The sequence below is a fragment of the Streptosporangium sp. NPDC000239 genome (assembly GCF_040300765.1).
Lineage (GTDB): Bacteria > Actinomycetota > Actinomycetes > Streptosporangiales > Streptosporangiaceae > Streptosporangium.
Map to the genome: position 1 here is coordinate 1 of NZ_JBEPEI010000013.1, position 57671 is coordinate 57671.

The following is a 57671-nucleotide window of genomic DNA, read 5'->3' on the forward strand; positions in this document are numbered from 1 at the left end:
CCGCCGCTCTTCCTCTGCGGCCCCGCGGGGGCCCCCCGGGGGGGGGGCCCCCGCCGCGCACGCGGCCCGGCCCCTCCACTGTGGATCACCACAGTGTTTCCGCTCCGTCACGGGGAACCGCGGAGTCCGGTCCCACGCCGTTCATCGACGAACGAATCAATGCCGACGGAGATGTTCACCGAATCATCCGCGACCGATCACACCCCAGAGGACCGGACGTGGAACAACCCGGCGACCGTCTCCCCGGAAAACGGCGTCGTCCCGATGTTCCTCGGTCTCCACCGCCACGGAGTCGGTTCAGCGGGGACCCTTCGCCCAGGCGTACTCGATGTCGTACGGCATGCCGGGCAGGGTCATCCCGGGCCTGACGCACTGGTCGTGTCCGGGCCGGTCGAAGGTCCGCCCGACACGGATGAGAACCCGGCCGGAGGAGCCACAGTGGTGGTAGCAGGCCACGGCACCCCTTCGTGTTCTGGCTGGAATTTCGTCAAAACTATCCGCCGGACGGACACCGGCTCCACCGTGATCCCTGCCAAATGACGAAGGTTTGCCGCCAACCTCCTCCGCCGTCACAAAATCCTAAAACCGCGTCCTGAACCACCACGGTGATTTACGGATGTAGTTTCCGTCCTCCAGGTTCGCGAGGCGTTCGAAGACGTTCCACGAGGAGGGGTCGCCGCAGACGAGCACCGAGACGACCACCGCCACGACGTACAGCGGAAGCATCGGCAGTCCCGCGCAGAACATGTACTGCGAGGCATGCCTACCCTCGTGCCTGACCAGGGACTCGGTCAGACTCCCCTCCTGCGACCTGGTCAGCACCACGTTGCCGACGGTGAACGCCCCGGCGACGGGGAACGGGATGCGGTAGCCGTAGGCGAGGATCAGCCCGTCCGGCCCCGCCCTCCTCCTGGCGCCGCCCAGCCGTACCAGCAACAGTCCGAGCGGGGTGGACAGGTTGAGGTAGTTGAGCGTGCGCCGTACGCGATGCAACCGCCGCATACCAGGATTGTGCGCCGCCGTGCCGCGGGGAGCCAACGGCTCTCCGGTACGGGAGATGACCAGATCGTCTGCCTCGTGACCGTTCGCGAGTCCGAGGTTACGCCTGGCGGCTGCGACGCGGTGGCGCGATCGTCACCGCCAACGTGGACATCCTCAGTGGCGGGTCAGCAGCCAGGAGCCGCCGTGTGAGGTCGGGGTGATCAGGACGGCCACCAGGGCGGCGATCATGCCCCCGTAGAGGTAGACGTAGCCCGACAGGTCGGCGGCGATGATCACGTCGCCCTCCTGCCTGCCGGAGAGCCACATCATCGTCATCACCAGCCAGCCGCTCGCGGCGGCCAGGGCCGCCAGCTTGCCGCGCATCATCCGCCCGGCCCCGTAGCAGACGGCGAACAGCGCCAGGACGCAGCCGAAGGAGGAGATCGGGACCGTGGTCGGCCTGAGGTACCACGAATGCTGGAAGGCGCCCAGAAGGCCCATGAGAAGGCCGAGAACGAAGAGGACGGCGTACGCCGCCACGGCGACCGCCCTGCCCGAGGACCGCTCGGCCGTGGGGACCTGCTCCATCACAACCATGGAGGCTAGTCGATCCCGGCGAAGAGATCGTCCTCCGGCTTGTACGGCTCGCCGAGGCCGCCGACCTCGACCGGTGCCGCCGGAGCGCCGGAGCCGGGGAGGCCGGAGCGCAGGATGTAGTGCTCGACCGCCAGCACCTCCTGGCCGACGTCGTTCGACAGGGCGTACCACGGGGCCTCGACGCTGATCTGGGTGGCGTGCGCCCGCATCGCCGCGAACTTGGCCTCGATGTGCGCGCGGGCGTCGATCTCGGTGGTGACGTCCTCGTCGGCGCAGCCGTACGGCAGGTCCTCGACCCGCTCGGGGAGGAAGCGCGTCCCGGCCTCGACCAGCGCCTGGGCGGTCCTGCGCATCGTGGACCTGGCCACCGCGGTGACGTAGAACTTGGCGATCCGCCACGGCTCGCCCTCGCCGAACGCCGGGTCCGCGGCCAGTTCGAAGGCCCGTACCGAGACGCGGTGCGCCTGGATGTGGTCGGGGTGGCCGTAGAAGCCGTTCTCGTCGTAGGTGACGAGGACCTGGGGACGCGTCTCGCGGATGACCTTGACCAGTTCTCCGGCCGCCTCGTCGAGGTCGGCCCGCCAGAAGGCGGCGGGGTGGTCGTTCGAGGCCACGCCCATCATGCCGGAGTCGCGCCAGCGCCCCGGGCCGCCGAGGAAGCGGTGGTCGGTGACGCCGAGGGCCGCGCAGGCGGCGGCCAGCTCGCCGATCCGGTGCCCGCCGAGGGCGTCGTCGCGGTCGGACGTCAGGTGGGCCAGGCCGGGCGGGATGACCTCGCCCTCGTCGCCCAGGGTGCAGGTCACCAGGGTCACCCCGGCCCCCTCGGCGGCGTACTTCGCCATGGTGGCGCCGGTGCCGATCGTCTCGTCATCGGGATGGGCGTGCACGAGCAGCAGACGGCGGTCGTTCATGGTTCGAGGGTAGCCGCCGGGTGTAGAGCGTGACACGGACCGCACCGGATATCCGGGTGGGCCCGGCCTTGGTGAAGCCCCGCTTCAGGGCGGCCAGCCGGGGGTCGCTCTGCCACTCGGTCCCCGGGAGCCGCCGGGAGACCAGCCACACCCGCTCCGCGCCGGGGTCGAAGGGCACCAGCTTCCCGTACGGCCCGCCGTACACGGAGACGAACAGCCAGAAGCGTTCCGGCGCGTAGAGCACGGCGTCGCCGGGGCGTTCGGCGGCGCCGAGCTCGGCCGCCAGGGTGCGCAGGTCGTCGGGGCGGTTGGCGGGGCCCCTGACGGTCAGCTGGGCGCTCATGGACAGCGCCGCGAGGGCGGCCAGGGCCGCCAGGCCGATCGGCGCCCGCCCGGAGAACGGCCGGGGCAGCCCCGCCAGACCGGCCCCGGCCAGCAGCGCCAGGGCGGGCAGGACGAACATGACGTAGCGCGGGTTGTAGACCGGGTACACCTGGGAGATCGCGTAGGACAGCGCGACCGGGACGAGGGCCCACGGCAGGGCGACCTCCGTGAGCGACGCCCTGCCGTACCAGACGCCGAGCAGGGCGAGCAGCCCCAGGAGGGCGAGGAACAGCGGCGGGGTGCCCGAGTCCTGCCAGGAGACGGGTCCTCCGGAGATCTCCACACCGAGCTGCGCCAGGGCCGCCAGGTCGGGCGTCTTCAGCCAGAAGAGCTGTTCGTCCCGCTGCCCGGAGGCCATGAGGACCAGGGGAACCAGCAGCACCGCCGCCCCGGCGAGCGCCGCGAGCCAGGGCAGGATCTCCCGGCGCCCGCGGCGGAGCACGATGAGGGCGTGCGCGGGCAGCAGGAGCAGCGCGTAGAGGTGGAACCAGCCGAGCAGGGCGATCAGCAGGCCGTAGCCGGCGTGGCGGGAGCGCCGTTCGCCGAGCAGGACCAGGGTCGAGGCCACCGCGACCGCGCTGACCAGGGCGTAGCTGCGTGCCTCCTGGCCGTAGCGGCTGACCATGGGGATGAGCGCGTAGGCCAGGCCCGCGTAGGTCCCGGTCCAGGAGCCGGGGGCGGAGAGCCTGCGGCCCAGGGCCGTGATCCCGGCCGCCGCCCCGGCGACCGCGAGCGCGGAGGGCAGCCTGACCGCGACCTCCCCGCCGAGGGCGGCGAAGGGGCGTAGCAGCAGGTAGTACAGCGCGTGGACGGTGTCGATGTGGGAGAGCAGCTCGCGCAGCTCGTCGAAGGACATCCTGGCCGCCAGGACGCTGACCGACTCGTCACGCCAGAACGAGGGGACGCCGATCCCCCACATCACGAACGCGAAGGCCAGAACGGCGGGCGTCCCGGGGGAGCGAGCGATTCGCTCGGTAAGCGTCACTCGCCCAAGTTTCTCCCATGATCACATTCATTTGGACCATCCTGGGAGATCCCTTCCCGGGACCGTACTGGCAAGATGACTGGTATGAGTGAGAGTTTTCCTCGGCTGCACGCAAGGACCCGCCGCTTCACCCTCGGCGTTCCCCGTGCGTTCACGGTCGCGCCCGACGGTGCGCGGATTGTCTTCCTGCGGACCAAGGGCGGCTGCGACCCGGTCACCTGTCTGTGGGAGTTCGACGTGGCCAGCGGCACGGAACGGCTGATCGCCGATCCCCGGGTCATCGCCGCCGACGAGGAGAACCTCCCGCCGGAGGAACGGGCACGCCGCGAGCGCGCCAGGGAGTCGGCGGGCGGCATCGTCGCCTACAGCACCGACGCCGCGGTGACCACGGCCGCCTTCGCCCTCTCCGGCGGCCTGTACGTCGTGGACCTGCGGACCAGGAGCGTGCGCCACCTGCGCACCCCGGGCCCGGTCATCGACCCCCGGCTCTCCCCGACCGGTGTGCACGTCGGATACGTGACCGGTGGCGCCTTCCACGTCCAGGACCTTGAGGACGAGGTCGACCACGCGCTCGCCCGCCCCGAGGCGCCCGAGGTGACCTACGGCCTGGCCGAGTTCATCGCCGCCGAGGAGATGGACCGGATGCGCGGCTACTGGTGGTCTCCGTCCGGCGAGGCCGTACTGGTCGAGCGGGCCGACGACTCACCGGTCGAGAAGTGGCACATCGCCGACCCGGCCAACCCCGCCAGGCCCGCGACCGAGCAGCGCTACCCCGCGGCGGGGTCCCCCAACGCCAAGGTCGAGCTGTTCGTGCTGTCCCTGGCCGGTGGCCGCGTCCCGGTGCCCTTCACCGACGAGTACCTCGTCAACGCCGCCTGGGACGACCACGGCCTGTCCATCGTCACCATGACGCGTGACCAGCGGACCATGCGCCTGTTCGACGTCGACCCCGAGACCGGCGCCTCCTCCCTCGTCCGCGAGGACACCGACGCCGCCTGGGTCGACGTCGTCACCGGCGTCCCCGGCCACCTGTCGGACGGCTCCCTCGTCTGGGTGACGAACCTCGACGGGGGCCGCCGCCTGGTCGTCGGCGACCAGCCCGTCACCCCGGCCTCCCTCCAGGTCCGCGACGTCGCGGGCGTCAGCGGCGACACGGTGCTGTTCCGCGCCAGCGGCGAGCCGTCCGAGATCGCGCTGTGGGCCTACAAGGACGGGCGGATCACCCTGGTCAGCCCGCAGGACAGCGGCGTCTACAGCGGCCAGGCCGCGGGCGGGACCCTCGTGGTCACCGGCCAGACCCTCGACGGAGAGGAACCGGTCACCCGCGTCTCCCACCACGGCCGCCACGTCGGGCACATCACCTCCCACGCCGAACGCCACGGCCTCGACCTGCGGGTCTCCCTGATCCGTACGGGCGAGCGCGAGCTGTCGACCGCCGTGGTCTTCCCGTCAGGGCACGTACCCGGCTCGGCGAGGCTCCCGGTCCTCATGGACCCGTACGGCGGCCCGCACGCCCAGCGTGTCCTGTCCGCCTCGGGCGCCTACCTGACCAGCCAGTGGTTCGCCGACCAGGGCTTCGCGGTCGTGGTCGCCGACGGCCGGGGCACCCCGGGACGCGGCCCCGAGTTCGAGCGGGAGATCCTGCACGACCTGGCGACCCCGGTCCTCGACGACCAGGTGGACGCCCTGCACGGCGCGGCGGAGCGCTTCCCCGACGACCTGGACCTGTCCAGGGTCGGCATCAGGGGCTGGTCGTTCGGCGGCTACCTCGCGGCGCTGGCCGTGCTGCGGCGGCCCGACGTCTTCCACGCCGCCATCGCCGGAGCCCCGGTGACCGACTGGCGGCTCTACGACACCTGCTACACCGAGCGCTATCTCGGCCAGCCCGCCGAGGGGCACTACGACGCCTCGTCGCTGTTCGCGGACGCCGAGAAGCTCGAACGCCCGCTCCTGCTGATCCACGGCCTGGCCGACGACAACGTGGTGGCCGCGCACACGCTGCGCCTGTCGTCCGCGCTGCTGGCCGCCGGGCGCCCGCACAACGTGCTGCCGCTGTCCGGCGTCACCCACATGACGCCGCAGGAGGTCGTGGCCGAGAACCTCCTGCTGCTGCAGGTGGACTTCCTCAACAAGGCCCTGTCCTGACGAGGAGCGGCCGCCGTACCCTCCCCGGGGTACGGCGGCCGCTTCCGTTCAGTCCTGGGGCGTCACTTGAAACGCTGCCACTTGCCCGCCGACCGCTTGATGCCGTTGCGGCCGTGGCCGGTAGCGGGGCCCGTGTTGGAGCCGGGGCCCGCACCCGCGCTGCGGCCCCCGGGGGCGGCGTCGTCGGCACTGGCCTCGGGGTCGTAGGTGTCCCCGCCCTGCGGGCCGGTGGCGCCCCCGTTCTTGCCACCGCCCCTGCCGCCGACCTTGCCGCCGCTGTGGCCGCCGGTCATCGAGCGGACGTCCTGGCCTGCGTCCTCGGCGGCCCTGTTCCGCTTGGCGGGCCGCCCGGTCTTCGTCGGGCCGGGCGAGGGGGTCGCCACGGGGGCCGGGTCCGCGGTGACGGTGTGACCGACGGCGGGCACGGTGGCCTCGGCCGGCCCCCCGCAGATCATGAAGGCGGGGACAAGAAGGGCGGCTCCCGCCAGGAGCCTGCCCAGCGTCGAGCTCGTGACGGATGCGATCGATTCAGGTGACACGGGGGCACCCCTTTCCTGCGACTTTTCGCACTCGACTGACCACTGTCAGTGACGATCACTGTAGTCGCGCGGAACCGTTTCCCCCGGAAGGTGCACCCGGAGGTTCCCCTCCTTTCCCCACCGGACAGGACGGTTTTCCTTCACTCCGCCGTTGGCGTGCCAGCTGCTCCACAGGGCGGCGTAGGAGCCACCCGCGGCGACCAGCTCGTCGTGGGAGCCGAGTTCGCTGATCCGCCCGTCCTCGACCACCGCGACCCGGTCGGCGTCGTGCGCCGTGTAGAGGCGGTGGGCGATGGCGATCACCGTACGGCCGTCGAGCACCGCGGCCAGCGAACGCTCAAGGGAACGGGCCGCCCTGGGGTCGATCAGCGAGGTCGCCTCGTCCAGGACGAGGGTGTGCGGGTCGGCCAGGACCAGCCGGGCCAGGGCGAGCTGCTGGGCCTGGGCGGGCGGGACCGGCTCACCGCCGGAACCGACCATCGTGTCCAGCCCGTCGGGCAGACCGGCGGCCCACTCCCAGGCGTCCACCGCCTCAAGCGCCGCCCTGACCTGGTCCGCGTCGGCGTCCGGACGGGCGATCAGCACGTTCTCCCGCAGCGTGCCCCGGAACACGTGGTGTTCCTGGGTCACCAGCGCGACGTGGCCGCGCAGGTCGTCGAGCGGGAGCTCGACCAGCGGGGCGCCGCCGACCGTGACCGAGCCGGTCCGCGGCCCGTGGACGCCCGCGAGCAGGCGGCCGAGCGTCGACTTGCCCGCCCCGGAGGGACCGACCATGGCCAGCCGCTCCCCCGGCCTGACCACCAGGTCGACGCCGTGCAGCACGTCGTGTCCCTCGCGGTAGGCGTAGCGGACGTCCTCGGCCCGCAACTCCTCCCCCTCGGGAGCCTCGGAACCGGCCTCCCGGTCGTCGGGCACCTCGGCGACGCCGAGCAGCCGGGCCATGGAGGCGCCGCCCACCTGGAGTTCGTCCACCCACGACATCAGCCGGTCGAGCGGGTCGGCCAGCTGCTGCACGTACAGCGTGGCCGCCGTCACCTGGGCGATCGTGACCCAGCCCTGGATGTAGAAGACACCCCCGGCCAGCAGCGTCGTCACGATCGGGAGCACGTAACCGAACTCGACGGCCGGGAACCACACCATGCGCAGCCCGAGGGTGTAGCGTTCGGCCGCCCACGACCTGGCGATGTCGACGTCCGTACGGCGCCGCCTGCGCTCCTGGAGTCCCAGGGCCTCGACGGTACGGGCGCCGCCGACCGTCTCGGCCAGCCCCTCGGTCATGTCCGCGTAGGCGGCGTTCTCCCGCAGGTAGCCGTCCCGCGCCCGCCTGAGGTACCACCGCGTCGAGATCCACAGCAGCGGTACGACCAGCAGCGCGGGCAGCACGAGCAACGGCCCGGTCAGTATCAGCGCCCCCGCGGTGATCACGAAGGCCACCAGGGCGATCACCGTCTCCGGTACGGCGTGCCGCACGCTGCGGGAGAGGGTGTCCACGTCCCGTGAGGTGCGGGTGATCAGGTCGCCGGACCCCGCGCGCTCGACCGTGGACAGCGGCAGGGCGAGGACGCGGCCGACGAACTCCTCGCGCAGTTCGGCGAGGACCTTCTCCCCGAGCCGTGAGGAGACGTAGACCGCGAACCTGACGAGCACCCCCTGCGCGGCGAGGAAGCCCGCGATGGCCAGCGCGACCACGGTGACGTCGATCCCCGTGCCGCTCTTGATGCCGTGGACGAGGTCGCCGAGCATCCACGGCACGACCAGGCCCGCCGCCGCGGCCAGGCCGTGCAGGCCGAGGGCCGCCGACAGCGTGCCGGGATACTTCAGGGTGAGTCTGCGGGCGTAGGCCCGTACCTGTGCCCGGTCGGCGACCGGGAGGATCTGCCCGCTCACGCGGCCTCCTTTCCTGGGTTCCCGCGTCCGGCGCCGGCGGGCTCCGGGGGCCGCGTGGACTCCTCCTCTCCCCTGGTGACGACGGCGCGGTAGTCCGCGCTGACGGCCAGCAGTTCCCTGTGGGTGCCCTGGGCCCGCGCGACGCCCTCCTCCACGTAGATCACGTGATCGGCGTGGTCGAGCACCAACGGGCTCGTGGTGCAGACGAGGGTGGTTCTGCCCGCCCTGGCCTCCGCCAGCCGTACGGCGATGCGCGCCTCGCTGTGCGCGTCGACCGCGCTGGTCGGCTCGATGAGGATGAGCACCTCGGGGTCGGCGGCCAGCGCCCTGGCCAGCCGCAGCCGCTGCCGCTGGCCGCCGGAGAACTCCCGGCCCGCCTCGGCGACGGCCGCGTCGAGACCGCCGGGCAGCGCCTCGACGACGTCCTCGGCGCACGCGGCGCGCAGGGCGCGGTTGATCGTCTCCTCGGAGGCGGCCCCGGTCACGTCCAGCTCGTCCCTGAGCACCCCGGCGAACATCCCGGCCTCGTTGTCGGCGACCAGGATCCGGCGGCGGACCTCGGCGACCGGCAGACTGTCCAGCGGTACGTCGCCGAAGTCCACGTCGCCGTCGGCGTACCGGCCGAGCCGGTCGGCGATCGTCGCGCTCTCCTCGGGGACGGCCGAGACGACGGCCGTGAGGGCACCCGGGCGTACGGCGACGCCGGAGGCGACGTCACGCAGCAGGCCGCCGGGCGAGGTCCCGGTGCCGCCGGTGATCTCGGGCCGCAGGTTGAGGATCCGCACCACCCTGCGGGCGGCCACGTGTCCCTTGGTCAGCTTGTCCGCGGTCTCGGTGAGCGTGCGCAGCGGGGAGATCAGGAAGGCGGCGTAGCCGTAGAAGGCCACGAGCTGGCCCACGGTGATCTCCCCGCTGAGCGCGAACCTGGCGCCGAGCCAGGTCACGCCCGCGATCAGCAGGCCGGGCAGCAGGACCTGGGCTCCCTCAAGGGTCGCCTCGATCGCGGCGACCCGCACGCCCGCCCGCCGTACCTTCTGGGACTCCTCCGCGTAGCGCTCGGCGAAGATCTGCTCGCCGCCGACGCCGCGCAGCACGCGCAGGCCGGCGACGATGTCGGCGGCCCTGGTCGAGAGCTCCCCCTGGAGGTCACGGTGGGCGTGCTGGCGCCGGTGCAGCGGCCTGAGCAGGGGGCCGACCGCGACGGCCATGATCGGAACACCGACGAGCACGGTCAGTCCGAGCGCGGGCGAGGTGCTGATGAGGATGACGGTGACCGTGACGACGGCGACGACCGCCCCCGTGCCCCGCAGCAGGATGTCCATCGCGTTGCCGATGTGGGCGATGTCGGAGTTGCCGACGCTGACCACCTCGCCGGTCGACACCCGCTTGGGCAGGGTCGCCCCCAGCCTGGTGGCCTGCCTGACGGTGACCTGGACCGTGCGGTAGGCGGCGGACAGCCAGTTGAAGACGGCCATCCGGTGACGAAGGGTGCTCGTCACCGCCTGCGCCACTCCCAGGCCGAACACGACCGCCGTCCAGATGAGCAGGCTCCGCATGTCCTGGTTCCAGATGGCGTCCACGCTGCGACCGATCGCGGCGGGGATCAGGGCCATCGAGGTCCACCACAGGATGGCGTAGCCGATGCCGATGAGCAGGGGACCGGCTTGCGAGCGGGCGGTCCAGAGGAGATATCGGAAGGGACTTCGGGAATCGGGATCGCCGGGATCAGCGGCAGGCAGGGAACGCATAGCCCTACCAGGCTGACAAACCCCACGATCACCCGGCAAACCGTTTTCTGACCGTGAGACGGGCCTCGTCAATCAAGGTTGACATCTCAATGGCGTCAACTTACATTGACATACATGAGCGACACGGCACAGCTGGCCTCGGACGCGGGCAGCCGCGACCCGGCCGTCGGCCTGCGGGCCGTACGGGCGTTGCGGATCCTCGTCGATCGGCTGGAGGCCCTCCAGGTCGAGAACGCCAGACAACAGGGCTGGTCCTGGCAGGAGATCGCCCACTGCCTTGAGGTGACGAGGCAGGCGGTCCACAAGAAGTACGCCGGTGGCCGCGGGCTGCTGAGACGGGAGAGGTAGCGATGTTCGAACGGTTCCACCAGGAGAGCCGCCAGGCGGTCACCCTCGCCCAGGAGAACGCCAGGCGACTGCGCCACGACCGCTGCGGCACCGAGCACATCCTGCTCGGCCTGCTCGACCAGCGTTCCTGCATGGTCACCCGGGTGCTGACCGGGCACGGCCTCGACTACGAACGCGCCTACCGGGCCGTCGTACGGCTCACCCCCGTCAGACGCGCCACCGCCCTCGACGCCGAGGCCCTCGAAACGATCGGCATCGACCTGTCGGCCATCAGGGAGAGGGTCGAGGCCGCCTTCGGGCCCGGCTCCCTCGACCGCGACCCCGTCACGACCAGGAACGGACTCCGCAGCGGACGGCACATCCCCTTCACCCCACAGGCCAAGAAGGCCCTGGAGCTTTCCCTGCGCGAGACGCTGGCGCTCAAGCAGAAGGGCATCCGCGACGGCCACCTGCTGCTCGGCATCCTCCGCGAGGGCAGAGGGCTGGGCTCCCGCGTCATCACCGACGCCGGCATCGACACGGGGGCGCTGCGCCGGGAGATCGTCGCGGAGCTCGGCCAGGATCAGGGCGGCGCCTCCCGGGCGTAGGCCGGGCCGGGGACCGGGCCTCTCTCCGGCCCGGTCCTAACCGGCCCGGAAGCGCGCGGAAACCGCGAGGGCCGCGGCGAGGCACGCGAACGGCACGACGGGAAGCACGTAACGGTGATCGAAATCGAGCACGGCGACGGGCAGCACCAGCAGAACCACCGCCGTCCCCCACGGCAGCAGCACATCCTTACGGCGCAGGTCCGCCGCCCCCAGCAGAAGGATCACCCCGAGGAACGGCCCACGCAGGTAGGAGGGGTTCTGAAAGGCCTGCAGGAACCCGGCGTACGGCTGGACCGCCTCGTACTCCCCGGTGACGCCCGGCGCGTATCTCCGCAGGTACGAACGGGCCCAGTCGGGAACGGCCGGCGCCGCCACGCCTCCCCACAGGCTGAGCGGCCCGGACATCCGCATCGGATGGTCCGCCGGGGTCCAGTGAAAGGCCAGCGAGACGTCCCCGGCGACGGTCCGCAGATAGTCCAGTAGATCCGTCCGGGCCGGAATCCCAGCATCGTCAGCGCCCTGAGCCCCAGGGCGAGGGTCACGACCACCGCGAACAAGCGATGCCGGAAATGACTCCCGCGAATCCACCTATACCGGGAAAGGCGCTCCTGCCGGCATTCCAATGCCGTGACCACGCGAAATCCAACCGTCGCTCAGTAGGGGGACGCCGGCCTCCCGGCCACTGCGGATCGTGACGGCCTAGGGACGGCTCACCTCCGGCGCCCGCCAAAGATGATCATGTCGATGGAGCGACCATATACGAATAAGGGCACCTCAATCCGACATTCAACATCATTTCCATTAGAACTGGCGATGAAAGTGGTCATTTGTCGCCAGAGAGCCCCATACGTGCCGAGAATATATCTGACATGCCGCCATTTCCATCGGTTCGGCACACCTCTGTGTTCACGCGGCAAGACTTACCGTGACCACCTTCGCGATCGGCGGCACATCATCCGTAACAGGGCGTGGAAACGTTCTGCCCGGGTGCGAAACCGGGCATTCATAGCAGATATTGAAGTACTTCCAGCCACCGCACACCCCACCTCGATCCGGAGCGAAAACACGCCGGGCAGGCCGTCCCCATGCCTTCGGACCTCCCGAGTGTTCCGCCTCCTTTCCCCATCTTTCGGATGGCATGAAAAGCGAATTATCGGCCCGCACTCCGGATTCGAAAACCGCTCCGACGGAGTGGGCGCAGTACGACTCCGAGGACACGCTCCGCGGGGAAGCAACCCACGTGCCGGGAGTCGTAACCGGCCTCCTGGTTGTCACCCAGGAGAACCGGCCTGCCCGGCGGCACACGATCCTCCGGCGCGTCGGACAGCGCGGGAACCCGGGCGAGGGCCGGCGTCGGCGGTCATCCCGCGCCTTCCGCCGTCGGCGCCGGCCCTTCGGCGGCGGGATCCCGACAACCGGACGGCTGGAGCGCGAACAACCGCGCGTACTCCCCGCCGCCGGGCATCAGCCGGGCATGGTCGCCCTGCTCCGCCATCCGCCCGTCGCGGAGCACGACGATGAGGTCGGCGTCACGTACCGCGGGCCGGTCCGCTCCGCGCGGTGAGCGAGGCGTGGATCTCGTGCTCGGCCGCGGCGTCCAGCCCCGCCGAGGGCTCGTCGAGGATCATCAGGTCACGCCCGTCGCGCAGGAGCGCGCGGGCCGGCGCGAGCCGCTGCCACTGTCCGCCGGACAGCGCCCCGCCGTACTCCACGAACCTTGGCAACCGTTCCCGGCAGGGGCCACAGTTCGGCGAGAAGAACCCGACCACCGTGTCATCGGCCAGCGATTCCCTGCTCAACGTTCCACCGTCAACGGTCAAGGTGAGGAATTCGCCGACCTCCTCACCCACCCCGAGAGGACATGACTTCTCCGTGGCCGGGCCTGGACAGCGGTTCCGTGTGTTCCCGGAGGCGTTTGATCACCCCTACCGAAAGGAGCAGATTCGGTACGCAGACGTCCCGACGAGCACCAGGGCCGCGATCACAGAAAGCATGACGTCCTCCTTCAACCGACTGCCGGAGGGGATGGGCGCCGCTCGATGTCCTTGTTCATTGGTTGGAAAAGCTCGAATATGTCGTCGAGCGCGGTGACCAGCACGCCGAGCATCGTCCCGCCGAGGACGGCGATCAGCACTCCAGCGGTCTCCAGGCCTTTCTGCGGTGTCAGGGTCCCGATCACGCCGACAACGGCGACCGCGGCGAGAATCACGTTCCTTATGGCCTGGCGCGGCCCCATCGGGACGGAGGACGCCCCGAAACACCGGCACGCCGCCCGCGTCCCCCTGCGCACCACAAGAACGACGACCACCGTGAACACGGCGAGCAGTCCCGCCGCGACCACGAAACCGGCGACGCCGGTGACGGGTGTGGGTGTCGCGAGCAACACCCATGTCGCGAGTTCTGCGCCCAGCACAATTCGAGCGAGGGAACGCACCGAGGCCGGCGGCACCAAACGCATATCACGTATGGAGGCAACGAAGTCACCGAACGTGTCGCGCCCGATGAGCTTGCCCGTCGAAGATATTAGGAACACGGCGCCGATGACACAGCGGAGCCCGATCGCCAGATATTGCACCGGACGCCCTCCACATGATCAACAATTGAATTTCAGTATGGCATCCGAATACACGGCCATCAAGTGTTGACATCATCGGAAATCGCTGTTACGACAAACTCACAATAAAGCCCGCCACAAACACAAAATCCGTTTTTCAATCATCGGCACGACCGGCGCCATGTGTGCAACCCCAGCCGAAAGGAAGTGCCGAGCCCAAAGAAGCCCGAAGCGATGGGAAGCAGTCTTCTTGGCATGTTCGTGCCCCGGGTCGAGGCCTCGGCGGCCTGCGGCCCCGTCGTGATCAAAAGCTACTCCAGCTGCTGGGAGTGCAAGGGCACCTTCGGATGCGGCTGGAACGCCCCCTGTGACGCGTACTGCCGGAGCGGATGCGGGTGCGACGTCAGGACCTGCTACTGCTAGACAAGAGGCGGCCGTCACCGCCGAATAAAAGGTAGCCGATAAACATCGTGACCGCCGGAAAGGATTCGTCCGGCACGGGGCGCTTCGCCTTCCCGAGCCGACGTGAAAGACGGCGACCGGCGCGCCGCCGTGGACGGACGAACCGCAGAACGCGCCGCGGTCAGCCGGCACCGGCGGCGCATCAGCGGCGCACCGGTGGCATGGGACCACACCGTTCGGCGAGCCGCGCGGCGGCTCGCAGAACGGTGTCACGACAGATGGGGGAGATTACGCGGTCGTTCCCAGCGGCTTCGCCTTGCGGGTCTCGACGCCGAAGAGGGCGACCGCCAGGACCGCCAGGACCAGGGGAACCGCGCCCAGGAGGGCGGTGGCGCCGATGGAGGGGACCGTGACCCCGGCGACCAGGACGGCCGTGACCGCGACCCCGCCGAACTTGCCGACCCCGGCGGACAGGCCGGAGCCACGCGAGCGGATCCGGGTCGGGTAGATCTCCGAACTGTAGGCCGCCACCACCGCGGCGATCGTGGCGGTGCCGACGATCGGGCCCGCGAGCAGCACGTACAGCCAGGTTTCGTCGTGCACCAGCGAATCCCCCGCCACGGAGAAGGCCAGCAGGGCGGCGGCCACCAGGGCGCTCAGCACGACGATGGTCTTCTTCGCGCTCCACAGCCCGTACATCGCGGCGGCGACGAAGACCAGCGGCAGACCCAGTAGCGCCGAGTCCCGCAGCGCGCGGTCGGCGGCCTGCTGGGCGAGGCCGAGCTTTTGCAGGTTGGAGGGGATCCAGAGCTGGAAACCGTAGGTGACCAGCCCGACGCTCAGCCCCAGGATCACCACCGCGACGCTGAGGCCGGTGAAGGGACGGTGGAACAACGGCGTGTAACCGCCCTTGTCCGCGGCGCTCTCCTCGGTGACGGCCCGCTCGATCTTGGCCTCGGCCGCCTCCGTGGAACCGTACCTGACCATGATGGCCCGCGCCTCCTCCTCACGGCCGTGGGCCAGCAGGAACCGGGGCGACTCGGGGATCCAGCGGTTCAGCAGGATGAGCACCACTCCGGTGGGGATGCCCAGCAGCCACAGCGACCGCCACGAGTAGACGGGGATGAGCTCCGACGACAGCCAGCTCGTCATGGCGTAGGCCAGGGCCAGGTTGCCGCCGATGAGCACCATGACCCAGCCCCGGTGCCGTCCCGGGATCGTCTCGGCCAGCAGTGAGAAGGTGATGGGCAGCATGCCGCCCGCGGCGAGTCCCATGACCAGGCACATCACCAGGTTCCATCCGAAGGACGGCATCGCCCCGCAGATCGCGGTCGCCACGAACATCACCCCGGCCAGCAGGATGGCCGCCCGCCGTCCGATCCGGTCGCCGAGCCATCCCCACAGGAACGACCCCAGGACCGTTCCCGTCAGGCCGAACAGCGGAAGGAGCGCGACGGGCAGGTCGCCGCCCGGGTTGAGGGCCGACTTGAGGCCGTACTCCTTGCCCATGCCCGGGGCCACGAACGCCAGCGTGATCGGCTTCATTGCGTCGATGGTCACCGCGGCGGTCATCACGAGGATCAGGCCGATGTGCGCGGGGCGGAGCCCGGCGTCGTCGGAGGTACGGATGCGCACCTCACCGGCCTGCCTCGCGGCCTTGAGATCACGCGGGACGAGCCCGTACGTGGTCACCGCCAGCCCGACGACGATCAACGCCATGCCGACCGTCATCGGGATGTCCATCGGCATGCCCGCCATGTGGAAGCCCATGTCCGCGGCGTGCACGTACATCGGGATGTGCAGCGCCACCCCCGCCACGCAGGTGAGAAATCCGGTCCAGAAAGCCAGGGGGTGGGCGAAGTCGATGCCGCCCACGGGCCGTTTGCTCATGAGTTCCCTCGGGATCACGATCGTCAGGGGGGTGACACCCGGGAGATGGGCCCGATCGGGTTTCGGTCACTGCCGCGAGATGTCTGCTTGTTCGATGCGTTCCGCACCGCTTTGGTTCGTCGAACAGTGCATCATCCGTGACTTGTGAACCGCTTGTGGGTCAGATGATCCGGCCGCCGCGCAACCGCCAGTGGACCGACAGCACCCGCATCGGGCCGTTGGCGAACAGCCACTGGCCGATCCAGACGACCGTGAACATGATCGCGAACGTCGAGAAGGCCACCGGGCGGGTGATGCCGGGGATCAGCCTCTGGTCCAGCAGGACCCACATGAGCAGGCCCTCGGGGACGATCGTGAGCAGCCCGAAGAGCGTCGGCCAGTCCTTGTCCCAGCGGAACTGCATCAGCAGGTGGTAGAGCAGCTCCCAGAGCAGGCCGACGACGGCGACCGCGAGCAGGATGAGGTAGGCGACGCCGTACGTCCTGGACATGGGGCCTCTCGTGCCCGGCAGCACCGGCACGACCAGCGCCGTGAGGACCACGCCGACGGTGGCGAGCAGGAAGATCCGGGTCTGGAGACGACCGGCGAGGGTGGGGATCACGACGTGAACTCCTCAGATGGGACGGCCCGCGGCCCACTTGAACCACTGGCTGACCGAGCGCAGGGGGCCGAGCCCGGCGCAGAACCCGCGCCGGGAGAGGTCGGCGGCGATGTCGAGGGCGGCGGTCTGCATGCCGAGGAAGCTGTCCACCGCCGGGAAGTGGTTGCCCGCGACGGCGGCACCGGAGGCGTACAGCATGCCGTCCCCGCTGCCCGCGCCGCTCACCTCGAAGTTCCTGCCGACGGCCAGGCGACCGGCGCCGTTGCGCTGGGCTCCGCCGTGTTCGAGCAGGTCCGCCAGGACCCGGTGCTCGGGCATGTCGGCCTCAAGCCCGGTGCAGTCGACGATGAAGTCCGAGACGACCTGCCCGGCCCTGCCGTCGTCGCTGCTGGTGAAGCTGACCAGCCGCCCGTCCGGGGTCGGTTCGACCCGGTGGACCACCGCCTGGATCGCGTGGTACCAGTTGCCCTCCCGGCCCCGGCGCATCTGCTCCTGCCAGCGGCGCAGCTTCGGCGTGGTCGTGCCTCCCACGAGCTTGGCCAGCGCCGCGCGTTCGGCGCCCTCCGCCCGGCGGAACCGCGCCTTCAGCTGGCCGCCGAAGGCCGACTTGGGCAGGGTGAACGCCTGGTAGGCCCAGCCGTCCCCGCCGGGGCGCCGCATCCACGGGCTCGGGCCGTGGGGTCCGGTCACGTACGTGCGCAGCAGGTGCACGATCTGGGTGTGCAGGCCGTAGCGCTCCCGGTCGTCCATCAGCCGCTGGAGCACCCGGGAGGCGACGATCCCGGAGCCGCGCACCACCACCGTGCCCGGCCTGGTCTTGAGGAACTCGTAGACGTGCTCGTGCGGCTCGTAGGCGTTGACGACGTGGTGGTAGTCGTTGTAGGTCTCCCGGAAGCACTGGAGGTCCTCAAGGAACTTCAGGCCGGGGTAACCGACCGCCAGGTGCACATACCGGGAGCGGATCGCCACCCGCTTGGTCGGCGTCATGCCCGCCGGAGGGGTGAGGAGCGTGAAGTAGCCGCCCCCGAACCTGCGGCGGACCATCCGTACCTGCCCCTTGAGCAGCATCTCCCAGTACGAGACGCGGTCGGCCTCGCGTTTGACGGTGGAGAAGACCGTCGAGGCCCTGGGACTGAAGAAGTCGGTCAGGAGCGGCTCGACCAGGACCTGCCAGAGCAGTTTGGGCGACCTGTCCCGCCAGGCCTCGTGCACGGCGTAGGACGGGAAGCCCCAGATGTTGTCCGGCCTGGCCCCCGCGTCGGAGCGGATGCGCTCCTCAGGCGGCAGCTGGGAGACGCGGGTGAGGTACTCCCAGCTCTGCCACGGGGTGTCGCTGTTGGACAGCACGCGTATGGACGAGGTGGGCACCCCGCAGATCCTCAGCACGTCGACGAGGGTGAAGGAGCCGAGTCCCCCGCCCACCGAGACCAGCGGCACGTCGTGGAACGGGATGCCCGCTTCCTGGACCATCTGGTCGTGCCAGATCGGTGAGTCGATCAGCTGAGGAGTGAGGTCGTCATGGCGCCGGGCATCTAACACGTGACGTCCCCCGTGGTCTGACTCCGAGCGAGTTGCGGGTCCCCTTATTTCAGATAAAAGGGATCACGCGCAACTCGCCCGCGAAGAGCGTCAGCCGACCAGCACCTTGATGTCGCCGGAGCCGGTGGACATCACGACCTTGTGCGCGGAGGCCGGATCCTGCGGCACGGAGACCTCCCTGTCACCCGATCCCGCCCTGGTCGACACGTTGTACGGCCCGCCGGGGAGGCGGACGGTCACGTCGCCGGAACCGCCCCGCATCTCGACCTCGTCGGGGACGGCGGTGTATCCCAGCTCGGCGGTTCCCGAGCCGACCTTGGTGAAGACCTTCCTGCCCGACAGCCCCGTGCCGGTGATGTCGCCCGACCCCGTGACGGCGGTGATCGCCCCGGTCAGGGAGGTGAGCCTGACGTGTCCCGAGCCCGTCTGCAGATCGACGGTCGTCCCCTTGGGGATCTCGATCCGGTAGTCGACGCCGCAGTTGTCCATGCTCGACGGGCAGTTGTAGCTCACGAACAGGGTCTCCCCCTGGACCCTGCGCGTGGTCTCCGGCTTCTCGTCGTTCCACCGGGCCGTCTCGACGACCTTGACGCCGCCCCCGGTTACCTCGGTCACCGAGACGTCGCCCGACCTGCCCCTGACGTTCAGCTTTGTGACCTTCTCGGTGACCTGGTGGGTCGCGGTCTCATGATGGGAGGCGGAGCCGATGTTCGTCAGTCCACACCCCGTCAGGAGCACCGCGACGGTCAGCAGGCCCCCGCCTGCCACGATCTTCTTCACCCGATGATCCTCCCAACGGCCCCACGAACACGCATCAGGGATGTCCCTGGAAAACCTCGGGGATCCCTTAGGGGGCGATGGCCCTCATCCGGTCTTGTCGCCGCGCCGGACGGCAGGCCGAAGGCCCGGCCCCCACGGGGAACCAGGCCTTCTTGGCTGTGGGGCCTACCTGGAGGCCTTGAGGTAGTCGTGGTTCATCCTGGCGATGGTGTCCAGCGGGATGCCCTTGGGGCAGACCGCCGTGCACTCGCCGGTGTTGGTGCAGCCGCCGAAGCCCTCGGCGTCCATCTGCTCGACCATGGCCCTGGCGCGGGCGTCACGCTCGGGCTGGCCCTGCGGCAGCAGGCCCAGGTGCGTGATCTTGGCCGCGGTGAACAGCGACGCCGAGCCGTTCGGGCAGGCCGCGACACAGGCGCCGCAGCCGATGCAGGTCGCCGCGTCGAAGGCCGCGTCGGCGTCGTCCTTCTTCACCGGGACGCTGTGCGCGTCGGGGGCCGACCCGGCGGGAACGGAGACGAAACCGCCCGCCTGGATGATCCGGTCGAACGCGGAGCGGTCCACGACCAGGTCCTTGACCACCGGGAACGGCGCCGCGCGCCACGGCTCGATGGTGATGACCGCGTTGTCCGCGAAGTGCCGCATGTGCAGCTGACAGGTGGTGGTCGCCACCTGCTCACCGTGCGCCACGCCGTTGATGACCATGCCGCACATGCCGCAGATGCCCTCGCGGCAGTCGTGGTCGAAGGCGATCGGGTCGTCGCCCTCCAGGATGAGACGCTCGTTGAGCACGTCGAGCATCTCCAGGAAGGACATGTCCGGCGAGACGTCCTCGACACGGTAGGTGACCATCCGCCCCTCGTCCTGGGGGCCCTTCTGGCGCCAGACCTTGAGTGTCAGGTTCATACCCATGGCTCGCTTACCGCTCCTCGTTCGCTGTACGGACCACTCGTCGGTCTGGAGCCACGCGGGAGGCGCTCACTTGTAGCTCCGCTGGCTCATCTTGACGTACTCGTAGTCGAGCTCTTCCTTGTGCAGGACCGGGCCCTGCTCGCCGTACTCCCAGGCCGCGACGTAGGCGAAGTTCTCGTCGTCGCGCAGGGCCTCACCGTCGGCGTCCTGCGACTCGGCGCGGAAGTGTCCGCCGCACGACTCGGTGCGGTGCAGCGCGTCGAGACACATCAGCTCGGCCAGGTCGAAGAAGTCGGCGACCCGCCCGGCCCTTTCGAGCACCTGGTTGAGCTCCTCGGCCGTCCCGGAGACCTTGACGTTCCTCCAGAACTCCTCACGCAGTTCCGGGATGCGTTCGAGCGCCTTGCGCAGCGACTCCTCGGTGCGCTCCATGCCGCAGTAGTCCCACATGAGCTTGCCCAGCTCACGGTGGTAGGAGTCCGGGGTACGGTCGCCGTTGACCGCGAGCAGCTTCGCGATCTTCTCGCGCACCGCGGTCTCCGCGTCGGCGACGGCCTGCTCCTCGACCTCACCGTAGGGGCCGTTGGCGAGGTAGTCGCCGATGGTCGTCGGCAGCACGAAGTAACCGTCCGCCAGGCCCTGCATCAGCGCCGAGGCGCCGAGGCGGTTGGCGCCGTGGTCGGAGAAGTTGGCCTCACCGATCACGAACAGGCCGGGGATCGTGGACTGCAGGTCGTAGTCCACCCACAGGCCGCCCATGGTGTAGTGGACGGCCGGGTAGATGCGCATCGGCTGGGTGTAGGGGTCCTCGCCGGTGATGCGCTCGTACATCTCGAAGAGGTTGCCGTACTTCTTCTCGACCGCGTCACGGCCGAGGCGGCGGATCGCGTCGGCGAAGTCGAGGTAGACGCCCAGGCCGCCGGGGCCGACACCCCTGCCCTCGTCGCAGACGTTCTTCGCGGCGCGGGAGGCGATGTCACGCGGGACCAGGTTGCCGAAGGCCGGGTAGATGCGCTCCAGGTAGTAGTCGCGCTCGTCCTCGGGGATCCGCGCCGCCGGGCGGTCGTCGCCCGCCTTGACCGGCACCCACACGCGGCCGTCGTTGCGCAGCGACTCCGACATCAGCGTCAGCTTGGACTGGTAGTCGCCGCTGACCGGGATGCAGGTCGGGTGGATCTGGGTGTAGCAGGGGTTGGCGAACATCGCGCCACGCCGGTGCGCGCGCCAGATGGCCGTGGTGTTGCAGCCCTTGGCGTTGGTCGACAGGAAGAAGACGTTCCCGTAGCCGCCGCTGGCCAGCACGACCGCGTCGGCCACGTGCCGCTCGATCTCCCCGGTGACCATGTCCCTGACGATGACGCCCCGCGCCCTGCCGTCGGAGACGATCAGGTCGAGCATCTCGTGACGGGTGTTCATCTTCACGGTCCCCGCGGCGATCTGCCGTTCGAGCGCCTGGTAGGCGCCCAGCAGCAGCTGCTGGCCCGTCTGGCCCCTGGCGTAGAAGGTGCGGGAGACCTGGGCGCCGCCGAAGGAGCGGGTGTCGAGCAGGCCGCCGTACTCACGGGCGAACGGCACGCCCTGGGCGACCGCCTGGTCGATGATGTTCACGCTGACCTGGGCGAGCCGGTAGACGTTCGACTCACGGGCCCGGAAGTCGCCGCCCTTGACCGTGTCGTAGAACAGCCGGTAGATCGAGTCGCCGTCACCCCGGTAGTTCTTGGCCGCGTTGATGCCGCCCTGGGCGGCGATCGAGTGGGCGCGCCTGGGCGAGTCCTGGTAGCAGAAGGAGGTGACGTTGTAGCCGAGTTCACCGAGGGTCGCGGCGGCCGAACCGCCCGCCAGGCCGGTGCCGACCACGATGACGTGCAGCTTGCGCTTGTTGGCCGGGTTGACGAGCTTGGCGCCGAACTTGCGCTTCTCCCAGCGATCCTCGATCGGCCCCTCGGGGGCCTTGGTGTCGCGGATCGGCTCACCGAGGGTGTACTTCGTCACTTGACAACTCCGATCATGACCGCGACGGGGACGGCGAGGAAGCCGAGCACCAGCACAGCGGAGACCACGGCCGCGACGGCCTTCAGCGGGCGGTAGCTGCGCGAGCCCGCGAGGCCGAGCGTCTGGAAGGCGCTCCACAGGCCGTGCCGCAGGTGCAGGCCGACCATGACGACGGCGAGCACGTAGAAGGCGGTCACCCACCAGCGCGACGTCGCGAACCCCTCGACCAGCCTGTCGTAGGGCGTGCCGTCCCAACCGGCCGGGTTGACCACGCCGAAGGTCAGGTCGAGCAGGTGCCAGACGACGAAGAGGAGGATGGTCAGGCCGCCCCAGCGCATGACGTGGGTGGCGTAGCCGCTGGCCTGGGACTTGCGCTTGGCCGCGTACTTGACCGGGCGGGCCTTGTTCGCCCTGCGGGCCAGGGACACGGCCGACCACATGTGCAGTACGACGGAGGCGAACAGCACGACCTCGACGAGGGTGAGCAGAACCCTGCGCGGCACGAGCGGCTCGCCCATCGTCCGCAGGAACTCGGCGTAGGTGTTGAACGCCTCGGCGCCGAAGAAGCTCTTGAGGTTGCCGGCCATGTGGCCGACCAGGAAGAGCACCAGGATGGCACCGGTGACGGCCATCACGGCCTTCTTACCGTTGGACGAGCCCAGGAAGCCGCCTGACCTCCTGGGGGATGGGGTCTTGGCGGACCCGGAGGGTTTGACCGGCGCTGTGGCGGCGCCGCGCTCAATCGTGGCAGTCACGTCTCGACGCTAGGTAGGGTGGTTTCCCCTCGTCCAAGTCATCGTGGATGTGGTTCCCATAGCCCCCGGCTATCAGGTCTGGGTTTATGCGGGTTTTACAACGACGACCCCCGCGCGGATGCGAGCAATCTCACACCGGGTCCGTCATTGTCCCGGGGTCGGGGGGCCGCCCCGAATCCGCCACCGGCCCATCCGTACGCTAGGGAAACGTGCAGCTCCAGCAACTGGCCTACTTCGTGGCTGTGGCCGACTCCCGGCACTTCACCCACGCGGCCGAGCGGATGCGGGTCGCGCAGCCCTCGCTGAGCAAGCAGATCAGGGCTCTTGAGGCCGATCTCGGCGCGCCGCTGTTCAGCCGGGCCCGGGGGAACGTCACCCTGACCGCCGCCGGGGAGGCCCTGCTGCCGCTGGCCCGCAGGATGCTGGCCGACGCCGAGACGGCCAGGCGTGAGGTCGCCGAGCTGGCCGGCCTGCGCCGCGGCAGGGTACGGCTCGGCGCCACCCCCTCGCTGTGCGCCGGGCTGATGGCCGACGCCCTGGCCAGGTTCCACCGTTCCTACCCCGGCATCGAGCTGCTCGTCGAGGAGGGCGGCTCCCGCGACCTGGTCCGCGCCCTCGCCCGTGGCCAGCTCGACATGGCGCTGATCATCATGCCGTTGCAGAACGACGACCCCTCCCTGGTCACCGAGGAGGTGCTGCGGGAGAACCTGGTCGTGGTCGCCCCGTCCATCTCGCACGCGCGCAGGCCGTACATGCGGATAGAGGACCTGCGGGGGCAGCCGATGGTGATGTTCCGGCGGGGCTACGACCTGCGGGAGGCGACGCTGGGCGCCTGCCGTCAGGCGGGGTTCGAACCGAGGCTGTCGGTCGAGGGCGGTGAGATGGACGCCGTGCTCCGCTTCGTCGAGGCCGGGCTCGGCATCGCCCTGGTGCCCTCGATGGTCCTGGACGGCCGCCCCGGGCTGACCGGGACGCCGCTGGCGCCTCCCGGGCTGCGCCGTACGATCGCCATCGCCCACCGCAAGGACGTCGAACCGACCAGGGCCGCCCAGGCGTTCCGTGACACGTTGCTGTTCTTCCTGGCCGAGGCCTCCCATGAGGGTAGTCTTCCCGAAGGCCTTGAGCTGATCGTCCAGGACTGAGCGAGCGCGCGACCGGACGGCGCAGTCCGGGCGGTCGTTGTCCCGTACGTCCGGGTGCCGCACTATTCTTCATACCGTCAAGTAGGTTCCCCCTGAGACAGCGAAGAGGGGTCAGTGACCGCCCCGCCCAACGAAACGCTCACCGTCCTACTCATTGAGGACGACGCGGGCGACGCCTTTCTCGTGGAGGAACTGCTCGCCCAGGCCAACAACCCGCCGAAGATCATCTGGGTGCGCAGTCTGCAGGAGAGCCGGGAACGGCTGACCGACGACGTCCAGTGCGTCCTCGTCGATCTCTCCCTGCCCGACGCCACCGGTCTTGAGGCGCTCGAACAGGTGCTGGCGATGGTGCCCGACGCCGCCGTGCTCGTGCTGACCGGGCTGAACGACGCCCACGTGGGCGTGGAGGCCGTCGCGGCGGGCGCCCAGGACTTCCTGGTCAAGCAGGACGTGGAGGCCAGGCTGCTGGCGCGGGCCATCCGTTACGCGATGGAGCGCAAGCGCGCCGACCTGGCCCAGCGCAGGCTGGTCGAGGCCGAGCTGCTCACCAAGGAGAACTCCCGGCTCGAACGCGGACTGCTGCCCGTCCCCCTGCTCGAACAGGGCGGCCTCGAACACCAGGCCCGCTACCTTCCCGGCCGCAGGCGCGCCCTGCTCGCCGGTGACTTCTGGGACACCGTGCAGAGCCCGGACGGCGCCGTGCACGTGGTCGTCGGCGACGTGTGCGGGCACGGGCCCGACGAGGCCGCGCTCGGCGTCGCGCTGCGCATCGCCTGGCGGGCCCTGGTGCTCGCCGGGCACACCGGCAACGAGCTGCTGAGCGTCCTCGACTCCGTGCTGCGTCTGGAGCGCAAGTCCGCGGAGATCTTCACGACGCTGTGCATCGCCACGATCGACCCCGCGCTCAGCCGGGCGCGGATGCACGTGGTCGGCCACCCGCCGCCGCTGCTGATCCGCGACGGCACGATCGGCGTGGTCCCCGGCACACCCTCGGGGCCGCCGCTGGGCATCTTCAAGGACGTCGTCTGGTCGGAGATCGAGGTCACGCTCGGCGACGACTGGTCGCTGCTGTTCTACACCGACGGCCTGATCGAGGCGACCGTCGGCGGAGGCCCCGACCTGCTCGGCACGGAGGGCCTGCTCGCCCTGGTGCACGAGCACGGCGGCATCCACCTCGACCGGTTGATCGAGCGGGTGATCGAGCTCAACGGTGACTCTCTCAGCGACGACCTCGCCACCGTGCTCATCTCCCGCGGCTCCTCCGGGAACGGCGGACGGTGAGCCGGCGAGCGGAGATCAGGCCGTTGCCCGCCGTCACCCCGGCGAGCGGCTTCGGCAGGCTGCGGGTCGGTCAGTGGTTCACACTCACCGGGGTCGCCATCACCCTGCTGTTCGCGATCTCCGCCGCCTTCACCGTCTCCTCGATCGAGGAGACGAGGGCGGCCAGCGTGGCCGTGGCCGACGTCGTCGATCCCGCGGCGTTGCGCACCATGGACGTCGCCAACGCGCTGTCGGCACAGGAGAGCGCGGCCAGGGCGTACGGCAGGACCAACGAGGCCGTCTCCCTTGAGGACTACCGGGAGGCCGTCGCCGCGGAAACCGACGCCCTGCGCGCGCTCGACGGCCTGCTGCCCAGGATGCCGGACGAGCAGCCGATCAGAGCCGACGTGGAGCGCCTGAGGACCGCGGCCCAGGCGTGGCGCCGCGACTACGTGGACAAGGTCATCGCCGAGATCCCCGTCCACAAGTCGGAGACGGCCTCGCGGAACGCTCCCATCAACGCCAGCCGGTTCGCCGACGTCCGCCGCTCGATCGTCGCCCTCCAGGAGAATCTCGACCGGCTGCACGTCGAGGGCAGCGCACGTCTCGACCGGGGCTGGCAGGCCCTGTACCTCGCGCTCGGCGGGGTGGTCGCGGCGCTGCTCCTGGCCGCGATCGGCGCCGCGCTCATCGTGCGCAACGCCGTACTGCGCCCGCTCGCCGAGTTGAGCGGGCAGGTCCGGGCGGTCGCGCAGGGCGACTTCGAGCACCGGCTGAAGGTCGACCACCCCTCCGAGTTGTCGGAGCTGTCCGGCCATGTGAACTCCATGCGGCGGCGCATCATCGCCGAGTGGCGCAGGGTCGAGGACGCCCAGGCCAAGCTTGAGGAGCAGGCGGCCGAACTGCGGCGCTCGAACGGCGAGCTTGAGCAGTTCGCCTACGTGGCCAGTCACGACCTGCAGGAACCGCTGCGCAAGGTGGCCAGCTTCACCCAGATGCTCGAACAGCGCTACGGCGACCAGCTCGACGACCGGGCCAAGCAGTACATCACCTTCGCGGTCGACGGCGCCAAGCGCATGCAGCTGCTGATCAACGACCTGCTCGACTTCTCCCGGGTCGGCAGGAAGGGCGGCGAACCGGCCCCGGTCGACGCCGACGTGCCGTTGCAGGCGGCGCTGAGGAACCTCGCCGCGCCGATCGAGGAGGCCGGGGCGACGATCACCTCCGACGACCTCCCCACGGTGCACGGCAACCGCACCCAGCTCGTCCAGCTCTTCCAGAACCTCATCGGCAACGCCGTCAAGTTCCGCTCCGAGGAGCCCCCCGTGATCCACATCGGCGTACGGCGCGCCGGGGACATGTGGGAGTTCTCCTGCTCGGACAACGGGATAGGCATCGAGAGCAAGTACACTGACCGGATCTTTCTGATATTCCAGCGGCTGCACGGCCGGGACGTCTACGCGGGCACCGGCATCGGTCTGGCCCTGTGCAAGAAGATCGTCGAGTACCACGGCGGCCGCATCTGGGTGGAGAGCGAGGCTCCCGAGCACCCGGGAACGACCTTCCGGTGGACCCTTCCCCCTGGAGAGAGCGATGAATGACCTGCGCTGGATCGACGTGCTCCTCGTCGAGGACGACCCGGGTGACGTCCTGCTGACGCGTGAGGCGTTCGAGCTGAACAAGGTCAGGAACAAACTGCACGTCGTCAACGACGGCGAGCAGGCCATGGCCTTCCTCCGCAAGGAGGGCGAGTACGCCGACGTGCCCCGGCCCGACCTGATCCTGCTGGACCTCAACCTGCCCCGCAAGGACGGCAGGGAGGTGCTCCAGGACATCAAGGGCGACGAGAAGCTGCGCGGCATCCCGGTGGTCGTGCTGACCACCTCGGAGTCGGAGGAGGACATCCTGCGCAGCTACCACCTGCACGCCAACGCCTACGTCTCCAAGCCCGTCGACTTCGACCAGTTCATCAGCGTGGTCCGCAGGATCGACGACTTCTTCGTGACCGTGGTCAAACTCCCCAGCTCCGACCAGCATTACTGACCCGGGCGGGCCCTGCGGGGCCCGTGACCGAGGATCTCCACTCGGCCCTCCCCAGCTCGCGGAATGTGGCGTCCTTATTCCCTGCTCCTGACCAACGTGACAGGAATCACACCGGGTGACGGAAAATGTGAGTGACGCTTCTCACATGAGCGGGTAGCAGCGTCGTAACGTATCCCCACCAACAAGCGCGCGCACGGTGATCCGGCGCGACCACGGCGCGGTGCGCGGACAACTGAAACGACCCGGACCCCTCCGGCGAGCAGCGGGGGTCCGCGGGAGGTGGAGAGGTCTCCGATGACCCAGACAGCGGCCGAGAACCCGGCCAGAAGGCAGCGCGCGCAGATCAAGGAGCGCACGCTGCGCACCGACCAGTGGTGGCGTTATCCGCTGGTCACCTTCATCATCTTCGGGGGGTTCCTCGTCTACGCCACGTGGACGCTCTTCGACAACAGTTATTACGCGGCGCCGTACATCGCTCCGTTCTCTTCCCCGTGCCTGGCCACGAGCTGCCCCGAGGGGGCGCGCCTGTTCGGGTTCGCGCCCTTCGGCGACTGGTACACCCTGTCGCCCAGCCTGCTGATCCTGGCCCTGCCCGCGGGTTTCCGTTTCACCTGTTACTACTACCGCAAGGCCTACTACCGCGGGTTCTGGCTCTCGCCGCCCGCGTGCGCCGTCAGCGAGCCGCACGGCAAGTACACCGGTGAGTCCCGCTTCCCGCTGATCCTGCAGAACGCCCACCGTTACTTCTTCTACACGGCGATCGTGGTCGGCCTGATCCTCGCCTGGGACGCGGTGCTGGCCCTGGTGGAGAAGCCGTTCGCTCTCGGGACGCTGATCCTGGTGGTCAACGCCGTGTTCATCAACCTGTACACGCTGTCGTGCCACTCCTGCAGGCACATCACGGCCGGGCGGCTGAACCACTTCTCCAAGCACCCGGTCCGTTACCGGGCCTGGGGCTTCGTCTCCAAGCTCAACGCCAAGCACCAGGAACTCGCCCTCATCTCGATGTTCACCGTCATGGGAGCCGACCTCTACGTACGGCTGGTCGCCAAGGGCATCGTCAACTTCCCGTTCGCATAAGGATCACCAGTGGAAATCGAGCGTCACGAATACGACGTCGTCGTCATCGGCGCGGGCGGGGCGGGACTACGGGCGGCCATCGAGGCCCGCCAGCAGGGCAAGCGCACCGCGATCGTCTGCAAGTCACTGTTCGGCAAGGCCCACACCGTCATGGCCGAGGGCGGCGCCGCCGCGGCCATGGGCAACGTCAACAGCGACGACAACTGGATGGTGCACTTCCGCGACACCATGCGGGGCGGCAAGTTCCTCAACAACTGGCGGATGGCCGAGCTGCACGCCAAGGAGGCCCCCGACCGGGTCTGGGAGCTTGAGGCCTGGGGCGCGCTGTTCGACCGCACCAAGGACGGCAAGATCAGCCAGCGTAACTTCGGCGGCCACGAGTACCCCCGGCTGGCCCACGTCGGCGACCGTACCGGCCTTGAGCTGATCCGCACCCTCCAGCAGCGGGTGGTCGCGCTCCAGCAGGAGGACGAGCGGCTGCACGGCGACCCCGAGGCCTACATCAAGGTCTTCCAGGAGTGCACGATCACCCGGCTGCTGAAGGACGGCGACGCGATCGCCGGGGCCTTCGGCTACTGGCGGGAGAACGGCAAGCTGATCGTCTTCGACGCCCCCGCGATCGTGCTGGCCACCGGCGGCATCGGCAAGTCCTACGTGGTGACCTCCAACTCCTGGGAGTACACCGGCGACGGCCACGCGCTGGCGCTGCTGGCCGGGGCGAAGCTGATCAACATGGAGTTCATCCAGTTCCACCCGACCGGGATGGTCTGGCCTCCCTCGGTCCGCGGCATCCTCGTCACCGAGTCGGTCCGCGGTGACGGCGGGGTGCTGCGCAACTCCGAGGGCAGGCGCTTCATGTTCGACTACATCCCCGACGTGTTCAAGGACAAGTACGCCACCACCGAGGAGGAGGGCGACCGCTGGTACACCGACCAGGCCAACAACCGGCGTCCTCCGGAGCTGCTGCCCCGTGACGAGGTCGCCAGGGCCATCAACGCCGAGGTGAAGGCCGGTCGCGGCTCACCCCAGGGCGGCGTCTTCCTCGACGTGTCCAGCAGGCTCCCGGCCGCGGAGATCATCAAGCGGCTGCCGTCGATGCACCACCAGTTCAAGGAGCTGGCCGACGTCGACATCACCGCCGAGCCCATGCAGGTCGGCCCGACCTGTCACTACATCATGGGCGGGGTCGAGGTGGACGCCGACACCGGCGCCGCGGACGTCCCCGGCCTCTTCGCCGCGGGTGAGGTCTCCGGCGGCATGCACGGCTCCAACCGGCTCGGCGGCAACTCGCTGTCGGACCTGCTGGTCTTCGGCCGCCGGGCGGGGGCGGGAGCGGCCGCGTACGTCAACGGGCTCGCCGCCAGGCCGCAGGCCACCGAGGAGGCGGTCTCGGCCGCGCAGGCGGAGGCGCTGGCCCCGCTTGAGCGCACCGGGGAGAACCCGTACCAGGTCCACCAGGAGCTCCAGCGGACGATGAACGAGCTCGTCGGGATCATCCGCAACGCCCAGGAGGTCACCGAGGCGCTGGAGGCCGTGGGCAAGCTCAAGGAGCGGGCCCAGGGGGTCGGCGCCGCAGGCAGCAGGATCTACAACCCCGGCTGGCACCTCTGCCTGGACCTGCGCAACATGCTGCTGGTCTCCGAGTGCGTCGCCAAGGCGGCTCTCATCCGTGAGGAGAGCCGCGGCGGTCACACCCGGGACGACTTCCCCGGCATGTCGGCCGAGTGGCGGCGCAGGCTCCTGGTGTGCGCCCTGTCCTCCGACGGCTCCGGCGTGTCCGTCGAGGAGAAGGTGCAGCCCCCCATGCGCGACGACCTGATCACGCTTTTCGACCGGGCCGAGCTGAAGAAGTACATCACCGAGGATGAGCTGGCCGACTTCGACGCGTTGGTCAAGGAGTAGCCATGAGTTACAAGGCGAAGTTCCGCGTGTGGCGGGGCGAGGGCGGCGAGGGGAAGCTTGAGGACTTCACCGTCGAGGTGAACGAGGGCGAGGTCGTCCTCGACATCATCCACAGGCTCCAGGCCACCCAGGCCCCCGACCTCGCGGTCCGCTGGAACTGCAAGGCCGGCAAGTGCGGCTCGTGTTCCATGGAGATCAACGGCAAGCCGCGCCTGGGCTGCATGACCCGGATGTCCACCTTCACGGAGGACGAGACGATCACCGTGACGCCCATGCGGACGTTCCCGGTGATCAAGGACCTGGTCACGGACGTGTCTTTCAACTACCAGAAGGCGCGCGAGATCCCGTCCTTCACCCCTCCCGCGGACGTGCAGCCGGGCGAGTACCGCATGCAGCAGATCGACGTCGAGCGGTCCCAGGAGTTCCGCAAGTGCATCGAGTGCTTCATGTGCAACAACGTCTGCCACGTGATCCGTGACCACGAGGAGAACAAGCCCGCCTTCGCCGGTCCGCGTTTCCTGATGCGGATCGCCGAGCTGGACATGCACCCCTACGACGTGGCCGACCGCAAGGACTCCGCGCAGGAGGAGCACGGTCTGGGGTACTGCAACATCACCAAGTGCTGCACCGAGGTCTGCCCCGAGCACATCAAGATCACCGACAACGCGCTGATCCCGATGAAGGAACGGGTCGTCGACCGTAGGTACGACCCGCTGGTCTGGCTCGGCAACAAGATCTTCAAGCGGTCCGGCTCGAAGAGCTGACACCCCCGCCCCGGCGCCGGTCACCCCCGTGACCGGCGCCTCGGCATGTCAGGGCTCATGACCCCGTACGGCTCGCGACCGGCCGCCCACGTAACGACTTCGCCGGTCCACGCCCTTCATGACGCGCCAGCCGTGGTCCGCCGGCCGTGATGCGCGGTCCGTGGCTCGCCACCCGCGTGACGGCGCCACCGCCCCGCGCCGACTGTGACGCGTCGGCCGCGTGGCGGTGCCGTACGGCTCGCTTCACCGCGTTGACCGGCCATTTCCTGTCAGGACATATCCGGAAAAATGCTGATGAATTATTAGGGCCGGAAATCTCACCCCCTGGCCGACATATCGCCTTTGACCAGGTATTTCATGCCAAATACCCCCGGGTGGCGACCCGGGGGTAGGTGACTACTTCTTGCGGAACAGGCCGCGCTTCTTCTTGCCGCCCTCCCCGGGGAGGGGGTAGACCGCGGTGCCCGAGGGGCCAGAACCGGGTGGCTCGAAGTTGGAGACCTCGGGGGCCGGCGCCTCAGGCTTGGGAGTCTCGGGCTTGGGGGCCTTCGACCTGCCCCTCCTGGACTTGGCCGGGGGCAGCGGCTCAAGGCCGAAGGGACGGCGGGCGCCCTGCGGCTCCTGCGGACCTCCCGAGGGTTCGGGCTTGGTGCCGGGCAACGGCTCAAGGCCGAAGGGACGCCGAGGCTGCTGTTCCCCTGCGGGCTTGGTGCCGGGCAGCGGTTCGAGACCGAAGGGACGCCTGTCGTCCCGCGGCTCCTGCGGGAACGGCGCCCCCGGGAACTCGCCCGGCCCCTGCGGCCCGTGGATCGGCCCGGTGAACTCCCCGGGTCCACCGGGGAACCCTCCCGCTCCGCCGGGGAGGCCGCCGGGGAACTCGCCGGTTCCGCCGGGGAGGTTACCGGGCGGAACCGGCGCCCCGGGGAACTCGTCCGGTCGCTGCGGGAACGGCGCTCCGGGGAAGTCCCCCTGCACGGCGCCGGGAACGCCCCTCTGGGGAACGCCGGGAGGATCCTGCGGGAGAGGGCCGTCGAAGCGCTCCGAGCCCTGGGGGAACGGCCTCACGGCGTCCCCGGTGAACTCCTCCGGCCGCGCAGGCTCGCCGTACCCGGGATGCTGCTCCTGCCCGAAGGGCTGCTCCTGGCCGGGAACCGGCATGTAGCTCGTCGGCTGCTCGTACTGCTCCGGCGCGTAGCCCTCGGGAAGCACCGGGGCGTACATCTGCATGGGGACGAAGCTGATGATCGGGGCGTAGGCCGTACCGCCCTGATAGACCGTGGGCGGCATGCCCGGCGCGGGGGCGTAGGCGGCGCCCTGCGGGTAGAGCCTCGGGTCGAGCCCGGCACCCGGGCCACGCGGTCCGGCCCTGCGTACGGCGGAGGCGTGGGCCAGACGGCGCAGCCTGCCCTCGAAGATCAACACGGCGAACAGGACCAGCAGCGCCAGGACCAACGCCGGGATGCCGAGCCGCTGGCTCAGCCCGGCGGCGTCGAAGTCGGAGCCCGCGTTACGGATCTCGTAGGGCACCGAGGCGGGCCCGTTGTCCTCGAACGTGGTGCTCTCGGTCGGCTCGGGCGTGGCGCCGGTCACGGGGGTCAGGGTCGGGGTCGGGGTCGGCTGCTGGGTCTCCTCCGTGGTGGGGAAGACCGGCGCCTGGTCGGAGGGCGTCGGATCGGCCGTCGGCGTCGGATCGGGGACCACCGGCGCGGTGGTCGGCGTCTCGACCGTCGCCGGGGTGGGGGTCGGCTCCGGAACCTGCGGCTTCTTGGGCTTCTTGGGCTTCGGGCTCGGCGTCACGGTGACCGTGGTGGTCACCGTCTTCTGCGGGGTCGGCGAAGGGGGAAGCGGGTCCGGGTCGCTGGTGACCGTGACGGTGACGACCGGCGTCGGCTCCTCCTCACACGGCCCGGCGGGATCGATGTCGCAGCCCGGGATCTCCGAGGGGTTGGCGGCCAGCAGCCGGGTGACCCCGACCGGGGTCCGGTTCGCGAACGGCGCGTTGGCGACCACCAGTCCCGCGCACACTCCCACCGACACCAGGACGGCTGAGACGGTCGCCGCACGCCGTGATCGCCTCACAGGTGCCCTCCGAGGATTCCCTATACAAGCCCAGTCAAGTCAAGGAAATACTAGTCGGATAAAAGGAATAACAAACCCCTGTTTCATGACACCTATCGCGTACCACGTCTGCGCTGAATACGCGCCTGCAGCCACAGCAGACCGAGCAGACCGCCGACCGAACCCCCCACCACGGGAAATCCATTCGCGCCAGTCAAGGACGGAGTCCACAGGGCCACCGGCTCGATCTCCTGACCGGGCCCGTCCACGTCCTGGGGCAACGGCGCACCCGGCGGCGGGACATCCGTGGCGATCGCGGGGGACGCGGGGGGCCCTGCGCCGACGACCGTCGGCGCAGCCAGCGGCATCCTCAGGTTGGGGTCGTTCCACAGCGGAGGTACCTGCCCGGCCCCCGGCACGTTGACCGCCGCCCCTGCCCCCGGCACATTGGCCGCCGATCCGGTCTCCGGCACGTTGGCCACCTGCCCGGCCCCCAGCATGTTGGCCGTCTGCCCGGCCCCTGGGACACCGGCCGGGACCGGCGGCCCGGGAACCTCCGCCCGCCGCCCGGCGCCCGGCCCCTTCGGCGCTCTGACCGCCTTATGCGACGTGGGCGGCGTGACCGTCTCATACGGCTCAGGCCCAGGCTGGACACCCACCTCCGTGACCTCGCCCCGGTCCCGCCCGGGGTCCGCCCCCTGATCCACCTCCCCGGAACCGCCTTCCGGCGGCACGACCTCCGCCCCCGGAACCGGACGGACAACCCCTGGCCACCGAACCGGCGGCACAGCCTCCGCCCCCCGAACCGATGGGACGGCCTCCGCCCCCGGGACCGGACGGACGTTCCCCGACCCCTGAACCGGCGGCACAGCCTCCACGCCCAAGGCCGGAGGGACCCCTCCCGCTCCCTTCACCGGACGGACGGTCCCCGGTTTCCGGACCGTAGGCACGACCTCCGCCCCCGGGACCGGATGGGCGGCCCCAGCCCCCTGCCCTGGAAGGGTCTCCCCTGGTTCCCGGACCGGCGGAGTCCCCTGGGCCGGCGGAACGGATCCCGGCCCCTGGATCGCCGGGGCCCACGCGCTCCCCCGCTCCCCCGCTCCCGGCGAGCCAGGAACACCCCGGGTGTCCGGGCCCGGTGCCGACGAACCGCTTCCCTCGGGCCGTTCCCAGGCGATCGGCTCGATCTCGATCCCCTCGGGGCGCCGCCGCGGCAGGGAGTCCGCCTCCCCGGGGCCGCCCGTGGGCCGTGCCCCCCGCAGGCCGGTGGCCGTACGGGTCACCCACTCGCCCTCCGGGGTGCGCATCCGCAGCAGCGCGGCCAGCCCGACGGGCCAGGCCCCGGCCGTGGGCGCGTCGACCAGCACGTCAACGGACGTGCGCGCGCTCACCTCCCCCAGGAGGCACTCCCGCCATACCTGCACAGCTCCTGACGACCCCAAGCCCTCCGAGGATCCCGACGCGGCCCCCGGCTCAGGCTCCGACCCGCGTCCCGGCTCAGGCTCTGACGCGGACCCCGACCTTGACCCCGGTGTGAGTCCCGACGCGGCCCCCGGCTCAGGTCCCGACCTGGACCCCGGTGTGAGTCCCGACACGGGACAGCCGACGAACCGGATCTCCGTACCCGGCGTCGCCACGACCGTGAGCCGCGCCTCACTGCCCGGCCCGCTCAGCCACACCCGGAACCCCGCCGTCCCGTCGGCACGGACCACGTCCGGTGGTACGGCGTCGCCCGCCCCGGCCGCGTGGACCACCGGCCCCCCGCCGAGGACGAACGTCCCCGCTCCGACCGCCGACATGATCCGGGCACCCCGCCACCATCCGGTCACCGCATCTCTCCGATCCCCCGATTCGGACACGCGACAACAAACGTTCAGTGGTGTTATGTCACAGTGAGTAGCCGATCAACCCCCGCCGAGCCGACCTTGTACGGCCCGCACGATCGGCAGGTCCGCCGGAAGCCACGGCACGTCGTAGAGTTCGTGACCTGCCAGCCAGCGCAGGTCCAGGTGTTCCTTGGCCTCCGGCTCGCCCTCGACGATCCGCGCCAGCCAGACCCGCAGCACGTATCCACCCGCCAGCGGCCAGTCACCGCCGATCTGCTGCCCCACCTCGACCAGGACGCCGAGTTCCTCCTCGCACTCCCGGACCAGCGCGGTGCGGTCGTCCTCCCCCGGATCGACCTTCCCTCCGGGGAACTCCCAACCGCCCGCCAGCTCAGGGGGGTCGGCGCGCTGTGCGGTGAGCAGTCTCCCGTTGCCGTCGACGATCGCGGCTCCCACAACGACCTTGTCCATGGGCTCGATTGTGTCAGCCCTGTTCCCTCAACCTGAGCTGCTCGACGACCTGGGGGTTGGCCAGCGGCCGGGTGAACCCGACGATGCCGGTACGGTCCTTGTAGGTCGTGACCTTGATCGGCCCGCACAGACGGCACCTGGCCTCGACCATCTTGCCCGGTGAGACCACCATTCCGACGTGCCCCGGCCGGTCGGCCGAGGTGCCGGGCCCGGCGTTGAAGAAGACCAGGTCTCCCGCCTGTTCCTGCCCCTCCGGCACCTTGACGCCGAACGGCCACTGGCCGAAGGTCGTGCGCGGGATCGTCAGGCCGACGCTGCGGTAGGCCATGTAGATGATCCCCGAGCAGTCGAAGGCGTCGGGCCCCGTGCCACCCCACAGGTACGGCTTGCCGCGCTGGTTCAGGGCGTACTCCAGGATCCCGGCCACCGTGCCGGAGGGGGCCGCCGCGATCAGCGGCTCGTCGCAGAGTTCCTCCGCCTGTGACGGCACGCCGACCGCGCCGTCCTTGGCGTACCGCTCGGCGATCTCCATGACCTGGTCGACGTACCACCAGGCCCGGTTGTAGACGAACAGCGACCTGCGCACGTTCTCGGGCGCCCCGTTGTGCTTGAGCATCTTGGCCGCGCCCAGGATGGCGTCGGCCGGGTTGTAGACGTCCGCCCAGCCGTCGCCGTCGCCGTCCGAGGCGTAGCCGTTGAACGTCGACGGGATCTTGATCTTGGCCTTGCCGCCCCAGGTGCTGATCAGGAACTGCATCGGCCCCGCGGCGCCCGCGTAGTTGGTGCCGCTGCTGACCCCCGGCAGTGTCGAGCGTCCGTGGTCGGTCTCCCGCTTGCCGACCCCGGCGAGCACGTTCCACTGCACGCCGATCTTCTTGGCGCTGGCGCGGTACTGCTTGAGGTACTCGGAGGGGATGTCGGAGGCCGCGGTCTCCGACTCGTCTCCGACCGGCTGCGCCCTGTCGTTGCAGTCGGGCAGGTCACCGCCGGTGAAGGATGGGAAGGAGCCGATCATCAGCACCGGCGCCATGCTCAGCGTGAACAGGCACAGCGCCCCGACGGCCAGGATCAGCGCGAGACGGATCCTCTTGTTGTCCCTCATCCAGCCGCTCCGGAGGGCACGCCGTACGGGATCAGGCGGACGAGCATCGCTTTCCCTCTCATCCGGCCGCGCCCGAGGACTGGTCGTCTCCGTCCTGTCCCTCGTCGGCGGGCTGCAGGTCGTGGATCCGCCACTCGGTGCCCATCTCGACGACCGTCACGGCGTAGTCGGCGGTGCGTTCCTTGGCGCCGCTCTTGGCGGTGACGGTCTGGGTCCCGGTGACCACGAAGATCACCGAGGACCGCTGGATCTGCCTGATCTCCTTCACCTTCGCCGATCCGACGGAGACCACCTCGTCGGCGGTGTTGGCCGCGATGGTGCCCGGCGAGGTGACCGTACGCAGCAGCACGTCGGCGAAGTCCGACGTGGTGTAGCTCCTGAGCCGGTCACCGTAGGCGGAGGGCTGTTCGTCGTAGCTGAACGTGCCGTACTCGACGGTGAACCGCCGGGCGTAGTCGGCGGCTGCCGCCAGCTCCTGCTTGGTCATCGGCAGGTAGGAGTAGACGTCGAAGGGCGCGTTGCTCGCCGTCGCCTCGGCGTGCGGCGGCTCGGCCTCCCCCCGTGTCGTACGGCTCACGCCCGCCGGTTCGGCGGCGGGCTCCTGCCCGCCGCCGTCCGGACCGGACCACATGGTCAGGTAGAGCCCGACCAGCGCGAGCACCGCCACCAGCACCGCGAAGACGACGCCCCGCCTGCCTTCGACCATCGTCAGTCCTTATCGGGGTTCGAGGCACGCAGCCAGAACGGCGCCGCCTCCCCTGCCTGCCTGTCGCGCTCCGGTCTGCTGGCCAGCCAGAGCGGCGGTGCCTCTGAGGACCGGCCGCGCCCCGCGTCGTCCCGGGAACCGGAGGAGCTGAAGATGCTGCTGCCGGACCTGGAGGAACCGCCCGAGGAGCCGGAGCCCCGCGGGCTCGACTCGGCACGCCGGGAACCGCCGCCGTTGTTGCCGCCACCGCCGCCGAAGAGGCCGCCGCCCGACCGGCCACCGCCGGAGGAACCGGACGACCTGCCACCGCCGGAGGACGGCCTGCTGCCCGAGGACGGCGCGGAGGACCGGCCACCGCCCGACGACCTGCCCGTGGACGACCCGCCGGAGGAGCCTCGCGGAGCCCAGCCTCCCGAGGACCCGCCGAACCAGCCACCGCCGGAACCCGAGCCGCCCGAGCCGCTCGAACCAGCCGAGCCGCCCGAGCCGGTGCCACGACCGGCTGAGCCCGTCCTGGCCGGGGTGGAGCCGCCCGCGCCACCGGACAGGTTCAGCGGCGGGGCCGCGCCCGTGCGGGTCGCGGTGACGGGACGCCCCACGCCCTTGCGCCGGTTGCCCGACTGGGCCTCGGTGTCCAGCGGCGCGGGCTGCGCGCCCGCCGGGACCCGGGTGCCCGCTCCCGCGCCCCGGTCGCCTTCCTCGCCCCTGACCTTGCCCTGGGCGACCGCCGCCGCGGCCGTCGCGACGGAGGCGCCGCCCGCCATGGCCGCCGCCTGCAGTACGGGCTCGGCCTTGCGCATCCCCCACCGGCCCGCCCTGGCCGCCGCGACCGGGGGCAGCACCCCCGCCGCGCGCTGCAGGGTCGGCGCGGAGGCCGCCTCACCCAGCATGCGCGTGGTGAACGTGTGGCCGTCCATCGAGGAGAACAGGTGCTGGAACGGCCGCCGGTAGAAGAACACCGCGATCGTCATCAGCGCCATGAACATGACCTGCATGCCCCACGGCAGCTCGGTGGCGATGATCAGGGCGTAGCCGTACACCAGGACGCCCAGGACCAGTGCCAGCACCGCCTGTCTGAGCAGGGTGCCGATCAGCATCTCCACCCAGCGCATCGCGATGATCCGCCCCGACCCCGGATGGACGCCGATCAGCAGGAAGACCGGTGCGAGGATCAGCAGCAGCAGGAACCCGATCTTCAGGACCAGCAGCGAGACCGCGACCAGGAAGATCAACAACCCCGCGACCATCGCGGCCATCAGGGCGCCGATCGCGATGCCAAGCCTGCTCGTCCAATCCTTTCCCTGGAAGAGGAAGAAAATGGGGGTGTTCTGCAGCTTGCTCGCGACCTCTTCCTCGTATCTTGCCTGGTGGGCATTGGTGTTGGGCGTCTGGTTCGCCTTCAGCTCGGCCGCGTCCAGCGCCTGGATGTCCAGCAGCTTCGCACCGAAGACCTTCACCACCGGCGCGTTGGGGTCGGCGGTACCGAACACACCCATGAGCCACGGCTTGCACACCAGGGTCGACCAGAGCGCCTCGGCGTTCTGGTCGACGCCGGGGACGCCGGTCTGGCCGTAACCACCGGGCTTCGCCTGGGGATTGGCGACGTCCTTGGGAGCGAGGCAGGAGGCACCGCCCGCGTTGGGCAGGTTGGAGAAGGCCGAGTTGACGACCTCTCCGGTCTTGTCCGTCACGGTCTTGCCGAGACCGGTGAAGTCGCCCGGCCTGCTGAAGAACCAGACGGCGACGGTGACGGCCAGGACCATCCAGATGATGCCCTCGGCGGTCGTGGTCGCGCGTTTGCGGATGAGGCCGTACCACGCCAGCCAGATGGCGCCGAGGATGACGATGGGCCGCAGGTACGGCCAGTACATCGCCTCGGCCAGGTTGCCCACGATGTCGTCGACGACGCCCTTGATCGACTCAAGCGGCCCCTCGGTCGCCGCCGCCTGGTAGGTCGTGATGGTCAGCCGGTCGAGCGCCTTGGCCCAGGAGAAGACGGTGTTGGCGGTCATGTTGCCCATGACCGCCGCGACGTCGCCGCAGCCGAGCCCGTAGGTGTGCCAGAACTGGCCGCCGGTGCCGTACCGGGCGTAGTTGCTCTGCGGGGCGGCGCCGGGCGCGGTCGGCGCCGGGGTGGGTGCCGCGGTGGGCGTGCCCGCCGCAGGCGTGTCCGGAGGCGGCGCCTTGACCAGACCGTCCACACCCGAGCCCACGATCTCGGGGGCCAGGTCCGGGGAGAGGTCGCAGGGGCCGGCGGCGACGGCGGTCGAGTCCCCCGTCGGCACCAGCATCGGTAAGGCGAAGAAGGCGGCCAGGGCCACCAGGGTGATGGCTATCCGCCTGCGTAGTCGTCTCTTGCGGGAGTTTCTGCTGCCCTCGCGGGAGCCCTTCATGACCGTACCTCCAGCGCCGTGGCCCCCGGCCTACTGACTCTGTCGCCCCCGGAAAGATCATGCACGTTCTCGGCGGGTTTGTCGTGGGTCGGATTCGTGTCCAGCCAACGGAGCAGCTCATCGGAGATGAGGTCCACCCCTATCCGTCCCGCGCGCCCGTCCAGATCCCGGAAAACACACTCGCCGTTGCCCAGCGAGCGCAGCACCGCCTTGTGCTCCTCGGAGGGTTCGACCCCGAGCAGCGCCATGACATGGTCCACCTCCACCCGTTCGGTGGACCTGAAGGCGAACACCGACGACAGGCAGTTGGTCACCTGTTCGTTCAGCAGGTCGCCCGCGTTCTGCGAGACCAGCACCAGCGCGGTGTTGCGCGAACGCCCCATCCGGCTGACCTCGGGCACCAGCTTGGCGCCCTCCGGGGTCGAGGTGATGGCCCACGCCTCGTCCAGGAAGATCGCCTTCGGCGTCCTGCGGTCGAGGCCGTTCATGAGTCCCCTGGCGAACTGCGCGACCAGGTAGAGCAGCGCGACGGACAGGCGCTGTTCGTAGGAGTAGTCGTCGCGGCCCGTCGAGGCGTCGGGAAGCGTCAGGCCCCCCAGCGTGAAGACCGTCGTCCAGCCCTCGGTGTCGATCTGGTCGCCACCCGACGGGTCGAAGCACAACCGCGCCAGGTGCATCTCCGACATCGAGCGCAGCACGGCGCCCAGGTTCTTCGAGGCCGCGTCCTCGGCCTGTTCGAGGAAGTCGACGACCTTGCCCAGCGACGGATCCGGCCTGGCGGAGACCGCCGCGACCGCCTGGATCATCGCCGACTCGCGTTCCTCCGACATCCGGGGAAGCAGCAGCCGCAGCGTCTCGCTGGCCATGGTCTTCTTGGCCGCGATGTCGTCGCCGAAGGAGAACGGGTCGAGCAGGCCCGGCGCCGCGGAACCGAGCGGGATGACCCGTGCCTTCCTGCCCCGCGCCTGCAACAGCTGGACCAGGGAGTCGGCGTCGCCCTTGGGGTCGATCACCGCGACCGTCACCCCGCGCAGCGCCATCTGATAGATCATCAGCAGGGCCAGCGTGGTCTTGCCGCCGCCCGGCTCACCGGTGATCGCGATGGCCGTCGGCCGGTTACGGGTCGCCGCCACCAGCGGGTCGAAGTGCACGATGCTGCGGGCCCTGCCCAGGGTCTCCCCGATGTACGGTCCCATCCAGCCCGCGTTGCCCTCGTCGACCCGGTCGCCGAGATCGACGGTGGCGCCGGCCATGCCGCCCGCGATCGTGCGCAGCGGCTGCCGCTGGGCGTAGGCGTTGACCCTGACCTTCTCCCCGGGAAGCGCCTCACAGAACAGCGAGAACTGGTCGCCGGTCGAGTTGACGATGTCGATGCCGATGTCCCGGTAGTGCTCGACGACCGCCTCGACCCGCTGCACGCAGATCTCCTCGGTCGGGGCGGACACCATCAGCCGGTGCCAGCCGTACACGAAGGGCAGGCGTTCCTTGGTGATGCCGTGTTCGAGCATCCGGGCCGCGTCGATCTGCTCGGCGAGCGCCAGTGGCGCCTCCGCCCCGGCCTCGCGGATGTGGATGTCCATGTCGCGGGCGTGCGCGAGCTTGCGCGCCACGTCCTTGCTCGCCTTGATCGGCGAGATCAGCCGCATCCTGGAGCTGATCTCGACGGGGAAGGGCAGCTGGTCGGCGAAGTGCATCCACGGTTCGCCGTCGGGGAAGGGCATCAGGTCGGGGAAGCGGGCGAAGGACAGGTGCGCGACGTAGGAGTCGCCGTCCGGCTGCTCGATCCGCAGCAGGGACCTGCCGTTGTGGATCTGCCCCTCCACGAGGGACTCGATCTCGCCCCTCCCCCACTGCCGTCTCGGGCTGGCCGAGGGGGGCGGATCGCCCAGGGAACCGGTCGCGGCGTGCTGGAACAGCCAGGCGATCTCGGTCGAGGTCGCGTGCCTGGCGTACAGCGCGCTCGACGACAGGGCCCGTCCCAGACGCTCGGCCTGCTCGCTCCACCGGGTGATCTCCGCCTTGGGGACGTGGTCGTCCTCGATGCCCAGGACCTTCTCACCGCGCTGGTAGAAGCCGAACAGCTGGGACAGCACCCCGGTGCCGAGTTGCCTGCCTCGCGCGCCGAGCCGTACGCCGAGGTAGACCTCCTTGGTCCAGAAGTCCTTGGCCCAGACGTGCCGGTACATCTCCTCCAGGTAGTCGCGCCAGCCCGGCCCCTCGTCGGAGGTGGCGTCCAGCGCCATCGCCCATTCGGCCGCCGGGTAGGTGCGGTGCGCGACCCGCAGGTGCACCTCGGCGTCCGGCATCCTGATCGCCGCGAGCGCGATCGTGATGTTGGTGGCCAGCGCCTCCCGTTCGTCGGGGGTGATGAACTCGTAGCTGACGGTCGGCAGCCGGAAGTACGCCCAGACCGACGTGTCGGTCAGCAGAATCCTGTCGTCGAAGTAGCGGACGGCCAGACGGTTGCGCGCCCGCGAAGAGCGGCTCACCCGTGCCCCCCAACCGGCACGACCTTTCGGGGGTTCACCTGAGCACCTCGCTGTCTCCTCGCGCCCGGGGGATCACTGGGCCACTTCCTCCTCGCTCGGTCGAACCGCCTGCGCCGTCCCGAAGCCCGCGACCACGACCCCGGCCAGCGCGAGGTAGGCCCGGCGGCCGGGGGCACGCAGGTGGGACGGCTCGACACGCTCCGACCTTCCCGGAGCCAGCTCGTCCTCCCAGGGCACCCGCACGATCGCCCTGCACCGCCCTCTGGCGACGGCCTCGGCCTGCTCGACGTCGCCCATGCTGCGGCGGCTCACTCCGTTGACCACCATGATCGCGCGCTTGCGCAGGTCCGCGCAGCCGTGTCCGTCAAGCCACTCGTAGGTCATGGCGACCGCGTCGGGGCCGTCCTCGCTGGCCGGGACGACCAGGACCAGCTGGTCGGCGTAGGGCAGCACCCTCGCCGCCAGCGCGGCGGCCGGGTCGACCACGACCAGCTTGTAGTGCCGGTCCAGGAGGTCCATGGTCCTGCCGAGCCGCCGGTCGGAGAAGAGCGTCCGGTCGGAGAGCCGCTGCTCGGCGCCCGAGTCGGCGTCGCCCGCCAGGACTTCGAGGCCGGAGGCGCACCTGCTGGTGTAGGCCCGCATGCCGAGGTAGCCGTTGACGCCGTCCAGGCCCGCGAGCAGGGAGGTCAGCGTCTCCGGCGACTCGGCCTGGATCCGGCCGGACAGGGCGTTCGCCCCGGTGTTGGCGTCCACCGCGAGCACCCGGTCCTCACGGTGCCTGGCCAGGGTGTGACCCAGCATGAGCGCGGTCGTCGTCTGGCCCGCGCCGCCGGTGCACCCGAGCACGACCACCCTGCGGCTGCCGGTGAACATGGCCTTGGCCCGCGCCTCGTCGATCTCCGACCCGTCGGTACGGCCCGCGCCCGGCCCGATCACGACCTGCGCGAGACGCCGCCAGCCGCCGGCCGAGTCTCTGCCGACGACCGACTCGACCCGGCGGACCTTGGGCTCGGCCTGCCCCGGCCTCGACACCGGGACCGGGGGCACGACCGGTGCCGGGCCCGCCGTCGGCCCGCTGGGGACCGCCCTGATCGAGACGCCCTGCGGGGGCCCCTGCCGCTGGGCGGGGCGCTGGGTGGGGCGCTGAGCCGGTCTCTGCACCGGGTGTTCGCCGGTGGCCTGCTGGTCCTGGCTCCGCCGTACCTGGGGGATCTGCTCGGCGCGCGGCGCTCTGGCGACCAGCCGGTCCTGCCCTCTGCCTGCCTGGGCGGCCCGCTGCTCCTCGGCGAGGCGGCGTCGCTCGGCGAACTGCTCCGCGGGGACGGGCTGCCCCCTGCGGTGCTGGGCGCGAACCCCCTCGTCGGCTCCGGCGGGGGCACCCACGGGCGGGACGTTCCTGTACGGCGCCGCCTCCGGCCGCTTCACGGGCTCCTGGTCCGGGAGGCCGACGGGCGCCTCGGGAGCCGGGGCTTCGGTCGCCGGGGTGCCGGGTGCCGCGATCTCGGGGGCCGAGGTGCCAGGGGCCTCGGTCTTGGGCGCCTCGGTCGTGGGGGCCGGGGTGCCGGGTGCCGCGGCCTGGACCGGGGCCTGCGCGGCGGGCTTCTCGGGGGCCTTCGGCACCTCGGGCGCCGGGGCGGTCACGGCCTCGACGGGGGTGGCCCGCTCGGACGGACCGGGAAGCACCGCCTGCCGTTCCGGCCTGTCGTCGCGCGTGACGGTCGTGGGTTGTTCGGTCGCGGGCGGGTCGGCGCGGAAGGCGGCAGCGCGCTCGGCCTCGGTGGCGGCGGCGAGCCTGCGCAGCCGGCGCAGCGCCTCCGGACCGATCGGGGCCTCCTGGGCCACCGGGGCGGACTCCTCAAGAGCGGAGTCCTCGGAGGCGGGGTTCACCGGTACGGAGTCCGCGGGTGTGGACGCCGCGACCGCCGACGCCGTGGGGGCCACGGGCTCGGAGGCCGCCGGTTCCGAGACCGTTTCCGAGACCGTGGGGACGGCTTGGGGACCGGGGGCCGGAGCCTGGGAGAGCGCGATCTCGGGGCTCCGCGCAGTGGGGCTCTGGGCCGTGGGGCCCTGCGCGGCGGGGGTCCGGGGCGCCGCGGCCTGGGGCGTGGCCGTCTCGGCGCGGGATGCCGGAGCCGGGGTTCGCGCGTTCTCGGACGCCGTGGAGGGCTGAGCCTGAACCACAGGCTCGACCCGCGCCACCGGTACGGCGGGCGCCGCCTCGGCCTCCCGGACCGGGGCCTGCTCGGGAAGGGCGCGTGCGGAAGGGGCGAAGACCCGCTCGACCGGGCTCGGCGTCTCGGTCCCGAGGGCCGGGGCCGTACCCCTGCGTGGGACAGCAGGCGTGCCCTTGACCGGACGTTCGCGGACGGCGGGAGCGGTGGTCGCCGCCGCCGCGGCGGCCACGGCGGGACGGACCTCACGGGCCGGGGCCGAGGGGGCGATCTCCGGGGCCGTGGCGCCCTTCGCCTTGCGCCCGGCCTTGCCCTTCACACGGTCCTTCACCCGCGCGGGACTGGGATCGGCCCGCCACACCCGGCCGGTCAGCGCGATCTCGCCGGGCTCGGAGGTCGGCGCCATCCGGCACCAGGAGCGTGGCTCCCCCATGTAGCGGACCTGTGACTGCAGCAGCTCGGTGAGCCGCTTGCTCTCGATCACCGGTCTGGTCGAGAGCCAGGTCACCACCCCGGGCGGCACGAGGTAGACCACGTGCCAGGGGGCGTCGAAGGGCAGACCGAGAAGCGCGAGCAGCAACGACCAGGGGGCCGCCACACCCACGAAGACACCGATCCAGACGATCGGCAGCGGCGTCGGCAGCCGTAGGTCGTACAGCTTGTAGAGCCGCTTTTCGATCCGCCAGATATTGGTATACGTGGGTAGATCCACACGCTCCTCCTCTCCGCCACTCGTTCTTTGACCGCAAACACGCGGTCTCAACCCGCCGAGATGCCCAGTGCTCCCGCGATCGCCTTGGCGGTCACCTCGATGATGTTGGGCACGTAGAAGATCACTCCGATGGCTATCGCGAGAATGATGAACTGGACGAACCTGGTGATCTCACGCGTGAAGAGGAAGAAGAGCGCCACCACGGAGACGATGACGAGGAAGAGCGGCGCGAAGAAGCTCCTGAGGAAGGTGGCCAGCCCCTGGGTGTTCACACCCTGTGGAGGGGACGTCGGCTGGGCGAGATCGACCGCGTGCAGCAGGATCGTCTTCAGGATCATTTCTCGTCCTCCGTGCTCATGATCACGGCCCGGGGGATAACGGGCCCGCGACGCGCATATGGGAACCCGCTCACTGCCGACTCACCGATCAGGGGGGGTTTGTTCACTGTGGACCGGCACCATTCGATCATGTGTTACCCCACAGACCGTTTCGCGCCTCGGATGTCCTTGACGAACCACTTGTCGCCCTGCTTCACCACGGTGAGCCGGTAGGCCTGCTCCAACTTCCCGCTCGCCTCGCCGGGATCGACGTTGGTGGTCGAGTCGAGGGACGTGGTGGTCCGCGCGGGCACCCCCCACACGACCGTCGCGGTCACCTCCCGGGTGGCCCCGCTCCCCGCGGGAACGACGAGGTCCTTGAGGCTCACGAAGGTGAAGGCGCCGCCGAAGCCCTCCAGGGTCACCCCGGCGGCGGCGTAACGCTGCAACGACACGTTGTTGCCCGCGGCGTACGCCTTGAAGAAGTCGGCCAAGGGTGTGCGCAGCTCGGTCTCCGCGGCCGCGTCCCTGTCTCCCGCCGGGATCGCGGGCAGGTTCGCCGAGGAGGGCGCGGGCAGGACAGCCGGGCGGCCGGAGACCACGAACCTCCCGGTCTCCGTGTCGTAGAACACCGGCACGGACAGCAGCTGACGGCGGTCGTCCGACTGGAAGGCCAGCGTCACGACGGCGTTCTGCCTGTCGATGATCTCCGAACCGTACGGCTGCACCGCCCCGGCGGCCATCCGGCCCAGGCCGTCCCAGCCGAACTGCGGCTCGGCGCCGTCGGGGAGATAGGGGGCCAGCCGCGACGCCCTTTCCTGGAGGCGGACGGCGTCGAAATTCAGATAGACCGCCGCGAACTGGCTGGCGAAAGAGGTCGCCCTGCTGACGGGGAATTCGGCGTCGGGGGAAATCTGCGGGGTTCCACTGGTCGTGTTCTGCTGGGTGAAGCGTTCAAAAGGTGCACGGACCCCGTTCACCACGATGACCACTATTAGCGCCCAAAGTATGGCGCGACCTGCCCATACGAGCCAACGACCACCGCCACCGGACCAACGACCCCTGGACGGCGCACCACGTCCCCGCGCCGGAGCACGGTCGAACTCGGGGTCGTGCGGCGCCCCCGGGTATGCCGACAGCTCAGGGTCGTCGGTGATCCGAGGATCACGGACGGTTGACCTTCGAGCCATCTTGCCTCCGCTCGCGCCAAACCCCCGGCTGACGCGGTCTCGTATTACTCCCGACCCCGTAAACCATGGTCAAGCACTTACTCTAACCGCCTTGACGATTGTTCCAGGAAAGCCACGCCTATGCTGCAGGCATCACGGTTACCGAGCAAACCGGGTCTGGAACCCGGCTGACGGCCCATCCGGGGACAACAAGACGAAGAAAGCACATTCCACCTGGCCAGCCCCTACGTCGATTACTCAAACGCCACGCATTGCTATCCAAACGGTCCCCACACTGTCCCGACCTGCCCTTTCCTCCCCGAACCGGTCACTCACCGTGACCGCTCACGCAGGCCCGCTCCCCTCGCACGGGAGGCGCACAGGGAGGGACGCCGCGAGGGACGTCGCGAAGGGCGCCGGGAGGGACAGAGCCGCCATGCGGGCCGGAACCAACACGTCAGAGGCGCTCGCGTCCATGATCACGAAGGCCGGGCCGGGAGCCGCCGCGCCGTTCGTCGCGGAAACGGCCGGGGAACGGATACGGCGAGCGGAAAGTCTCGTCCCGCCCGCCGTACCTCTGATCCAGCACGCCTGTGGCGCTCCCCGACCTGGGACCAGGGCACGCGCTTCCTCGACCCGGCAGACCCGTGGCGGCGCGGTTCCGACGGGAACGCCGACGGCCCGCCACGCCGATACTTCCGCAAGGACGCATATCCGGCGGGTCCACACCGTCAAGGACCTGAACCGAACCCGACGGCCGCCCCACGCGAGACGCTCGGCGGGGAAACCCCTGCCGAGCGTCTCGCCAAGCCTCCGGCGGCAGCCGGTTGATCGACCTGTGTTACGACGACCTCTGGAATCGGGCCTTCGGGCGTCGCGGATCTGCGGGGGCCGTCAGACGTTGAACCTGAACTCGACGACGTCGCCGTCGCGCATCACGTAGTCCTTGCCCTCGATGCGGGCCTTGCCCGCCTGGCGGGCGGCGGCGATGGAGCCCGCCTCGACCAGTTCGTCGAAGGAGACGATCTCGGCCTTGATGAAGCCACGCTGGAAGTCGGTGTGGATGACCCCGGCGGCCTCGGGGGCGGTCGCGCCCTTGCGGATCGTCCAGGCCCTGGTCTCCTTGGGACCGGCGGTCAGGTAGGTCTGCAGGCCGAGCGTCTCGAAGCCGACGCGGGCGAGCTGGGCCAGGCCCGACTCCTGCTGGCCCACGGACTGCAGCAGCTCAAGGGCCTCCTCCTCGGACAGCTCGACCAGCTCGGACTCGATCTTGGCGTCGAGGAAGACCGCCTCGGCGGGGGCGACGAGCGCGGACAGACGGGCCCTGAGGTCGTCGTCGGTCAGCTCGTCGGCGTCGAGGTTGAAGGCGTACAGGAACGGCTTGGCGGTCAGCAGGTGCAGCTCACGCAGGTCCGCGAGGTCGATGCCCGCGCCCTTGGCCCCGGCGTACAGGGTGGTGCCGCCGTCGAGGAGCTTGACGGCCGCCTCGACCGCGTCGAGGGCCGACTTGCGGTCCTTGTTGGTCCTGGCCTCCTTCTGGAGGCGGGGCAGCGCCTTCTCCAGGGTCTGCAGGTCGGCGAGGATCAGCTCGGTGTTGATCGTCTCGATGTCACGGCCCGGCTCGACGGCGCCGTCCACGTGGGTCACGTCGGGGTCGGCGAAGACACGGATGACCTGGCAGATGGCGTCGGTCTCCCGGATGTTGGCGAGGAACTGGTTGCCCCGCCCCTGCCCCTCGGAGGCGCCCTTGACCAGTCCGGCGATGTCCACGAACTCGACCTTCGCCGGGAGGATCTTCGCGGAGCCGAAGATCTCGGCCAGTTTCTCCAGACGGGGGTCGGGAACACCGACGATGCCCACGTTGGGTTCGATGGTGGCGAAGGGGTAGTTCGCCGCCAGGGCGTTAGCGGTCTTCGTCAGCGCGTTGAAAAGCGTTGACTTGCCGACGTTGGGCAATCCGACGATGCCGATGCTCAGGCTCACGTCAGCCGAGTTTACGGCGAATCACCCGGTGCTGACCGCCGCTGCGGGCCGGAGGCACCCGGAACCGGCGGTGCTGACATCATTCCGTGGTGGATGTCATGGCGCTCGCCTTCCAACTCGCCGTAGGACTCGCCGCCGGGCTCGCCATCGGGTTCCTGCTCGGCAGATCCCGTGCCTCCACGGGTGCGGACGACGTCGTGGCGCGCATGGCGGACGCCGAGGCGAGGGCGAAGGCCGCCGAGGAGAAGCTCGCCTACGTCGAAGGGCAGCTCACCGACCGGTTCCAGGCGCTGTCGGCCAAGGCGCTCGACGTCAACAACCTGCGTTTCCTCGAACTGGCCGAGGCCAGGCTCGCGGCGGGCCGGGCGGAGGCCGCGGGCGAGCTCGAACAGCGCAAGCAGGCCGTCGAACACCTGATCGAGCCGCTGAAGGACACCCTGGCGCGGGTCGAGACGCAGCTGCGTGACACCCAGGCCGGTCAGCGGGCCGCCCACGCCGAGCTGGCCAAGCACATCGACGTGGTCAGGGAGAGCAACGAGCAGCTGCGGCTGCAGACGACGGCGCTGGTGCGGGCGTTGCAGCGGCCCGAGGCCAGGGGCAGGTGGGGCGAGCTGCAGCTGCGCAGGGTCGCCGAGATCGCCGGGATGCAGCGGTTCTGTGACTTCGACGAGCAGGCGAGCGTGACCACCGCCGACGGCGCCCTCAGGCCCGACATGGTCGTACGGCTCGCGGGCGGCAAGAACATCGTGGTCGACTCCAAGGTCTCCCTGGCCGCCTACCTGGAGGCGGCGGAGTCGGCCGACCCCGAGCGCCAGTCGGTCAGGCTGGACGCCCACGCCCGGCATGTGCGCGAGCATGTGGACCGGCTGGCGGGCAAGGCCTACTGGCAGGCGTTCAGCCCGGCGCCCGAGTTCATGGTGCTGTTCATCCCCGGTGAGGCCTTCCTGGCGCCCGCGCTCGAACGTGACCCGGGGCTGCTCGAATACGCCATGCGGCGGCGGGTCCACATCGCGACGCCGACCACGTTGATCACGATGCTCCGTACCGCGCACTACGCCTGGCAGCAGGAGGCGCTCAGCGAGAACGCGCGGGCCGTCTTCGAGCTGGGCAAGGAGCTCTACGAACGGCTCGGCACCCTCGGGCAGCACATGGAGACGATGGGCCGTTCCCTGGGCAGGGCGGTCGAGGCGTACAACAAGACCGTCGGTTCCCTGGAGAGCCGGGTCCTGGTGAGCGCGCGCAAACTGAACGATCTGGGCCTCGTGGACGGCGAGCTGGACGGCCCCGGCAGCGTCGAGAACCTGCCGCGGGCGTTGACCTCGCCCGAACTGCTGGCAGAAGAGGAGTCAAGCCCGTCTCCCATCTCCCGCCTGAACGGTAAGTTGGCGGGCGACCTGCCCTAGAGATGCTGTTCCCCGCGAAGCGCAGGCGGCCGGAGACCGCAGGCGGACAGGGGGGTCGACGCGGGCCGAGGTCGAGGGGGGCACAGTGGTGAACGAGCGAGGCGACGGGCAGCCGCTTGATGAGGCCGCCCGTGTGGGCGGAGCCGACCGGCCGGGCGGGACCGGCCAGTCGAACGGGGCGGGCCGTACGGGTGGGGCCGCAGGCCGTACGGGCGGGACGGGGCGTAAGGACGAACGCGGGCGGCCGGGCGGCGGTGTCCGGCTGACCGCGAGGGGCGCGATCGCGCTGGTGCTGGTCTCGACGCTGGCGGGCAGGGTGCTCCAGGCGGTGGTCGGGCCGTCGGCGCTGCTCGGCCTGACGTTCGTGGCCGGCTGCGCGGGCGCGGTCGTGCTGGTGAACCGGCGGGACCTGCTCTCGCTGGTGGTCAGCCCACCACTGGTCTTCTTCGTCGCGGCGCTGGTCACCGAGGCCGTGAGCGCGATGGGGGCCAAGGTGCCGGTCCAGGCGTTCGGGCTCGGCATGTTCGCGCTGCTGTCGGCCAGTGCCCCGTGGTTGTTCGCGGGGTCGCTGCTGGTCCTGCTCGTCGCCTGGCGGCGCGGCCTGGCCACGTGCGTGCGCGAGCTGCGTGAGGAGCTGCGGGCGGCGGGACCGGCCCCCGCGCGGCAGAAGGCGACCGGCGCGGCCTTCGCCCCGGAGCCCGAGGGCTACTTCGAACCCAAGGTGTACGGCACGCCGCGCGAGGAGCAGCCCACCGAGGAGCGGCCCACCCAGGAGCAGGCGGCGGACGGCCGGTAGGGCGCGGGTGCCGTACGACACCCGCGCGGCCCGGTGGCGGGGCGGGTCAGACGGTCGCGCGCAGGTCCTTGCGCAGCTCGTGCGGCAGGGCGAAGCGGACGCTCTCCTCGACCGACTCGACCTCCTCGACGTGGTCGAAGCCGTGCCCGGCGAGGCGGGCCAGGACCCCGGCGACCAGTTCGTCGGGGACGGAGGCGCCGCTGGTCACGCCGACCGTCGTGACGCCGTCGAGCCACTCGTCCCTGATGAAGGAGGAGTCGTCGACCAGGTGGGCGGCGTCGGCCCCGTGGTCGAGGGCGACCTCGACCAGGCGCTTGGAGTTCGAGGAGTTCTCCGAGCCGACGACGATGACGAGCTGGGCCTGGGCGGCGATCTCCTTGACCGCGACCTGGCGGTTCTGGGTGGCGTAGCAGATGTCGTCGCTGGGCGGGTCGATGAGGTTGGGGAAGCGCGCCTTGAGCCGGGAGACCGTCTCGGTGGTCTCGTCGACCGACAGCGTGGTCTGTGACAGCCACACCAGCCGCTCGGGGTCGCGCACCTTGACCGTTTCGACCGAGTCGAGGCCGTCGACGAGCTGGATGTGCTCGGGTGCCTCGCCCGCGGTGCCCTCGACCTCCTCGTGGCCTTCGTGGCCGATGAGGAGGATGTCGTAGTCCTGGGAGGCGAAGCGCCTGGCCTCGTTGTGCACCTTGGTCACCAGCGGGCAGGTGGCGTCGATGGTCTTCAGGCGGCGCTGCGCGGCCTCCTCGTGGACGGCTGGGGAGACCCCGTGCGCGGAGAAGACGACGATGGCGCCCTCGGGCACCTCCTCGGTCTCCTCGACGAAGATCGCGCCGCGCTGTTCGAGCGTCCGGACCACATGGGTGTTGTGGACGATCTGCTTGCGGACGTAGATCGGCGCGCCGTACCGCTCCAGGGCCTTCTCCACAGCCTGGACCGCGCGGTCCACTCCGGCACAGTAACCACGAGGCTTGGCCACTAGGACGCGCCGGATCGTGGGGGTCTCTGACGTCATGTTCTTATGCTACGTGGAGCGCCCACTCGTCCTGTGGCCACATGAGGCATCGTCTTGCCCGACACTTGCCATACGGAACGACCCAAACAGATCCATCAGGGAGACGACATGTCAGTCCCCGACATCATTCGCAATGTCACCAGAAACGTGCGCGAGGCGCTTTCCAGCCGTGAGGAGTTCAAGGAGAAGACCAAGGATCTGCCGCTCTACGTGCTGCAGAGCACGCTGAGCGGGGTCGGCCAGGCCCTGCAGTTCGGCGGCCGCGTGAAGGACAGGATCAGGCGCCTCGCCGGGCAGGACGTGGAGGAGGAGACCGAAACCACCGAGACCGCCGAGCAGGCCGCCGACGACAAGCCCGCCCGCAGGGAGCCGGTGATCTTCGCCCCGCGTCCCGACAGGACGGCCGCCAAGGAGACCGCCGAGCCCGTCGAGCCGAAGGCCGAGGCGAACGGCGCCAGGACGCGCCCCGAACCCGTCATCTTCGCCCCCGCGAAGCCCGCCGCCGAGCCCACCGCGAAGCCCGCCACCGAGCCCGCCGCCGAGCCCACCGCGAAGTCCACCACCGAGACCCCGGAGAAGGCCGCCCCGCAGGCCGAGACTCCCGGGGCCGTCGCTGAGCCCGCCGCGAAGCCCGTCGGTGAGGTCGCCGAGGAAACCTCCGCCACCCCGGCTGACGCCCCCACCGACGCCGCCGTGAGCGCCCCCGCTGACGTCCCCGCCAAGCCTTCGGCCGAGACCCCCGCCGAAGCCCCCGCTGAGGCTTCCGCGGACGCCCCTGCGGAGGCCCCTGCCGAGCCCCTCGCTGAGACCACCACCGGGACCCCGGAGAAGGCCGCCCCGCAGGCTGAGACCACCGAGGCCCCCGAAGCCGCCAAGGCCCCCGAAGCCGCTGAGGCCGTTGAGCCTTCAGAGGCCTCAGGGACGAAGGCGGCCGAGGAGGAGAGCGCGCTCGTGGAGCCGATGCCGGGGTACGCCACCCTGACGATCGCCTCCCTGCGCGCCCGGATGCGCGGCAAGTCCGCCGAGCAGATCGGTGAGCTGCTCGCCTACGAGCGGGCCACCTCCGCCAGGCCCGAGGTCGTGCGCATGTACGAGAACCGCCTGGCCAAGCTCCAGGCCGCCGAATGACGGCCCGGGCCGCGTAGGCTCTGCGGACATGACCTCGAAGACCACCCCCGAACAGCCGCTTCCCGTCCGCACGGTGCTGCAGATGGTCGGCGGCTGGATCGGCAAACTCGGCACCGTGTGGGTCGAGGGGCAGATCACCGAGCTGACCGCCCGGGGTGGCACGGTCTTCCTGACGCTGCGCGACCCGGTGGCCAACGTCTCGGCCCGTGTCACCTGCCCGCGCGGCGTGTACGAGGCGACCGTCCCCCGCCCGGTGGACGGCGCCCGGGTCGTCATGCACCTGAAGCCGGACTTCTGGGTCAACAAGGGTTCCTTCGCCTTCACGGCCCTGGAGATGCGCCCCGTGGGGGTCGGCGAGCTGCTGGCCAGGCTCGAACGCCTGCGCCAGCTGCTCGCCTCCGAGGGGTTGTTCAAGGTGGACCGCAAGCGGCGGCTGCCGTTCCTGCCCGGCGTCGTGGGGCTGATCTGCGGCCGTGACTCGGCCGCGGAGCGCGACGTGCTGGAGAACGCGCGGCGCCGCTGGCCCGCGGTGCGGTTCAAGGTGGAGACGGTCGCCGTGCAGGGGCCGTACGCCGTGACCGAGGTCACCGAGGCGCTGCGCGGGCTCGACGCGGACGACGAGGTCGAGGTCATCGTCGTCGCGCGGGGCGGCGGCTCCCTTGAGGACCTGCTGCCCTTCTCCGACGAGTCGCTGGTCAGGGCCGTGGCGGCCTGCCGTACGCCGGTGGTCAGCGCCATCGGCCACGAGCAGGACAACCCGTTGCTCGACATGGTCGCCGACGTGCGGGCCTCGACCCCCACGGACGCGGCCAAGAAGGTCGTGCCCGACGTCGGTGAGCAGCTCACGCTGGTGCGCCAGCTACGTGACCGGGGGCGCAGGGTCGCGGGCGGGTGGCTCGACCGCGAGCTGACCTGGCTGGCGGCCGTACGGTCCCGGCCCGCGCTGGCCGACCCGGTCCGGGAGATCGAGCGCAGGGCCGAGCAGGCCGAGCAGCTCAGGGACCGTGCCCGGCGCTCCCTGGGCGCCTCCCTCGACCGGGCGGAGGACGCCCTGGGGCATCTGCGGGCCCGGCTGGTCGCGCTGTCGCCCGCGGCGACGCTGGAGCGCGGCTACGCGATCGTGCAGCGCCCCGGCGGCGAGGTCGTACGGCGGGCGGCCGACGTCGCCCCCGGCGCCGAGCTGACGATCAGGTTCCCCGACGACCGGGTCACCGTCAGACGGGACTCCGCCACGTGAGCGAGGGGTAGCCGTCGGCGGTGAAGCCCATCTCCCGGTAGAGCGGCGCCCCGTCGGAGGTGGCGTGCAGGTCGATCCTGCGGATGTCCCTGGCGCGGTACCACGCCATGAGGGCGGCCAGCACGGCCCTGCCGTGTCCCTGCCTGCGGTGGGCGGGGTCGGTCGTCATGCCCTGGATGTAGCCGTAGCGTCCGTCGGGCAGGCCGGGGCCGGGGAAGCGGTCGAAGATGAGACCGACCCCGCAGGAGGCGAGTCCGCCCTCGGGGGCGTCGACCACGTAGACGGCGGTGTCGAGACTGCCGATCCGCTCGCTGAGACTGTCGGCGTAGGACTCGCGCCAGCCTCCGTCGATCGGGAAACTGCCGTCCATCGCCATGCGGTCGGCCAGGATCTGGCGGAGCCGTACCAGTTCGGGGATGTCCTCGGATGTCGCGGGGCGAACACTCACCGGCCCAGTCTCCCAGGCGGAAGATCGTCGGCGGTCGGCGGGTCCCCGTCAGGGGCCTGTCCGCGGAACTTTCCACCTACCGAGGTCGCCCAGGCCGCGCCCCGCGGAACAAGCCCTAGGGTGGGGGCGTGGCCGATGAGAAGACACCGTCGTACGAGCAGGCGCGTGAGGAGCTGACCGAGGTGGTCCGCCGTCTTGAGGCGGGCGGGCTCACCCTGGAGGAGTCCATCCAGCTGTGGGAACGGGGCGAGCGGCTCGCGGCATTGTGCGAGGAGTGGCTGCAGGGCGCCCGGGTGAAGCTGGCGGCGGCCATGGCGCAGCGCAGGGGGCCGGACCCGGCGGGAGACGCGCCCTTCCAGCCCTTCTAGGTCAGTTTGGTCTGCTGCTTGAGGGTCGCGGCCAGGGCGGACAGCTCGTCCCACTGGGCGGTGCCGGTGACGACGAGTGTGACGTCGGGCAGAACCCGCACCAGGGAGCGCTGGTTCTTGTCCTCGCGGAAGCGCTTCTCCCAGGTCACCCCGTCGACCTGGAGGCTGCCCTGGGGGCGGTCGCTGTTGGCCATCCGGTTGGCGAACCCCGCGGCGGGCCGTTCGTCGCTCTGGGCGATCAGGGCGTGGGCGCGCTTGGCGGTGGCGAAGCCGAGCCGCCAGGTCACGGTCGTCTTGCCCTCGCTGTCCTTGCCCTTGGTCATCCGCGAACTCGTCGGCACCCAGTTGGCGAGCACGGACGCGGGGGACCACACCTGGTACGGCGCGTCCCGGCGCATGTTGGCCACGTCGATCGAGTAGTCGACCTTGGGAATGTGCTCGGTACGGCTCTGCGGGGTCACCAGGAGAAAGACACCGACGCCCGCGAGACAGACCATCATCGCGAACGCGTATCCGTAGAAGCCCTGAGTGAACCGTCTCACGACCATCGAGACTATCCGCTCGCGGGGGCGCTCCCGCCTCAGGGGCGCCGGATCTGCCCGATGATGCCCAGTACGTTCTCGGCGAGGGCGCGGGAGGTCTCCTCGTCCGGTGACAGGACGACCTCGATGACGGCGGCGTCCAGCGCCCCGGTGAGCACCACGACCAGCGCGTTCTCGCCGTCGAACAGGCTGGCGCTGCGCCTGGTCCACCGGCGCAGCCGTTCGCGCATGACGACCTCGAAGCCGGGCGGCCCGTCACCGCGCAGGAACAGCGCGGCGATCTCGCGCTCGGTCAGGCAGCCGTCGAGGTAGGCGCGGGCGCCCGCGACGAACAGCCGCACGGGGTCGTCCTCACCCGTGGCGCGGGCCGTGTGGACGGCCTGCCTGGTCCGCCGGGCCTGCCGCTCCTGGAACTCCTCGAACAGCGTCAGGTAGAGGTCAGCCTTGCCGGAGAAGTGGTGGTAGAGGCTGCCGACGCTCGCCTCGGCCCTGGAGACGATGTCGGTGACGCCGGTGTCGGCGAAACCGCCGGTGAGAAAGGCCTCCCTGGCTGCGGCGAGCAGGGCCGTACGTGTCGCGGCGCCTCGTTCCGAGGCGCGTGCGGTCAGGCCCGCGGGTTCCCGTTCCGTGTCACGGCTCATCGTGGGGACATTATCCTCCGCTGCTCGGTCAGAAGAGGGACAACTACGATCGATGTGCAGCAATCCACGAGAGGGGCCCTCCGCCATGTCCGATCAGACGACCGTCCCTGCCGAACTGGCCACGGGTGAACACGCACCTGATCGCAACCTCGCCCTCGAACTCGTCCGGGTGACCGAGGCGGCGGCGATGTCCGCGGCCCGCTGGGTCGGGCGGGGTGACAAGAACGGCGCGGACGGCGCCGCGGTGAACGCCATGCGCCAGCTGATCAACACCGTGTCGATGAGCGGTGTGGTGGTGATCGGCGAGGGCGAGAAGGACAACGCGCCGATGCTCTACAACGGTGAGCGCGTCGGCGACGGCAGCGGCGCCGAGTGCGACGTGGCCGTCGACCCGATCGACGGCACCCGGCTGACCGCGCTCGGCATGCCGAACGGCATCTCGGTCATCGCGGTCAGCGAGCGCGGCTCGATGTACGACCCGTCGGCTGTCTTCTACATGGACAAGCTGGTCACCGGGCCCGAGGCGGCCGACGCGGTGGACATCAACGCCCCGGTCGCCGACAACATCGCCGCGGTGGCACGTGCCAAGGGCGGCGCGCCCTCCGACGTGACCGTGGTGATCCTCGACCGGCCGCGCCACGACAAGGTCATCCGGCAGATCCGGGAGGCGGGCGCCCGGATCAAGCTCATCACCGACGGCGACGTGGCCGGTGCCATCATGGCGGCCCGCGCGGGCACGGGCGTCGACCTGATGCTCGGCATCGGCGGCACGCCCGAGGGCATCATCGCGGCGTGCGCGCTCAAGTGCCTGGGCGGGGTCATCCAGGGCAGGCTGTGGCCGCAGGACGACGCCGAGCGGCGCAGGGCGCTGGACGCCGGTCTCGACCTCGACGCCACGCTGACCACCGACGACCTGGTCAGGTCGGACGACGTCTTCTTCGCCGCGACCGGGATCACCGACGGTGAGCTGATGCAGGGCGTGCGCTACCGGAGCGGGCGGGCCGTGACCAACTCCCTGGTCATGCGGGGCCGTTCCGGCACGATCCGCAAGATCGAGAGCGAGCACCAGCTCTGGAAGCTGCGGGCCTACAGCGCGATCAACTTCGACGACGCGAGCTGACCCGTCACGCCGACCGGCGGCGGAACCACGGCCTGCGGGGACGTTTGGGCGACTTGGCGACGACGTTGCCCATGGTGACGAGGCCGGTGATCTCGATCACCGGCCCGTCCGGGGAGGGCGGGACCTGGTTCTTCCTTCCCGCCATGAACCCCGACCCGGACATCAGGATGCGCACCCCCTCGGGGACGATCAGGGTGAGGGTGGCGGCCATCACGGTGACGTTCAGCGTCACGTGGCTCGACTGGAGCACCGCCTCGCGCAGGTCGAGGGTGACGTTGGCGCAGATGGCGGTGGCGGAGTAGCGGGTGGGCACCACCCAGCGGCCCGCGTGTGTCTGGGTGCCGAATAGGGCCATGACGGGCCGGACGTCGGTGCGCAGGGGCTGCTCCTCCGGCGGGAGCAGGTCCGTGGTGAACGCCGCGAGCTCACCCAGGGTCCTGGCCTGGTAGACGGCGGTGAGGCGTTCCTCGTGTTCGTCGGGGGTGAGCCTGCCGTCGGCGAGCGCGTCGGCCAGCACCGCCGCCACGCGTTCCCGGTCGTCGTTGCCCGCCCTCAGATCACCGGGACGCGGTTCGTACACGGGATCGCGAGGCGCCGGGGGAGGGTAGCTGTCCACCTCTCGACCATAACCTTCCGGGGAACCCGTGAAGCCTCCGCGTGAGCGTCCGTTGACCGTCGGGTACGGCAGCTCCCCGGTCCTTCGGGTCTCCCGGCTCGCCGGAGGCTTCCGGCCCTCCCTGCCCGCGGCCTGTCCACGGTTGCGTCCGGGAGACCGTCTAGGGCGCCTTCGTCATGGGCAGGCGCGGGTCGTCGGGGGCCTGGCCGTGCGCCCGGATCTCGGGGGCCGCCGC

General features: G+C 70.4%; 54 protein-coding genes (1 of these 54 running past the window's edge). 18 read left to right on the forward strand and 36 right to left on the reverse strand.

Going from position 1 to position 57671, the window contains the following annotated elements; all coding sequences use genetic code 11:
- Window positions 1–297 precede the first annotated feature (297 nt).
- The 5 genes from ABT340_RS27545 to ABT340_RS27565 form a co-directional block, all read right to left on the reverse strand.
- The gene (locus ABT340_RS27545; RefSeq protein ID WP_352013730.1) at window positions 298–456 is read right to left on the reverse strand and encodes a DUF6355 family natural product biosynthesis protein; all 159 of its coding nucleotides are present in this window, start codon (window positions 454–456) and stop codon (window positions 298–300) included.
- A gap of 123 nt (window positions 457–579) precedes the next feature.
- Window positions 580–1002 carry a hypothetical protein gene (locus ABT340_RS27550; RefSeq protein WP_352013731.1) on the reverse strand — a complete coding sequence of 141 codons (423 nt, stop codon included), beginning with the start codon at window positions 1000–1002 and terminating at the stop codon, window positions 580–582.
- Window positions 1003–1155: 153 nt separating this feature from the next.
- Window positions 1156–1578: a DUF6113 family protein gene (locus ABT340_RS27555; protein WP_352013732.1), complete on the reverse strand. Its 423-nt coding sequence runs from the start codon at window positions 1576–1578 to the stop codon at window positions 1156–1158.
- A 5-nt stretch (window positions 1579–1583) separates the two neighbouring features.
- On the reverse strand, window positions 1584–2489 hold the full coding sequence (mshB, locus tag ABT340_RS27560) for an N-acetyl-1-D-myo-inositol-2-amino-2-deoxy-alpha-D-glucopyranoside deacetylase (RefSeq protein WP_352013733.1): 906 nt from the start codon (window positions 2487–2489) through the stop codon (window positions 1584–1586).
- Entirely contained in the window at window positions 2446–3858 is a 1413-nt protein-coding gene (locus tag ABT340_RS27565) for a glycosyltransferase family protein (protein ID WP_352013734.1), read from the reverse strand. Before ABT340_RS27565 ends, mshB begins: the two co-directional genes overlap by 44 nt.
- Before the next feature lie 84 nt (window positions 3859–3942).
- Here ABT340_RS27565 and ABT340_RS27570 point away from each other — a divergent pair, with 84 nt between their 5' ends.
- The gene (locus ABT340_RS27570; RefSeq protein WP_352013735.1) at window positions 3943–6003 is read left to right on the forward strand and encodes a S9 family peptidase; all 2061 of its coding nucleotides are present in this window, start codon (window positions 3943–3945) and stop codon (window positions 6001–6003) included.
- A 62-nt stretch (window positions 6004–6065) separates the two neighbouring features.
- Here the strand turns inward: ABT340_RS27570 and ABT340_RS27575 are convergent, their stop codons facing one another.
- The 3 genes from ABT340_RS27575 to ABT340_RS27585 are packed head-to-tail and all read right to left on the reverse strand — an operon-like array spanning window position 6066 to window position 10177.
- A complete protein-coding gene (locus tag ABT340_RS27575) occupies window positions 6066–6542 on the reverse strand; it encodes a hypothetical protein (protein WP_352013736.1) in 477 nt (158 codons plus the stop codon).
- A gap of 45 nt (window positions 6543–6587) precedes the next feature.
- The gene (locus ABT340_RS27580) at window positions 6588–8429 is read right to left on the reverse strand and encodes an ABC transporter ATP-binding protein (RefSeq protein WP_352013737.1); all 1842 of its coding nucleotides are present in this window, start codon (window positions 8427–8429) and stop codon (window positions 6588–6590) included.
- Window positions 8426–10177 carry an ABC transporter transmembrane domain-containing protein gene (locus ABT340_RS27585; protein ID WP_352013738.1) on the reverse strand — a complete coding sequence of 584 codons (1752 nt, stop codon included), beginning with the start codon at window positions 10175–10177 and terminating at the stop codon, window positions 8426–8428. The genes ABT340_RS27580 and ABT340_RS27585 overlap by 4 nt, the downstream gene beginning before the upstream one ends.
- 114 nt (window positions 10178–10291) lie before the next feature.
- Between ABT340_RS27585 and ABT340_RS27590 the strand changes: the two genes are divergently transcribed.
- Together ABT340_RS27590 and ABT340_RS27595 are read left to right on the forward strand one after the other, a co-directional pair.
- A complete protein-coding gene (locus ABT340_RS27590) occupies window positions 10292–10525 on the forward strand; it encodes an RNA polymerase subunit sigma-70 (RefSeq protein WP_352013739.1) in 234 nt (77 codons plus the stop codon).
- Between the two features lie 2 nt (window positions 10526–10527).
- Window positions 10528–11112, forward strand: a complete 585-nt coding sequence (locus ABT340_RS27595; RefSeq protein WP_352013740.1) for a Clp protease N-terminal domain-containing protein — start codon at window positions 10528–10530, stop codon at window positions 11110–11112.
- Between the two features lie 36 nt (window positions 11113–11148).
- On the opposite strand, the gene ABT340_RS27600 is transcribed toward ABT340_RS27595, so the two are convergent.
- From ABT340_RS27600 to ABT340_RS27615, 4 genes are all read right to left on the reverse strand, one after another.
- A complete protein-coding gene (locus tag ABT340_RS27600) occupies window positions 11149–11517 on the reverse strand; it encodes a hypothetical protein (RefSeq protein WP_352013741.1) in 369 nt (122 codons plus the stop codon).
- Window positions 11518–12262: 745 nt separating this feature from the next.
- Window positions 12263–12415, reverse strand: a complete 153-nt coding sequence (locus ABT340_RS27605) for a S26 family signal peptidase (protein ID WP_352013742.1) — start codon at window positions 12413–12415, stop codon at window positions 12263–12265.
- A 226-nt stretch (window positions 12416–12641) separates the two neighbouring features.
- The gene (locus ABT340_RS27610; protein WP_352013743.1) at window positions 12642–12911 is read right to left on the reverse strand and encodes an ATP-binding cassette domain-containing protein; all 270 of its coding nucleotides are present in this window, start codon (window positions 12909–12911) and stop codon (window positions 12642–12644) included.
- A 206-nt stretch (window positions 12912–13117) separates the two neighbouring features.
- Window positions 13118–13687, reverse strand: a complete 570-nt coding sequence (locus ABT340_RS27615; protein ID WP_352013744.1) for a MauE/DoxX family redox-associated membrane protein — start codon at window positions 13685–13687, stop codon at window positions 13118–13120.
- Between the two features lie 234 nt (window positions 13688–13921).
- Between ABT340_RS27615 and ABT340_RS27620 the strand changes: the two genes are divergently transcribed.
- On the forward strand, window positions 13922–14089 hold the full coding sequence (locus tag ABT340_RS27620; RefSeq protein WP_352013745.1) for a hypothetical protein: 168 nt from the start codon (window positions 13922–13924) through the stop codon (window positions 14087–14089).
- A 267-nt stretch (window positions 14090–14356) separates the two neighbouring features.
- On the opposite strand, the gene ABT340_RS27625 is transcribed toward ABT340_RS27620, so the two are convergent.
- From ABT340_RS27625 to ABT340_RS27655, 7 genes are all read right to left on the reverse strand, one after another.
- The gene (locus tag ABT340_RS27625) at window positions 14357–15958 is read right to left on the reverse strand and encodes an MFS transporter (RefSeq protein ID WP_352013746.1); all 1602 of its coding nucleotides are present in this window, start codon (window positions 15956–15958) and stop codon (window positions 14357–14359) included.
- 160 nt (window positions 15959–16118) lie between these two features.
- Window positions 16119–16559 carry a hypothetical protein gene (locus ABT340_RS27630; RefSeq protein WP_352013747.1) on the reverse strand — a complete coding sequence of 147 codons (441 nt, stop codon included), beginning with the start codon at window positions 16557–16559 and terminating at the stop codon, window positions 16119–16121.
- 12 nt (window positions 16560–16571) lie between these two features.
- Complete coding sequence (locus ABT340_RS27635) at window positions 16572–18098, reverse strand: hypothetical protein (RefSeq protein WP_352013748.1); 1527 nt, start codon at window positions 18096–18098, stop codon at window positions 16572–16574.
- 90 nt (window positions 18099–18188) lie between these two features.
- Complete coding sequence (locus ABT340_RS27640; RefSeq protein ID WP_352013749.1) at window positions 18189–18878, reverse strand: DUF4097 family beta strand repeat-containing protein; 690 nt, start codon at window positions 18876–18878, stop codon at window positions 18189–18191.
- A gap of 165 nt (window positions 18879–19043) precedes the next feature.
- Window positions 19044–19781 carry a succinate dehydrogenase/fumarate reductase iron-sulfur subunit gene (locus tag ABT340_RS27645; protein WP_352013750.1) on the reverse strand — a complete coding sequence of 246 codons (738 nt, stop codon included), beginning with the start codon at window positions 19779–19781 and terminating at the stop codon, window positions 19044–19046.
- Between the two features lie 72 nt (window positions 19782–19853).
- Window positions 19854–21779: a fumarate reductase/succinate dehydrogenase flavoprotein subunit gene (locus ABT340_RS27650; protein ID WP_352013751.1), complete on the reverse strand. Its 1926-nt coding sequence runs from the start codon at window positions 21777–21779 to the stop codon at window positions 19854–19856.
- On the reverse strand, window positions 21776–22534 hold the full coding sequence (locus tag ABT340_RS27655; protein WP_352013752.1) for a succinate dehydrogenase cytochrome b subunit: 759 nt from the start codon (window positions 22532–22534) through the stop codon (window positions 21776–21778). The genes ABT340_RS27650 and ABT340_RS27655 overlap by 4 nt, the downstream gene beginning before the upstream one ends.
- A gap of 209 nt (window positions 22535–22743) precedes the next feature.
- Here ABT340_RS27655 and ABT340_RS27660 point away from each other — a divergent pair, with 209 nt between their 5' ends.
- The 7 genes from ABT340_RS27660 to ABT340_RS27690 all read left to right on the forward strand — a co-directional run bounded on the left by ABT340_RS27660 (window position 22744) and on the right by ABT340_RS27690 (window position 30725).
- The gene (locus ABT340_RS27660) at window positions 22744–23676 is read left to right on the forward strand and encodes a LysR family transcriptional regulator (RefSeq protein WP_352013753.1); all 933 of its coding nucleotides are present in this window, start codon (window positions 22744–22746) and stop codon (window positions 23674–23676) included.
- Between the two features lie 114 nt (window positions 23677–23790).
- Window positions 23791–24957 (forward strand): PP2C family protein-serine/threonine phosphatase, encoded by a 1167-nt coding sequence (locus tag ABT340_RS27665; RefSeq protein ID WP_352013754.1) that lies wholly within the window; start codon window positions 23791–23793, stop codon window positions 24955–24957.
- Window positions 24954–26537 (forward strand): sensor histidine kinase, encoded by a 1584-nt coding sequence (locus ABT340_RS27670; RefSeq protein WP_352013755.1) that lies wholly within the window; start codon window positions 24954–24956, stop codon window positions 26535–26537. Before ABT340_RS27665 ends, ABT340_RS27670 begins: the two co-directional genes overlap by 4 nt.
- Window positions 26530–26979 (forward strand): response regulator, encoded by a 450-nt coding sequence (locus tag ABT340_RS27675; protein WP_352013756.1) that lies wholly within the window; start codon window positions 26530–26532, stop codon window positions 26977–26979. The genes ABT340_RS27670 and ABT340_RS27675 overlap by 8 nt, the downstream gene beginning before the upstream one ends.
- A 294-nt stretch (window positions 26980–27273) precedes the next feature.
- Window positions 27274–28059, forward strand: coding sequence for a succinate dehydrogenase subunit SdhC (gene sdhC, locus ABT340_RS27680; RefSeq protein WP_352013757.1), 786 nt, complete (start codon window positions 27274–27276; stop codon window positions 28057–28059).
- Window positions 28060–28068: 9 nt separating this feature from the next.
- The gene (locus ABT340_RS27685) at window positions 28069–29961 is read left to right on the forward strand and encodes a fumarate reductase/succinate dehydrogenase flavoprotein subunit (RefSeq protein ID WP_352013758.1); all 1893 of its coding nucleotides are present in this window, start codon (window positions 28069–28071) and stop codon (window positions 29959–29961) included.
- Between the two features lie 2 nt (window positions 29962–29963).
- Window positions 29964–30725 (forward strand): succinate dehydrogenase/fumarate reductase iron-sulfur subunit, encoded by a 762-nt coding sequence (locus ABT340_RS27690; RefSeq protein WP_352013759.1) that lies wholly within the window; start codon window positions 29964–29966, stop codon window positions 30723–30725.
- Window positions 30726–31121: 396 nt separating this feature from the next.
- On the opposite strand, the gene ABT340_RS27695 is transcribed toward ABT340_RS27690, so the two are convergent.
- Window positions 31122–32804, reverse strand: a complete 1683-nt coding sequence (locus ABT340_RS27695; RefSeq protein WP_352013760.1) for a hypothetical protein — start codon at window positions 32802–32804, stop codon at window positions 31122–31124.
- A 92-nt stretch (window positions 32805–32896) separates the two neighbouring features.
- The gene (locus tag ABT340_RS27700; protein WP_352013761.1) at window positions 32897–33442 is read right to left on the reverse strand and encodes a hypothetical protein; all 546 of its coding nucleotides are present in this window, start codon (window positions 33440–33442) and stop codon (window positions 32897–32899) included.
- 466 nt (window positions 33443–33908) lie between these two features.
- Here ABT340_RS27700 and ABT340_RS27705 point away from each other — a divergent pair, with 466 nt between their 5' ends.
- Window positions 33909–34679, forward strand: coding sequence for a hypothetical protein (locus tag ABT340_RS27705; RefSeq protein ID WP_352013762.1), 771 nt, complete (start codon window positions 33909–33911; stop codon window positions 34677–34679).
- 8 nt (window positions 34680–34687) lie between these two features.
- Here ABT340_RS27705 and ABT340_RS27710 read toward each other — a convergent pair whose 3' ends face one another.
- The 9 genes from ABT340_RS27710 to ychF form a co-directional block, all read right to left on the reverse strand.
- A complete protein-coding gene (locus ABT340_RS27710; protein ID WP_352013763.1) occupies window positions 34688–35080 on the reverse strand; it encodes a (deoxy)nucleoside triphosphate pyrophosphohydrolase in 393 nt (130 codons plus the stop codon).
- 13 nt (window positions 35081–35093) lie between these two features.
- Window positions 35094–36182 (reverse strand): C40 family peptidase, encoded by a 1089-nt coding sequence (locus tag ABT340_RS27715; protein ID WP_352013764.1) that lies wholly within the window; start codon window positions 36180–36182, stop codon window positions 35094–35096.
- Between the two features lie 58 nt (window positions 36183–36240).
- The gene (locus ABT340_RS27720; protein WP_352013765.1) at window positions 36241–36888 is read right to left on the reverse strand and encodes a conjugal transfer protein; all 648 of its coding nucleotides are present in this window, start codon (window positions 36886–36888) and stop codon (window positions 36241–36243) included.
- A 2-nt stretch (window positions 36889–36890) separates the two neighbouring features.
- Window positions 36891–39281, reverse strand: coding sequence for a type IV secretion system protein (locus ABT340_RS27725; RefSeq protein ID WP_352013766.1), 2391 nt, complete (start codon window positions 39279–39281; stop codon window positions 36891–36893).
- Window positions 39278–41770, reverse strand: a complete 2493-nt coding sequence (locus ABT340_RS27730; RefSeq protein ID WP_352013767.1) for an ATP-binding protein — start codon at window positions 41768–41770, stop codon at window positions 39278–39280. Before ABT340_RS27730 ends, ABT340_RS27725 begins: the two co-directional genes overlap by 4 nt.
- Before the next feature lie 72 nt (window positions 41771–41842).
- Entirely contained in the window at window positions 41843–44653 is a 2811-nt protein-coding gene (locus ABT340_RS27735; RefSeq protein ID WP_352013768.1) for a TcpE family conjugal transfer membrane protein, read from the reverse strand.
- 47 nt (window positions 44654–44700) lie between these two features.
- Complete coding sequence (locus ABT340_RS27740; RefSeq protein ID WP_352013769.1) at window positions 44701–44991, reverse strand: hypothetical protein; 291 nt, start codon at window positions 44989–44991, stop codon at window positions 44701–44703.
- 134 nt (window positions 44992–45125) lie between these two features.
- Window positions 45126–45953: a conjugal transfer protein gene (locus tag ABT340_RS27745; protein WP_352013770.1), complete on the reverse strand. Its 828-nt coding sequence runs from the start codon at window positions 45951–45953 to the stop codon at window positions 45126–45128.
- 1080 nt (window positions 45954–47033) lie between these two features.
- Window positions 47034–48122: a redox-regulated ATPase YchF gene (ychF, locus tag ABT340_RS27750; protein ID WP_352013771.1), complete on the reverse strand. Its 1089-nt coding sequence runs from the start codon at window positions 48120–48122 to the stop codon at window positions 47034–47036.
- A gap of 98 nt (window positions 48123–48220) precedes the next feature.
- On the opposite strand from ychF, the gene ABT340_RS27755 reads away from it, so the two are divergent.
- Window positions 48221–49525 (forward strand): DNA recombination protein RmuC, encoded by a 1305-nt coding sequence (locus ABT340_RS27755; protein WP_352013935.1) that lies wholly within the window; start codon window positions 48221–48223, stop codon window positions 49523–49525.
- Window positions 49526–49613: 88 nt separating this feature from the next.
- Window positions 49614–50321 (forward strand): DUF6542 domain-containing protein, encoded by a 708-nt coding sequence (locus ABT340_RS27760; RefSeq protein ID WP_352013772.1) that lies wholly within the window; start codon window positions 49614–49616, stop codon window positions 50319–50321.
- A gap of 46 nt (window positions 50322–50367) precedes the next feature.
- Here the strand turns inward: ABT340_RS27760 and ABT340_RS27765 are convergent, their stop codons facing one another.
- Window positions 50368–51336 (reverse strand): 4-hydroxy-3-methylbut-2-enyl diphosphate reductase, encoded by a 969-nt coding sequence (locus ABT340_RS27765; protein ID WP_352013773.1) that lies wholly within the window; start codon window positions 51334–51336, stop codon window positions 50368–50370.
- A gap of 108 nt (window positions 51337–51444) precedes the next feature.
- Between ABT340_RS27765 and ABT340_RS27770 the strand changes: the two genes are divergently transcribed.
- Together ABT340_RS27770 and xseA are read left to right on the forward strand one after the other, a co-directional pair.
- Entirely contained in the window at window positions 51445–52464 is a 1020-nt protein-coding gene (locus ABT340_RS27770; RefSeq protein WP_352013774.1) for a DUF8129 domain-containing protein, read from the forward strand.
- Window positions 52465–52492: 28 nt separating this feature from the next.
- Window positions 52493–53701: an exodeoxyribonuclease VII large subunit gene (xseA, locus tag ABT340_RS27775; RefSeq protein ID WP_352013775.1), complete on the forward strand. Its 1209-nt coding sequence runs from the start codon at window positions 52493–52495 to the stop codon at window positions 53699–53701.
- Here xseA and ABT340_RS27780 read toward each other — a convergent pair.
- Window positions 53679–54149, reverse strand: coding sequence for a GNAT family N-acetyltransferase (locus tag ABT340_RS27780; protein WP_352013776.1), 471 nt, complete (start codon window positions 54147–54149; stop codon window positions 53679–53681). The two genes, xseA and ABT340_RS27780, sit on opposite strands and share 23 nt — an antisense overlap.
- A gap of 128 nt (window positions 54150–54277) precedes the next feature.
- Here ABT340_RS27780 and ABT340_RS27785 point away from each other — a divergent pair, with 128 nt between their 5' ends.
- The gene (locus tag ABT340_RS27785) at window positions 54278–54517 is read left to right on the forward strand and encodes an exodeoxyribonuclease VII small subunit (RefSeq protein WP_352013777.1); all 240 of its coding nucleotides are present in this window, start codon (window positions 54278–54280) and stop codon (window positions 54515–54517) included.
- Here ABT340_RS27785 and ABT340_RS27790 read toward each other — a convergent pair.
- Together ABT340_RS27790 and ABT340_RS27795 are read right to left on the reverse strand one after the other, a co-directional pair.
- The gene (locus tag ABT340_RS27790; protein ID WP_352013778.1) at window positions 54514–55059 is read right to left on the reverse strand and encodes a DUF4245 domain-containing protein; all 546 of its coding nucleotides are present in this window, start codon (window positions 55057–55059) and stop codon (window positions 54514–54516) included. The genes ABT340_RS27785 and ABT340_RS27790 overlap by 4 nt on opposite strands.
- Before the next feature lie 38 nt (window positions 55060–55097).
- Window positions 55098–55700, reverse strand: a complete 603-nt coding sequence (locus tag ABT340_RS27795) for a TetR/AcrR family transcriptional regulator (protein ID WP_352013779.1) — start codon at window positions 55698–55700, stop codon at window positions 55098–55100.
- An 85-nt stretch (window positions 55701–55785) separates the two neighbouring features.
- Between ABT340_RS27795 and glpX the strand changes: the two genes are divergently transcribed.
- Window positions 55786–56820, forward strand: coding sequence for a class II fructose-bisphosphatase (gene glpX / locus ABT340_RS27800; protein WP_352013780.1), 1035 nt, complete (start codon window positions 55786–55788; stop codon window positions 56818–56820).
- Between the two features lie 4 nt (window positions 56821–56824).
- Here glpX and ABT340_RS27805 read toward each other — a convergent pair whose 3' ends face one another.
- Window positions 56825–57436: a DUF1707 SHOCT-like domain-containing protein gene (locus ABT340_RS27805; RefSeq protein WP_352013781.1), complete on the reverse strand. Its 612-nt coding sequence runs from the start codon at window positions 57434–57436 to the stop codon at window positions 56825–56827.
- A 160-nt stretch (window positions 57437–57596) separates the two neighbouring features.
- Window positions 57597–57671 carry the final stretch of a 5-deoxy-glucuronate isomerase gene (locus tag ABT340_RS27810; protein ID WP_352013782.1) on the reverse strand. The gene runs 717 nt beyond the window's last position, so only the last 75 of its 792 coding nucleotides appear in the window; its start codon lies beyond the right edge, outside the window — the gene reads right to left on this strand; its stop codon occupies window positions 57597–57599.

Coding starts and splice junctions, on each gene's coding strand:
- ABT340_RS27690 (WP_352013759.1), top strand. CDS start 29,964: ATGAGTTACAAGGCGAAGTTCCGCGTGTGGCGGGGCGAGGGCGGCGAG.
- ABT340_RS27710 (WP_352013763.1), bottom strand. CDS start 35,080: ATGGACAAGGTCGTTGTGGGAGCCGCGATCGTCGACGGCAACGGGAGA.
- ABT340_RS27625 (WP_352013746.1), bottom strand. CDS start 15,958: ATGAGCAAACGGCCCGTGGGCGGCATCGACTTCGCCCACCCCCTGGCT.
- ABT340_RS27590 (WP_352013739.1), top strand. CDS start 10,292: ATGAGCGACACGGCACAGCTGGCCTCGGACGCGGGCAGCCGCGACCCG.
- ABT340_RS27555 (WP_352013732.1), bottom strand. CDS start 1,578: ATGGTTGTGATGGAGCAGGTCCCCACGGCCGAGCGGTCCTCGGGCAGG.
- glpX (WP_352013780.1), top strand. CDS start 55,786: ATGTCCGATCAGACGACCGTCCCTGCCGAACTGGCCACGGGTGAACAC.
- ABT340_RS27740 (WP_352013769.1), bottom strand. CDS start 44,991: ATGATCCTGAAGACGATCCTGCTGCACGCGGTCGATCTCGCCCAGCCG.
- ABT340_RS27570 (WP_352013735.1), top strand. CDS start 3,943: ATGAGTGAGAGTTTTCCTCGGCTGCACGCAAGGACCCGCCGCTTCACC.
- ABT340_RS27770 (WP_352013774.1), top strand. CDS start 51,445: ATGTCAGTCCCCGACATCATTCGCAATGTCACCAGAAACGTGCGCGAG.
- ABT340_RS27765 (WP_352013773.1), bottom strand. CDS start 51,336: ATGACGTCAGAGACCCCCACGATCCGGCGCGTCCTAGTGGCCAAGCCT.
- mshB (WP_352013733.1), bottom strand. CDS start 2,489: ATGAACGACCGCCGTCTGCTGCTCGTGCACGCCCATCCCGATGACGAG.
- ABT340_RS27715 (WP_352013764.1), bottom strand. CDS start 36,182: ATGAGGGACAACAAGAGGATCCGTCTCGCGCTGATCCTGGCCGTCGGG.
- xseA (WP_352013775.1), top strand. CDS start 52,493: ATGACCTCGAAGACCACCCCCGAACAGCCGCTTCCCGTCCGCACGGTG.
- sdhC (WP_352013757.1), top strand. CDS start 27,274: ATGACCCAGACAGCGGCCGAGAACCCGGCCAGAAGGCAGCGCGCGCAG.
- ABT340_RS27720 (WP_352013765.1), bottom strand. CDS start 36,888: ATGGTCGAAGGCAGGCGGGGCGTCGTCTTCGCGGTGCTGGTGGCGGTG.
- ABT340_RS27595 (WP_352013740.1), top strand. CDS start 10,528: ATGTTCGAACGGTTCCACCAGGAGAGCCGCCAGGCGGTCACCCTCGCC.
- ABT340_RS27645 (WP_352013750.1), bottom strand. CDS start 19,781: ATGAACCTGACACTCAAGGTCTGGCGCCAGAAGGGCCCCCAGGACGAG.
- ABT340_RS27550 (WP_352013731.1), bottom strand. CDS start 1,002: ATGCGGCGGTTGCATCGCGTACGGCGCACGCTCAACTACCTCAACCTG.
- ABT340_RS27725 (WP_352013766.1), bottom strand. CDS start 39,281: ATGAAGGGCTCCCGCGAGGGCAGCAGAAACTCCCGCAAGAGACGACTA.
- ABT340_RS27795 (WP_352013779.1), bottom strand. CDS start 55,700: ATGAGCCGTGACACGGAACGGGAACCCGCGGGCCTGACCGCACGCGCC.
- ABT340_RS27585 (WP_352013738.1), bottom strand. CDS start 10,177: ATGCGTTCCCTGCCTGCCGCTGATCCCGGCGATCCCGATTCCCGAAGT.
- ABT340_RS27755 (WP_352013935.1), top strand. CDS start 48,221: ATGGCGCTCGCCTTCCAACTCGCCGTAGGACTCGCCGCCGGGCTCGCC.
- ABT340_RS27675 (WP_352013756.1), top strand. CDS start 26,530: ATGAATGACCTGCGCTGGATCGACGTGCTCCTCGTCGAGGACGACCCG.
- ABT340_RS27600 (WP_352013741.1), bottom strand. CDS start 11,517: ATGTCCGGGCCGCTCAGCCTGTGGGGAGGCGTGGCGGCGCCGGCCGTT.
- ABT340_RS27620 (WP_352013745.1), top strand. CDS start 13,922: ATGTTCGTGCCCCGGGTCGAGGCCTCGGCGGCCTGCGGCCCCGTCGTG.